This window comes from Pseudomonas sp. S4_EA_1b (assembly GCF_016307435.1).
GTDB classification, from domain to species: Bacteria; Pseudomonadota; Gammaproteobacteria; order Pseudomonadales; family Pseudomonadaceae; genus Aquipseudomonas; species Aquipseudomonas rhodesiae.
This window is the reverse complement of sequence record NZ_JAEILC010000078.1, coordinates 1-54,074: the sequence shown is the minus strand read 5'-3', so window position 1 is coordinate 54,074 and position 54,074 is coordinate 1. Positions and strand designations below refer to the sequence as shown.

The following is a 54,074-nucleotide window of genomic DNA, read 5'->3' as shown; positions in this document are numbered from 1 at the left end:
GGCGGCCAATACAAACAACAGCACGTACTCCACGGCCAGCGTCACTTGCGCAAGGATGCTGCGCAATTGCTCCAGCAGCGCCTCCACCTGCAGGATGGTCACGGCCGGGAAGGCGCGGGCCAGGTCGACGATCTGCTGATCATGACCGGGGGGCAGGTAGAAGCTGGTCAGGTACGTGGTCGGCAGATTCTTCAATGTGCCAGGCTGGAAGATCATGAAGAAGTTGGGCTGGAAGTTATCCCAGTTGATGGTGCGCAGACTGGTGACCCGCGCTTCGCGATTTTCCCCACCTATCGTAAAGACCAAGTGGTCGTTGAGTTTGAGCTTGAGGCTTTCGGCCACCTTGGCCTCGACCGAGACGCCGGGAATACCATCGGAGGGTTGCTGGGACCACCAAGCGCCCGCCGTCAGGGCATTGCCCGGCGGCACGTCGGCGGCCCATGTCAGGCTGAGGTCGCGTTGCACGGCGCGGTCGCCACTGGAGTCCTTGCTGACGATCTCCTGCACCGGTTCGCCGTTGATGCTGATCAGCCGCCCCGGCACCACCGGGTACAGCGGTGCCGATTGCGCCTGGACTTCCAGCAGGCGTGCGCCGAAAGCATCTTTGTCGGCCGGCAGGATGTTCAAGGCAAAATAATTGGGTGCATCTTTGGGCAACTGGTTTTGCCAGGTGTCGAGCAACTCGCCGCGCAGCAGGGCGATCAAGCCCATGGACAGCAGGATCAGACCGAATGCCAGGGCCTGACCGGCTGCGGCCAGCGGGTGGCGCAGCAATTGGCCCAGGCCCAGGCGCCAGGGCAGAGTCGCACCGGCCAACAGCCGATGCAGACTTTGCAACAGCAGCAAGAGCAAGCCGCCGAGCACCAATGCGGCCACCACGCCACCTCCCAGCAAGGCGAAGGTGAGCACCAGGTCGAGGCTCAGACGCCACATGATCAGGCCCAAGGCGAACAGCGCAGCACCGTAGACCATCCAGGTACTGGACGGGATGGGCAGCAGATCGCGGCGCAATACCCGCAGCGGCGGGACGCGCCCTAGCGCGGCCAACGGCGGCAAGGCGAAGCCCGCGAGCGCGACCAGCCCGGTGCCGATTCCTGCCACGGCCGGCAACAGCCCGCCAGGTGGCACATCCGCCGGCAGCAGATCCCGCAGAAAATAAAACAGACCGAACTGCGCCAGCCAGCCGAGGAGAGCGCCAGCGAGACTGGCCAGCAGGCCCAGTACGCTCAATTGCAGACTGAACAACAACATGGCTTCGCGGCGCGACAATCCCAGGCAACGCAACAGCGCGCTGGCGTCAAAGCGTCGCGTGGCAAAGCGGTTGGCCGACAAGGCCACCGCCACCCCCGCCAATAGAACGGCCACCAGGCTGGCCATGTTCAGGTAGCGTTCGGCCTTGCCCAGGGCGCCGCCGATCTGCTGGTTGCCATCGCGGGAATCCTGCAAGCGCTGGTTGGCGGCGAGGCCGGGCTTGATCAGGTCACGATAGGTTTGCAGCGCCGTACCGCCCTGGGGCGCGCGCCACAGTTCGCGGTAGCTGACGCGGCTGCCGGGCTGTACCACGCCGGTGGCTTGCAGGTCGGCGAGGTTGATCATCACCCTGGGGGTGAGGCTGTAGAAATTGCCGGCGCGGTCCGGTTCATAGGTGAGCACCCGCGCCAGGCGCAGGGTTTTCATGCCCACGTCGATGCTGTCGCCGACTTTTAGGTCGAGGGCCGTCAGCAGCCGCGCTTCTACCCAGGCTTCGCCGGGTTTCGGGCCGCCGCCTGGGGTTTCCTCGGCAAAGGGCGCGGCGGCACTCTTGAGCGCGCCACGCAGCGGGTACTGCTCGTTGACCGCCTTGATGCTGGAGAGCTGGATACCATTGTCGGTGGCAATCACGCTGGAAAATTCCACCACCCGGGCATGATCCAGGCCCAGCTCGGTACCGGACTTGATTTGCTCAGGGCGGGCGGGCGAGCTGCCTTCCAGCACCAGATCGGCACCGAGGAACTCGGTGGCGCGCAGTAGCATGGCGCCGTTGAGGCGGGCGCCGAAGTAGCCGATGGCGGTGCTGGCGGCCACGGCGACCAGCAGGGCGAAGAACAGCACGCGCAATTCGCCGGCACGGGCATCGCGCAGTAATTGACGCAGGGCAAGGCTGAACAGACGCAACAGCGGCAAACGTGCCATCAAGGCTCCAGGGGCGCGACCATCAGGCCGGCTTCAAGGCGGATCAGGCGTCGGCAACGGTGGGCCAGGCGCTCGTCGTGGGTGACCAGCACCAGGGTCGTGCCGCTCTCTTTATTGAGTTCGAACAGCAGATCGCTGATGCGCTCGCCGGTGTGGCTATCGAGGTTGCCGGTAGGTTCATCGGCGAACAGCACGTCGGGCTCGGCGGCGAACGCCCGAGCAATCGCCACCCGTTGCTGTTCGCCACCGGACAACTGACGGGGCGAGTGGGTCAGGCGTTGCCCCAAGCCCACGCGCTCAAGCAAGTGCCTGGCGCGTTCGCGGGCGTCTTTGCGGCCGTCCAGTTCCAGCGGCAGCATGACGTTTTCCAGCGCATTGAGGCTGTCGAGCAATTGAAAGGATTGGAAGACGAAGCCCACATGCTCGGCGCGGATGCGCGCCCGTTGGTCTTCGTCCAGGCGGCTCAGGGCTTGCCCGGCGAGGGTGACTTCGCCGCCGCTGGGCAGGTCGAGGCCGGCCAGCAGGCCCAAGAGTGTGGATTTGCCGGAACCGGAACTGCCGACGATAGCCAGGCTGTCGCCCTTGTTCAGTTCCAGGCTCAGTTCGTGCAGGATAGTCAGTTCACCTTCCGCGCTGGGAACCACTTTGCTAAGGTTCCGCGCGGTGAGAATGCTTGCGCCCATGGAGAATCCGATGCGAATGTGGTTTTTGAGTGCTGGCCTGGCCTTGATGTGCATGGCCCAGAACGCAGCGGCGGGTACAGTCCTGATCGTTGGCGATAGTATCAGTGCCGGTTTCGGCCTGGATACCCGCAAAGGGTGGGTGGCGCTGCTGGAGCAACGGCTCAAGAACGAAGGGTTTGACGATACCGTGGTCAACGCTTCCATCAGTGGCGATACCAGTGCGGGAGGGCTTGCGCGGCTGCCGGCGGCGCTTGCAGCGCATAAGCCGGAGGTGGTGATCATTGAGCTGGGGGGCAACGATGGGCTGCGCGGTCAGCCGCCGGCGCAATTGCAACAAAATCTTGCTTCGATGATTCAGCAGTCTCGGGACAGTGGAGCAAAAGTGTTGCTGCTCGGCATGCAGATCCCACCCAATTATGGAAAACGCTACGTCGAAGCCTTTAATAAGGTGTTCGGCGATGTGGCGCAGGAAAAAAAGGTGCCGCTGGTGCCGTTTTTCCTGGAGGGCGTGGGGGGGCATCCCGAGCTGATGCAGGCCGACGGTCTTCACCCGGCGGTCGGTGCTCAGGACAAGTTGCTGGAAAATGTCTGGCCATCGCTCAAACCGCTGTTATGACGCTTTTCTACCGGCAGGCTTTCGGCTAAGGTGGCGCCCCCTGATTTGGAGCCCTCGATGTCGCGTCCTGCCTGGTCCCTGTTTAACTACCAACTGATCGAGCCGGACGAGCAGCTGGATTTGTTCGCCTGCCAGGAAGTGCGGGTGCATCTGGTGACGCGTCAATTGGAACTGGGCGGCTCCATCGATCGCACGCTGTGCGGCACGTTATTGCCGGCGCAGCCGCGTTGGTCGCTGGTGGATCGGTCGATTTTCCAGGACCAGCGTTTGTGCCCCCTCTGTCGGGCTATCCTTGAGTCTCAGAAGCGCGGCACACCGCCGATCTGGCCGGAGCTGCGTTTTGAACTCTAGAAGCAGCTGCAAGCGTCAAGCTATAAGCTGTAAGCTAGCAATTGGCTTTTAACTTACCCGTCGTTCTGCGAAGGATTTTTCGGATGTTGTCGCGCCTTTCCGTCGTTACCTGCTGCCTGTCGCTTGCTGCCCTGTGTGCGGCCGGTTCGGCAGCGGCCCTGCAGTTGCCCTTGCCACCCCCGGGGGAAGACATCGTCGGCCAAGTCCAAGTGATCAAGGCCAAGTACGAAGACACCTTTGCCGATCTTGGCACTGCGTATGACCTGGGCTACTCGGAGATGGTCGCGGCCAACCCGGGCGTTGATGCCTGGTTGCCGGGCGCGGGCACCGAGATCGTGCTGCCGACGCGCTTCATCCTGCCGCCCGGGCCGCGCGAAGGCATTGTGATCAACCTCGCGGAATACCGGCTCTACTACTACCCCAAAGGCCAGAACGTGGTTTACACGTTCCCGTTGGGGATCGGTCGTGAAGGCTGGGGCTCACCGATTGCCCACACCAGCATTATCGCCAAGACGCCCAACCCGACCTGGACACCCCCGGCCTCGATCAAGGCCGAGCACGCCGCCAATGGCGACCCGCTGCCCAACGTGGTGCCGGCTGGGCCGAACAACCCCTTGGGGCCGTTCAAGTTCACGCTGGGAACGCCGGGGTATCTGATCCACGGTTCCAACATGAAGTTCGGCATCGGCACGCGTACCAGCCATGGCTGCTTCCGCATGTTCAACAATAACGTGTTGGAGATGGCCGATATGGTGCCGGTCGGCACCTCGGTGCGCATCATCAACGATGCCTATAAGTTCGGCAGCAGTGGCGGCAAGGTGTACCTGGAGGCGCATACACCCCTGAACGATGACGGCACGCCATCGGTAGTGGACAAACATACGGCGGTGATCAACGCCTTGCTCAAGCGCGAAGACCTGGCCAATAACCTGCGGGTCAATTGGGATCAGGTGCGTGACGTGGTGGCGGCGGAAGACGGTCTGCCCACTGAAATCGGTGTGCCAGGCGCGGCGCCCATGGTATCCAGTACGCCGATCGATCTGCAGCAGTAAGCCCGCAACCTGCCAAGCCCGCCCCGGCCTGGTGCCGCGGCGGGTTTTTTATTGGCCGGGGTTACGGGTGAATCCCAGGCAATAAAAAGCCGATCCAAAAATGGATCGGCTTGATAACAACCCCGAGGGGTTATTACTTGCGGCTAGCTTTTTCAAGCATGCGCAGAGCGCGCTCGTTAGCTTCGTCAGCAGTCTGTTGTGCTTTTTGAGCAGCAGCCAGAGCTTCATCAGCTTTACGGTAGGCTTCGTCTGCACGAGCCTGGGAGCGAGCTGCTGCGTCTTCAGTTGCAGTCAGACGAGCTTCGGTTTCTTTGGAGACGCTGCTGCAACCGGTAGCCAGAACTGCGGCCAGAGCCAGAGCAGAGAATTTCAGAACGTTGTTCATCGTGTTCCCCTTCAAGGACTTTCTATTAAATGGCTACTTCTCAGATTGAGCTTATAGCCGGCGTACATACTACCCATTACTTGTAGTAAGTAAACTGACGCAGCGCAAGAAGCAAAAAAAATTCTTGCGGCGAATCTGTTTTGGCTAACCTTGCGTGGGTTTGTATAAAAACTGTCCAATTTTTTTTCACTGGGCCCGCATCGAGCCTCGCTGAAAGGGCCATGCCGCCTGTGTTGGGCCTTGTACATAGATGAAAATTTATATAACTATCCGAGCACTTCCGTTGCGCTTGACGGTGCATGGCCTGGCATCTTTTTTAAGCATGTAGTGGTGACTTTAAGAGCGCCTGTTCGTCTCAAGGTTCAACTGCCGGCAATGTTCAGGCTTTCGATCATCGATGGGTCGAAGCCCTTTCTGTATCCACCAGCGGCGGGGGATGGTGCATGCGCCTTGAGCAATTGCAGGATTGGTGCCTACTATTCCCTACGGGCTGGTTGCGAGCGCTAGAGGTATTCTCGTTGTCGAAACCGGCACGGGTTGGCGTAGATGTTCCTTCGCCGGAAAAACATCGGTAAGGTAGGGGTCAGAAACCAAGACCCGCGAGGAGTAGTGATGAGCGAGGCGTTGTCCATCCACCATGACCAGACGGGTCATCAGTTCGAGACCACTGTGGACGGTCATCGTGCCTACTTGACCTATATGGACCTTGGTAAACAGACCCTGGATATCTATCGCACCTTCGTGCCTAACGCATTGAGAGGGCGTGGTATCGCGGCAGCGCTGACCGAGGAGGCCTTGAAGTTCGCCGAGGCGGCGGGCTACACGGTGATCCCGTCCTGCTCTTACGTAGAGCGTTATATGGAGCGCCACCAGCGCCATGCCGCCAAGTTGTAAGGCATTCAGATCAGCATAAAAAACGCCGGGCTCAGCCCGGCGTTTTTGTGTGCGTAAACCCGAGCCGGGTTCAGCCGCGTTGGCGCTTGGGCAATACATCCTTGAGCTTGGCGTGCATGCTGCGCAGGGTGTTCTCGGTGGCCGCCCAATCGATGCAGGCATCGGTGATCGACACGCCATACTGCAAGTCGGCAAGGTCCTTGGGAATCGCCTGGCAGCCCCAGTTCAAGTGGCTCTCGACCATCAGGCCGATGATCGACTGGTTGCCTTCCAGGATCTGGTTGGCAACGTTTTCCATAACCAGCGGCTGCAGGGCCGGGTCCTTGTTGGAGTTGGCGTGGCTGCAGTCGACCATGATGTTCGGCTTGATCTTGGCCTTGTTCAGCGCCTGTTCGCACAACGCGACACTGACCGAATCATAGTTGGGCTTACCGTTGCCGCCCCGCAGCACCACATGGCCGTAGGCATTGCCCTTGGTGGTGACGATGGAAACGCCGCCTTCCGGGTTGATGCCCAGGAAGCGGTGAGGGCTGGAGACCGATTGCAGCGCGTTGATCGCTACGGTCAGGCCGCCGTCGGTGCCATTCTTGAAGCCCACGGCCGACGACAGGCCGGACGCCATTTCGCGGTGGGTCTGGGATTCGGTGGTGCGTGCGCCGATGGCCGACCAACTGATCAGATCCTGCAGGTATTGCGGGGAGATCGGGTCGAGTGCTTCGGTGGCGGTGGGCAGGCCCATTTCGGCCAGATCCAGCAGCAATTGACGACCGATGTGCAAACCGTCCTGAATCTTGAACGAGTCGTCCAGGTACGGGTCGTTGATCAGACCTTTCCAGCCGACGGTGGTGCGCGGCTTCTCGAAGTAGACACGCATGACCAGATACAGGGTATCGGAGACTTCTGCCGCCAATACCTTGAGGCGCTCGGCGTATTCGTGAGCCGCCTTGAGGTCGTGGATCGAGCAAGGGCCGATCACCACGAAGAGGCGATGGTCGGTGCCGTCGAGGATATTACGAATGACTTCGCGGCCTTTGGTAACGGTCTGCAGGGCAGTCTCGCTCAAAGGGATTTCGCGCTTGAGCTGATCGGGGGTGATCAGAGTCTCGTTGGATTCGACGTTAAGGTCATTGATCGGTAAATCAGCCATCGTGTTACTCGTCAGGGTCACGGGTGCCGGCCGCCAGCCGTTCCCGTGCGGCGGTGCACAGCATGATTTGGATGCAGGGGGGAGGAACCTTAGCGCGTATTACGGGCCCGCGACAATGGGCGGCGCGGGTTTAATCCCGCACGGGCTGCACAAACGCGTCGTGGGAGAACTCTAACGCGTGCCGCGCAACCCACTCCCTGGCCAGGGCCTCGAACTGCTGAGGGGAGGGCTCGACATCTTCGTGCTGGCGGCAGTAGCGTTCTATCCGGCATGCTTGCTCGCCCATGCGCGCGCCGAACAGGGCATGTTCATCGGTGAACGAGATGCCCACACGATAGCCACTTTCAACCTTGCGGCACCAGGCCACGTACCCCGGATAGCGGGCGCTGGCGCCCAAGGATGGGATGTGCAGATCCACCGCCGTGCCTTGTCGCCAGGCGCGCGGCCAATGACAAGCAATGCCGCCCAAGCCGGCAGTGAGGAGGCGTTGACGGGGAATGGCGGGAGAGGGGCGTTGGATTAACTCGACAGCGACATCATCAGGGTGAGGTAAAAAACGACCCATGTACACGGACTCCGAGCACCGTCCAGTTGACGGCGGTGGCAGCAGTATAGTGAAGGAACTGGAATTGACCGACCTGGATATTGACCAGCAATTGCTGGGATTGCCAGGAATTTCGCTGGTGGTATTTGTCAGCGCCGGCTGTTCCAGTTGCCGCTGGGCGCGTCAGCAAATGCCGGGCTGGCGCTTGCCGGTGGACCGCGTGTGCTGGGTGGATGCCGGGCATAACGGCGGTGCGGTCGAGCGTTACCAGATCTTTCATTTGCCGGCGTTGTTCGTGGTGTGCGAGGGTCAATTCCTTGGGCAATTGCAGACACGTCTTACACCTGCGGCCGTTGGCGAGGCTGTAAATGAAGCGCTTACCCGCACACCGGAGGAGTTGCCATGACCACAGTTACACCCCAGTCGCCTCGCATTGGCATCATCGGCACCGGCGCCATTGGCGGTTTTTATGGCTTGATGCTGGCGCGCGCCGGGTTTGATGTGCACTTCCTGCTGCGCAGCGAATATGCGGTGGTCAGCGAGCAGGGGTTGCGCGTGAACAGCGGTGTGCATGGCGCTTTGCATCTGCACCCCGTGCAGGCTTACGCCCAGGCAGCCGATATGCCGCCCTGCGATTGGTTGTTGGTAGGCACCAAGTCCACCGGTAATGTGGAGCTGGCGCCGACCCTGGCCCAGGTTGCGGCGCCGGATGCCAAGGTGGTGTTGTTGCAAAACGGCCTCGACGTTGAGGACAGCCTGCGTGAACACTTGCCGGCATCGCTGCACCTGCTGGGCGGCTTGTGTTACATCGGCGTACACCGTTCCGGCCCCGGTGTGGTCGAGCACCAGGCCCTGGGGCGGGTTAATCTCGGCTATCACAGCGGCTCGGCCGCCAACGATGAAAACCGTCAGAAGGAGATTGTCGAGGCCGGCGCCGCGTTGTTTCATAAGGCCGGTATCGAGTCACAGGCCATGGCCAATGTGCATCAGGCGCGCTGGCATAAATTGGTGTGGAACGTGCCTTTCAACGGCCTCTCGGTTTTATTGAAGGCTGGCACCACCAACCTGATGGCCGACGCCTCCAGCCGCGAGCTGATCCAGGCGCTGATGGCCGAAGTGATACAGGGCGCCCATGCGTGTGGCCACGAAATCCCGGCCAGCTATGCCGAGCAGATGTTCGCCATGACCGAGACCATGGAGGACTACCTGCCGAGCATGTATCACGACTATATGCACAAGCGCCCGTTGGAACTGGCGGCGATCTATGCACGGCCGTTATCCGCCGCCAAGGCCGCCGGGTGCGAGCTGCCGCGTATGCAGGCACTGCACCAGGCTTTGAGTTTTATTGATCGGCACAATCGCTGATCGGGAGGAGCACAGATGGCAAAGGGATTGGGTGACAAACTGGTGCTGGCGATTTCGTCGCGGGCGCTGTTCGACCTCAGCGAAAGTCACAAAATCTACCTGGCCGAAGGCGTGGAGACTTATCGCAAATACCAGATCGAACATGAAGAAGAGATCCTGGAACCCGGCGATGCCTTCCCGCTGGTCAAGAAACTGCTGAGTCTCAACGCTAGCCTGGGCCGTGCCCGTGTCGAGGTGGTGCTGGTGTCGCGCAACAGCGCCGACACCGGCCTACGCGTGTTCAATTCCATCCAGCATTACGGCCTGGATATTTCTCGCGCCGCGTTCGTTGGAGGACGTAGTCCTTATCCTTATTTGGCGGCATTTGGTTGCCATCTGTTTTTGTCCACCCATGCCGAAGATGTGCGCAGCGCCCTGGATGCCGGTTTCGCGGCGGCGACGATTTTGTCCGGCGGTGCGCGTCGGGCCAGCAGCGAGGAATTGCGCATCGCCTTCGACGGCGACGCGGTGCTGTTCTCCGATGAATCCGAGCGTGTGTACCAGGCCGGAGGGCTTGAAGCATTCCAGGCCAGCGAGCGCGAATCGGCACGCCAGCCGTTGCATGGTGGGCCTTTCAAAGGGTTTCTGGCGGCGCTCAACTTGCTGCAACGTGAGTTTCCGGATGAGGCTTGTCCAATCCGTACCGCACTGGTGACCGCGCGTTCGGCGCCGTCCCATGAGCGGGTGATCCGCACTTTGCGAGAGTGGGACATTCGGCTGGACGAGTCGCTGTTTCTTGGCGGCTTGGAGAAATCCGCGTTTCTTGAGGCATTCGCCGCCGATGTGTTTTTTGATGATCAGGCCGGTCATTGCGAGAAAGCCAGAGAGGTGGTCGCCACCGGGCATGTGCCCCATGGCATTAGCAATGAACTGAAGAGCCCGGTCTGAGCCAGTCCAACTCCGCACGGCGCTGCTAAGCTGTTTTGATCTCCGCCATCCTGGCTGTCCAGGAGGTTTTTATGATTCGTTCGATGCTGTACGCCACGGACCTCGGCCTGTATGCGCCGTATGTGATGCAACATGCCTTGGCGCTGGCGCGGACGTTCAAGGCTGACCTGTACGTGATTCATGTGGTTGAACCTATCGGTCTGTTCGCCGAATCGGTGTTGCAGAGCTACCTTGATGAAAAGGCCTTGATTGAATGGCAAAGCCAGGGCCTGAGTACCATGATCGCAACGATCGAGCAGCGTGTACTGGAGAGTTTTCGTGAGGAGTTGGGGGAGGGCGAGCAGGACTTGAAGTGGATCCGCTCGGTGCGCGTGATTCAGGGCGACCCGTGCGAGGTGATTCTCGACCAACTGCGTAAACTTTCCGTCGACTTGTTGATCGTAGGAAGTCATAGCTCTACCAGTGCGCAGGCCACGCCATTGGGCCGTACTGCCACGCGGGTGGTGCAGCTGTCTACGGTGCCGGTTTACCTGGTGCCGTCGCTACAACGTCGACGCAGTGATGACGTGTGAATGGGAGAAGGGATAAAAAGTTCTAGATTTATCCTTCTGACCTTTAATATAGTTATATATCGCTGCTGATACCCGTGGCGTCTATCTGCTTTGAGGGACACATATGAAGCTTCAACAACTGCGCTACATCTGGGAAGTGGCGCACCACGACCTCAACGTTTCCGCTACCGCTCAAAGCCTTTACACCTCGCAACCGGGTATCAGCAAGCAGATCCGCCTGCTCGAAGACGAGTTGGGCGTCGAAGTGTTCGCGCGCAGCGGCAAGCACCTCACCCGCGTGACACCGGCCGGTGAGCGCATCATCACCACCGCCGGCGAGATTCTGCGTAAAGTCGAAAGCATCAAACAGATCGCCCAGGAATTTTCCAACGAGAAAAAAGGCACCTTGTCGATCGCCACCACCCACACCCAGGCCCGTTATGCACTGCCACCGGTGATTCGCGACTTCATCAAACAGTACCCGGACGTGGCGTTGCACATGCACCAAGGGTCGCCGATGCAGATCGCCGAGATGGCCGCCGACGGCACCGTCGATTTCGCCATCGCCACCGAGGCGCTGGAGCTGTTCGGCGATCTGGTGATGATGCCGTGCTATCGCTGGAACCGTTGCGTGGTGGTGCCTCAGGGCCACCCGTTGGCCAAGCTGCCGAAACTGACCCTCGAAGCCCTGGCGGAATACCCGATCGTCACCTACGTGTTCGGGTTCACCGGCCGTTCCAAGCTTGATGAAGCCTTCAGTCATCGTGGCCTCACGCCGAAAGTGGTGTTTACCGCCGCCGACGCCGACGTAATCAAGACTTACGTGCGCCTGGGACTGGGGGTGGGTATCGTCGCCAAGATGGCGGTGGACACCAACCTCGATAAAGACTTGGTTGTGCTGGATGCCAGCGAATTGTTCGAGTCCAGCGTGACCAAGATCGGTTTCCGTCGCGGTACGTTCCTGCGCGGGTTCATGTGCGATTTCATCGAGAAGTTCGCCCCACACCTGACTCGCGAAGTGATGGCCAAGGCCATCCAGTGCCATAACAAGCAGGAGCTGGAAGAACTGTTCGACGGCGTGGAACTGCCGGTTCACTGACCTTAGGCGTTGGTACTCAGGATCACGCAGGGCGCCAGGGTTAACATGGCGTCCTATACGAACAAGCGCGCCTACCGATTATTTGGCGTCGGTAACCGTGAAGTACTGCCGGGCGCCGGCCACCAGCACTTCCACCTCATCGCCTTCGAACTTGCCCAGCAGGCTTTTGCCCAGGGGCGAGCGCGGGGTGATGACGGTTACCGGCTGGCCCACCACATCCACTTTCAATCCCGCCGCATCGGGCGCCAGGAACAGCCACTGCTGGCGACCGTTCTGGTCTTCCAGGCCCAGTAACGCACCGACTTCTATACCACGCTGCTCATCGTAGGGCCGCACTGGCAGGTTCTGGCACAGTGTCAGGGCCTGCTTGATTTCCTCAACGCGTCTGGCTTGCCCGGTCGCCAGGTAAGAGGCTTCCAACCCGAGGGTGTCGTATTTGTTCTCGGCGATGTTTTCTTCGTGGGTCGCGGTTTCGTAGGCGGTCTGCGCGGCACGTTGAGCGATGTCGAGATCGACGCCGAGTTTTTCCAGGATGAGCGTGTGGACAGCGTATTTATTCATGTTCATCAATCGCAGAATTGCAGGACGTTGGCGCGGGACTTCTCGGTCGGGGCGTTCTGGTCCTGTTGCAGCCAGAACTGACATTTGGGGTTGGACAGGTTGCGCGCATTGTTGCGCGCCTGATCCAGGGCTTGTTGCTGCTCCTGTTTTTGCAAATTCTGCTGGTACTGCTCGAACATTCGGTTGGGCGGTTCCGGCGCAACAGCGGCGGCGGGCGTGCCCCAATGCTGGACGGCCTGGGCCACTGGAGCCAAGGCTTGAGGGAAGAGGTAGCGCGAGGCCAGCCAAGTGGTCAGCACAATGGCGACGAACCCCAGCCATAGGCCCAGGGCGATGGCGAGCATAAGTTTGGGCAGCGATAACGGACGGTCAGACATGGCGGCCTCCTGGCGGGCATTGACGGCATGGCGGCGATTGTCGCACAGCCCCTGTGCAGAATAATCACGATCAAGACTTCTGCATCCGTGCATTTATGCGGACAATCGCCCATTTGATCGATGGAGCCCGGAATGAAAGCCCGCTGGGATATTTTTTGCAGCGTCGTCGATAACTACGGCGACATCGGCGTGACCTGGCGCCTGGCCCGGCAATTGGTGGTGGAGCACGGTTGTGCCGTGCGCTTGTGGGTCGATGACTTGCGCGCCTTCGAACGTATGTGCCCTGACATTGACATTCGGCTCGACCAGCAATGGCAAGAGGGCGTCGACGTGCGCCACTGGCCGGCCGAGTGGGCACAGGCTTCGGCGGCAGATGTGGTGATCGCAGCGTTCGCATGTCAGTTGCCGCCGGACTATATGGAAGCCATGGCCGCGTGCGAACGGACTCCGCTGTGGATGAACCTGGATTACCTCAGCGCCGAAGAGTGGGTGGTGGGTTGCCATCGTTTGCCGTCGGTGAAGTTCAAGGGCGTGCAGAAGTACTTCTTCTTTCCGGGGTTCCGCGAAGGCACTGGAGGGTTATTGCGAGAGGCTGGATTGCTGGAGCAACGTCAGGCTTTTCAGCAAGACGCCGAGGCGCAGCGACAATTCCTGCATGCGATGGGCGTATTTCCGACCATTGGCACGCGATTGATCTCACTGTTTGCTTACGAAAACCCTGGGCTGGCCCCATGGCTGGACGTGTTGTCGACGGACGGGACCGCCACTCATCTGTTGGTGCCCGAGGGGCGCATACTCGGCGATGTGCAGCGCTGGCTCGGCGTGGATGGGTTGGCAGCCGGGGATATTCATCGGCGCCAAGCCCTGACCGTGCAGGTGCTGCCGTTCGTGCGCCAGGAGCAATACGACCGTCTGCTCTGGTGCTGCGACTTCAATGCCGTGCGCGGCGAAGACTCGTTCGTGCGCGCCCAGTGGGCTGGCCGACCGCTGTTGTGGCATATCTATCGCCAGGACGAAGACATTCATCTGGACAAACTTGACGCGTTTCTAGACCTCTACACCGCCGCGCTTTCTCCGGCGGCGAAAACTGCGCTCGTGGCTCTCTGGCAAGCCTGGAACACCGAGGGCGATATGGCCAGCGCTTGGAAAATGCTGCTGGAACACTGGCCCGAGGTAGCCCGGCATGCCGAGTCGTGGTGTCTGGAACAGGCATTGCAGGACGATCTTGCGACGGCGCTGGTACAGTTTTATGAAAGTTGGATATGATACGCGACCTTGATTTTTGTAAATCCCATCCAAATTTCGGATATACGTAATGAAAACTGGTAAAGAACTGAAACCCGGTACAGTGATCCGTCTCGAAAACGACCCTTGGCTGGTTCAGAAAGCTGAGTTCACCAAGTCTGGTCGTAACAGCGCAATCATGAAGACCAAGCTGAAGAACCTGCTGACCGGTTACAAGACCGAGATCGTCTACAGCGCCGACGACAAACTGGACGACGTGATCCTCGACCGCAAAGAAGCGACCCTGTCCTTCATCAGCGGCGACACCTACACGTTCATGGACACCACCGACTACACCATGTACGAGCTGAACGCTGAAGATATCGAAGCCGTTCTGCCGTTCATCGAAGAAGGCATGGAAGACGTCTGCGAAGCGATTTTCTTCGAAGAGCGCCTGGTTTCCGTAGAGCTGCCGACCACTATCGTGCGTAAGGTTGCCTACACCGAAGGTTCCGCCCGTGGCGACACTTCCGGCAAGGTGATGAAGCCTGCCAAGCTGAGCAACGGCACCGAACTGCAAGTAGCCGATTTCATCGAAATCGACGACCTGATCGAAATCGACACCCGTGAAGGTGGTTCGTACAAAGGTCGCGCCAAGAAGTAATTCTGGCTTCGCCGATACGAAAAAAAGCCCGACCTAGCGTCGGGCTTTTTCGTGGGCGGTGGGTTACTTCAGGTGTTGCTTGAGCTCATCGGACGCCTGCAACAGGGCCGAACGCACCGCCGGCACTTGGCTGACCACGTTAAGCAACCCGTAGTCGTGGATCATGCCGTTGTAACGCACCGCCGTCACCGGCACGCCGGCCTCGTCCAGTTTGCGCGCATACGCCTCGCCTTCGTCGCGCAGCACGTCGGCGCCGGCGGTCTGCACCATTGCTGGTGGTAGACCCTTGAGTTGCGCGGTGGTGGCGCGCAGCGGTGAGGCGTAGATCTCGGCGCGTTGCTCGGCGTCGGTGGTGTAGTTGTCCCAGAACCACTTCATCATATTTTTGGTAAGGAAGTGCCCTTCGGCGTACTGGTTGTAGGACGCTGTCTCGAAGTTGGCGTCCGTTACCGGCCATAACAGCAACTGGAACTTGATTGCCGGCGTACCCTTGTCTTTGGCCATCAGGCTGACCACTGCGGCCATGTTGCCGCCGACGCTGTTACCGGCCACCGCCAGGCGCTTGCCGTCGACGTTGATCTCTTTGCCATGCTCGGCCACCCACTTCGTGGCGGCATAGGCCTGATTGATCGCCACCGGGTAATGGGCCTCGGGTGAAGGCGTGTAGTTGACGAACACTGCCGCCGCTCCCGAACCCGCCACCAGATCCCGTACCAAGCGTTCATGGGTAGGGTAATCCCCCAGCACCCAGCCGCCACCGTGGAAGAACATAAACACCGGCAATGTGCCCTTGACCCCGGCTGGACGCACGATGGTCAGCTCCAGCGGCTGGCCATCGACCTGGATGGTCTTGTGGCTCACGTCCGCCTGGGGCAGCGTCAGCTTCACCCCCGCCTGAGCGCCGGCCAGCACCGCACGGGCGTCTTTCGGCGTCAGTTGTTCGATGGGTTTGCCGGTACCGGCATTCAACGCATCCAGAAAAGCCTGGGTGTTGTGCTCCACCTCGCCGGTCGCCGCGAAGGCGCTGCCGATGGACAGGGCGAGCAGGGTGCCGGTGAGTGCTTTACCAATGGTGTTCATGTGCTTCTCCTTAGGCGACAGAGTTGATCAGACGGTTACATGCAGACGTACATCGACGTTGCCACGGGTGGCGTTGGAATACGGGCAGACCTGGTGAGCGGCGTCGACCAGGCTTTGCGCATCCGCCTGGCTCAGGCCTGGCAGGCCGATGTGCAGGTCGATATCCAAGCCGAAACCGCCGGGGATCTGGCCGATACCGACGTGAGCGGTGATCGCGGCGTTATCCGGGATTTTGCGTTTGGTCTGGCTAGCAACGAATTTCAGTGCGCCGATAAAGCAGGCCGAGTAACCGGCGGCGAACAGTTGTTCCGGGTTGGTGGCCTGGCCGCCGGCACCGCCGAGTTCTTTCGGGGTGGAGAGCTTGACGTCGAGGATGTTATCGCTGGAAACAGCGCGACCATCACGGCCGCCGGTGGCGGTGGCTACTGCGGTATAGAGCGTTTGCATGGTGGAACCCTCGTTTTTTTAGCGCTAAAGTTTTGTGCGCTAAGTAGTTGGTGAGGGCAAATGTATAGCGCTAATGTTTAGCGCGCAAGATAAAAGTTAAAAATATTTTCGTCCCGCTCTAAATCGCTGTGGGAGGGGGCTTGCCCCCGATGGCGGTTTATCAGTCGACAAATTTTTGACCGAGCTGCCGCAATCGGGGGCAAGCCCCCCCCCACGTCTTTACTGTGTTCAGATCGCGTTTTGCAAGTTGCCGCGCAACGCGAGCAGATCCGCTTGCAGCTTGCGCAATTGGTCCAGCTCCAGACCGCTGGCGCCGAGAATGCATTGAGGGATCCCCATGGCCTTGGCTTGCAAGGCGCGGCCAGCATCGGTCAACTCCACCACCACCACGCGCTCGTCTTCGCGGCTGCGGGTGCGGCTGAGCAGATCTTCGGCTTCCAGACGCTTGAGCAGGGGAGTGAGGGAGCCGGGATCGGTCAACAGTCGGCTACTGATTTCACCGACGGTTAAACCGTCCTCTTCCCACAACACCATCATGGCCAGGTACTGCGGGTAGGTCAGGCCCAGCGCTTGCAGCAGCGGCTTGTAGACCTTGGTCATCAGCAGTGAGGTGGAATGCAGGGCGAAACACAGCTGGTTGTCCAGCATCAGGGATTCGCAGGGGGCAGGGTTCTTGCTCATGGTGGCGCCTTAAAAACGTGTCTGCTCTGGAATCTAGCGGGCAAATCTTTAATGCGCCAGGTAATTCTGCCCTAACGGTCAGATCAAGCCGCTCTGCAGTGCCAGATCCCACGGTGGCACTGGGCTGAAACGCGTTTTCAAGTATTCGAGCAGCAGACGACTGCGGGCGTTGGGTTGTTGCTCCAGGCGCAAGGCGTAGATCCCGGTGGTTTCCGGACTGGGCAAACCGTTTTCGCAAAACAGCGGTAACAGTTCGCCGCGCACTAGGTACTCACTGGCCAACCATGTCGGCAGATGGGCGATACCCAGCCCGGCGAGCGCTCCGCAAAGCAAGGCTTCGGCGTTATTGGCGCTCATGCGGATGCGCTGCGGGCGGTAGGTGGCGCGGCGCCCATCCAGCTCGAAGCGCCAGGCAAACATAGGCGCCAGTCCGTCCCAGTCCAAGCCATCGTGGTCGCTCAGTTCCCGAGGATGGGTCGGCGTGCCGCGGCTTTTCAGATAGGCCGGGCTGGCGCAGGCGATGCGCACGATGCTGGCCAATGGGGTGGCGATCAGCCGCGTATCGACGATATGCCCGGCGCGCAACACCAGATCGACTTTGCCCAGGTGCGCGCCCTGCATGTCCACGAAGCTATCGATCAGATGCAGGTGCACATCCAGCCCGGGGTATACGTTGAGGAAGTCGGCAATCACCGGTGCCAGGTGGCGTCGCCCAAAAGCGGCCGGCGCATCCACCCGAATCAAGCCTTCCGGCGCATGGCTTAGGGACACCGCTTCGGCTCTTGCCAGTTGCAGCTCGCTGACAATTCGCCGCGCCCGTTCGGCAAAAGCCAGGCCCGCCGGTGTCGGCACCACCGCGTGGGTGCTGCGCTGGAACAGACGACTGCCCACCGAATTTTCCAGGCTGTCGATACGCCGGGCCACGGCCGACGGCGTCAGCGGATGGCGACGCGCCGCGGCGGAGAAGCTGCCGGTCTCCAATACGTCGAGAAACAGGCTCAGTTGGTCGGTCAAGATGTTCGGGTTCATGGCGGCTGCTTGTGCGAGATTGGCACAGCCATTGTGCGTTGCTGTGCGTTTCCGCGCCAGGCGCGACTGCGTAGCATGCGAGGTCTTGGGTTGGTGGAGTAATGCGCGGTGTTGGATTTAGCGATTTATCTGGTCTTGGGCGCAGCCCTCGGCACGGTCGGCGGGTTGTTCGGCATTGGCGGTGGGCTGATTGCTATCCCGGTGCTCGGCGTGCTGTTCGGCCTGGATCAACAGATTGCCCAGGGCACCGCGCTGGTCATGGTGGTGCCCAATGTGATGCTGGCGCTGTGGCGCTATCACCAGCGCAATCGCATCGAATTACGCCACGCCTTACCCTTGGGCGTAATGGGATTTATCTTCGCTTGGCTGGGATCGATCTGGGCGGTCGGCCTGGATGCCGGAGCGATGCGCATCGGCTTTATCGTGTTTTTGCTGGTGCTGTCGGCCTACAACCTGGTGCGAATGTTCACGCGCAACGCACCAGCCACGGCGCAGATGCGCTACGGCTGGCCTTGGCTTGGCGTGCTGGGCGCGGCTTCCGGGTCCATGGGGGGCTTGTTCGGAGTGGGCGGCGCCGTGGTCGCCACGCCGGTGCTGACCAGCGTGTTCGGCACCACGCAGGTGGTCGCCCAAGGATTATCCCTGGCGCTGGCGCTGCCCAGCACTGGCGTGACCCTGGTGACCTACGCCTGGCACCACGAAGTGGACTGGATGATCGGCTTGCCGCTGGCCATCGGCGGCCTGCTCAGCATCAGTTGGGGCGTGAAGGTCGCCCATGCCATGCCGGAACGCCTGCTGCGCGGCCTGTTCTGCGCCTTCCTGGTGGTGTGCGCGGTGATGCTGACGTTTAAAGTCTGAAGCCCTCGCGGATGTAATCGGCCAGGCACTCGGTGATCGGCGAGGTCATGTTGGCGTTGCGTAACAGGTGCAGGTTCATCGACGGCAGCGGCGGGAAGCCTTCGTCGCTGCCGAGTACGCGCAGTTCCTCGGTCACCAGGCTTTCCATGCAGATCATCACCGCCAGCCCGGCATTCACTACCGCCTGGATCGCCGCGACGTTGGAGCTGTGATACGCCAGGCGGTAGTCCCGTCCGGCCGCCTCCAGCGCGGCGCAGGTCCATTGGGTATAGACGCAATCGGTGCCGGAGACCGCCAGCGGCAGCGCATCATGTTCGTCCACGCAAAAGCACGGCGATGCCGCCCACACCATGCGTTCGGTACGCAGCAGCTCGCCGATTTCATGGCCCGGCTCGCGGCTGACCACGGTCAATGCCAGGTCCCGGCGCTGCATCAACACCGTGGACGACTCGCAGTGCATCTCGATCTGGATCAACGGGTATGCCTTGGAAAACGGCTTGAGAATGCCCGGCAGGAAACGCATTACGTAGTCGTCCGGCGTGCCGATGCGCACCAGCCCCACCATATGCGGCTCGCGCAAGGTGTTGAACACTTCGCTGTGCAGCTTGAGGATGCGTCGCGCATACCCCAGCAACACCTGGCCCTCTGGCGTCAACCGCACTTGGCGGCCATCGCGCTCGAACAGTTTGCGCTGCAGCACGTCTTCCTCCAGGCGTTTCATCTGCATGCTCACCGCCGACTGCGTGCGGTTGACCAACTCTCCAGCGCGGGTGAACCCGCCGTGATCGGCGATGGCGACGAAGGTGCGCAGCACGTCCGTATCAATGCTTGGGTAACCGGACAATTGATCAATCTCCGAGATGGATTGCATAAGAAACATTCGTTGGATTGATCATAGGGCCAAGCACACACTGGCGTCATCCCCAAGGGAGGGTGACGAGATGAAAGGTCAGAAAGGTTTTGTGCTGTTGGCGAAACGCCCGTTTGCCGGGCTATTTCAGGTGATGAGCCGTTGGCAGGTACTGCATCAGGAGCGTCGGTTGCTGGCGAGCTTGAGCGATGACGCATTGAAGGACATCGGCCTCAACCGCGCCGATGTGGAGCGCGAGCGTCATCAGCATTTCTGGCAGGACCCGCTGCGAAAATAACCATGGATGCAGTAGGGTAGGCGGCGAGCCCTCACGGAGACTGCCATGCCTGCCGACCTGTGTTTCTCCCTCAAACAAGCGCGACGCCTGGCGCTGGCAGCCCAAGGGTTTTCCGGGCGTCAGCCGCCGGCGTTGGTCAAGGCCACCCATGTCAATCGCTTGATCGAGCGACTCGGGGTGTTGCAGATCGACTCGGTCAATGCGCTGGTGCGTTCCCATTACCTGCCGTTGTTTTCCAGGCTAGGCCAGTACTCACCGGCGTTGCTGGAGCACGCCGCCTGGAGCCAGGGGCGGCGACGGTCGCTGTTCGAATATTGGGGGCACGAAGCCTCATTGCTGCCCATGGCGTTGTATCCATTGCTGCGCTGGCGCATGGCACGGGCTCAGCAGGGGCAGGGCATTTATGCGCAGATGGCGCGCTTTGGCCGCGAACAGCAAGCCGTTATCCAGCGCGTGCTGAAGACGGTGGAACAACAGGGTGCGCTGGGTGCTGGCAGTCTGTCGACCCGCGAGGAGCGCGCCGGCCCGTGGTGGGACTGGAGTGACGAAAAGCACGCGCTGGAATGGCTGTTTGCTGCGGGCCTGGTCACCGTTGCCGGTCGGCGTGGGTTCGAGCGCCTCTACGATTTGCCTGATCGGGTGATCCCCGACGCCATCCTGAACACCCAGGTGAGTGAGGCCGAGGCGCAACGTGGCCTGTTGTTGCATAGCGCCACCGCGCTGGGGGTAGGTACTGAAAAAGACCTGCGCGATTACTTTCGTCTGGACCCCGCCGACAGCCGCATTCGCCTTGCCGAACTGGTGGAAGCGGGCCAGTTGCTCAGTTGTCGGGTGCAGGATTGGAAGCAACCGGCGTACTGCCTGCCAGCCCCAACCGTGCCGCGCAAAGTACCGGCCAGTGCCTTGCTGTCGCCGTTCGATTCGCTGATCTGGGAGCGCAGCCGCACCGAGCGTCTGTTCGACTTCCGCTACCGCTTGGAGATCTACACGCCGCAACATAAGCGCGTGTACGGCTACTACGTGCTGCCGTTTCTGCACAATGAACGCATCGCCGCGCGGGTTGACCTGCGCGCCGAACGCGCCTACTCACGCCTGGCGGTGCATGCAGTGCACGAAGAAGCGCCAGGTCTGGACGAGGAGGGGATGCGGGCGTTGGCCGTGAATTTGCGTCAGATGGCCGACTGGCTGGGGTTGCAACAGGTACAGCTCAATTGCCAAAGGCCCAGTGCCGATCGATTGCGCAGCGCGATGATCGGCTTGGATGTTGGCCGTTAGGGCCTCATCGTGGGCAAGCCCACTCCTACATTGGAATGCAGGGTTTGATTGCAATGCATTCCCTGTGGGAGTGGGCTTGCCCACGAGGGCGTCAGCCCAGTCTCAGCGTTTGACCTGCTTCAACGTCTCGGCAATCAGAAACGCCAGCTCCAGCGACTGATCGGCATTCATCCGTGGGTCGCAGTGGGTGTGGTAGCGGTCCGACAAACCATCCTCGGTGATCGGCCGGGCGCCGCCGATGCATTCGGTGACGTTCTGCCCGGTCATCTCGATATGAATCCCGCCGGCATAGGTGCCCTCGGCCTGATGCACCTGGAAGAACGCCTTCACCTCCGCCAGGATCTGCGCAAAATCCCGGGTCTTGTAGCCGCTGCTGGCCTTGATGGTGTTGCCGTGCATCGGGTCGGAACTCCACAGCACTTGTTTGCCCTCGCGCTGCACGGCGCGGATCAGATTGGGCAGGTGGTCGCCGACCTTGCCGGCGCCCATGCGCGCAATCAGGTTGAGGCGGCCGGGGTCGTTGTCCGGGTTGAGGATGTCGATCAGGCGGATCAGATCGTCCGGGTCCATGCTTGGGCCGACCTTGACACCGATCGGGTTGTTCACCCCGCGCAGGAACTCGACGTGGGCGCCGTCCAACTGACGGGTACGGTCGCCGATCCACAGCATATGGGCCGAGCAGTCGTAGTAATCGTTGGTCAGGCTGTCACGGCGAACGAAGGCTTGTTCGTAATTGAGCAGCAGCGCTTCGTGGGCGGTGAAGAAGCTGGTCTCGCGCAGTTGCGGCGAACTGTCCATGCCGCAGGCGCGCATGAACGCCAGGGTTTCGTCGATGCGGTCGGCCAGTTGGCTGTATTTGTCGGCCAGCGCGGAGTTGGCGATGAAGTCCAGGTTCCACTTGTGCACTTGGTGCAGGTCGGCAAACCCGCCCTGGGCGAAGGCGCGCAGCAGGTTGAGGGTGGCGGTGGACTGGTGGTAGGACTGCAGCAGCCGCTCCGGGTCCGGCACGCGGCTTTTCTCGTCGAAACCGATGCCGTTGACGATATCGCCTCGGTAGGCGGGCAGGGTGATGCCATCGATGGTTTCATCGTTGGCCGAGCGCGGCTTGGCGAATTGACCGGCCATACGCCCGACTTTCACCACCGGGCAACCGGCAGCGAAGGTCATCACGATGGCCATCTGCAGTAGCACCTTGAAGGTGTCGCGGATTTTCGCGGCGGAGAACTCGGCAAAACTTTCGGCGCAGTCACCGCCCTGCAACAGGAAGGCGCGGCCTTGGGTCACTTCGGCAAACTGACGGCGCAACTCGCGGGCTTCCCCGGCGAACACCAGCGGCGGATAGCTGGCCAGGCTTTGCTCCACTTGCAACAGGTGCGCTGCATCCGGGTACTGGGGTTGTTGCTGGATCGGCAGGGCGCGCCAGCTCTCGGGGCTCCACGGTTGGCTCATCTTGAACTCGATTGGCTGATTGACGGTCGGGCGCCAATGTTATCAGCAATTAGTGCGTGACCTGTTGCCGCCGGTTGGCCGACAATCGCGCCTTTGCCCAGCGGTAAACCCTTTAGGAGCAGTGATGACAGAGGAGCGTGTCGAGCGCGTGCTGGCCGAGGTCCATGATGACTTCGGCATGATCCGAGTGCTCGAAGTGGCCGACTACCGGTTTCTCGAATTCGGCGATGCCATCGAGCAAAGCTGTGTGTTCACCGCCGACCCGAGCTGGCTGGAGTACGACTACACCCGCGCCATGCTGATCGGCGCGTTGTGCCACGAGCAGCCCGAGAGCGCGCTGTTCCTTGGCCTGGGCGCCGGTACGCTGACCCAGGCATGCCTCAAGTTCCTGCCATTGGAGGATGTCGAAGCCATCGAACTGCGCCCCGACGTGCCGCGCCTGGCCATCGAATACATGGGCTTGGACGACGATCCGCGCCTGTATATCCGCATCGGCGATGCCCTGGAGTTGCTGGAAAGCGCCGAACCGGCCGATCTGGTGTTCGTCGACCTGTATACCGATGTGGGCCCCGGCGTCGGGCACCTGGCCTGGGCTTTCCTGGAGAACTGCCAGAAGAAACTCAACCCCGGCGGCTGGTTGGTAATCAACCAGTGGGCCACCGACGATGGCAAACCGTTGGGCGCGGCGTTGCTGCGCGGTTTGTATCACCGGCATTACTGGGAATTGCCGGTGAAGGAGGGCAACGTCATCCTGTTGGTGCCGTCGGAGTTGGATCAAGAGCTCGACCTGCACGCACTTTCGGCTCGTGCCGAAGCACTGGCAGCGCAACTGGGCTACTCGTTGCAGCCACTGATCAAGGCGATTAGGTCGGCCACTTAGTAGGCTGAGCGCGCCCGTCCGCGCTCTTGTGGGGGAAGGTGGCCCCGGTGGGGGATCATTCTCTTGCTGAATTCGTCCGGTAACGGGCAGGTTTCAAACCAAAGGGTCTTAAAAGTTAAGTGAAACGTTTAAGCGCGTTAGCCTGCGGGGCCGGGCCTTTGTAAAAACAAACCCGATCGATTTGGTTTTTAAAAGCGTTGCAGCCGCGCGTTTATCGGCGGCCGCCGATAAAAAAAGCTCCCTTTTTCGGCTATTTCCGGTATAGTGCGCGCCGGCCTTTAACCGGGCCGCGTTTAGGTAGCGCAATTCCCCGAAGTCAGCTTCGGCTGCACGTCCGCACAGCGGACTCTCCCTTGACGAATCTTTTTCATTCATTCGTTTTCGCAAATCCCCGCCGACAAAGCAGCCAGGGCGACTCTTGAGTCTCAACACGGCATGCGCAGCTTTGGAGCATGGGTCTTTGCGGATGCACTCAGAGGCAGACCCATGACCCAGGAAACCGGCGGCTTCGCCGCTTTTAATCTTAATCCGAACATTCTTGCAGCCGTCGCAGCGACCGGCTACGAAGAACCTTCGGCTATTCAGCAGCAATCGATCCCAATCATCATGGCCGGTAAGGACATGATTGGCCAGGCGCAAACCGGTACCGGTAAAACCGCCGCGTTTGCCCTGCCTATCCTGCATTGCATCGATCCTGCCAAGCGCGAACCGCAAGCCCTGATCCTGGCGCCAACCCGTGAGTTGGCGCTGCAAGTAGCAACCGCTTTTGAAACCTACGCCAAGCAAATGCCTGGTGTAACCGTTGTGGCCGTTTACGGCGGCGCGCCGATGGGCCCACAACTGAAAGCCATCCGTAATGGCGCACAGATCGTTGTCGCCACCCCGGGCCGTCTGTGCGACCACCTGCGTCGTGACGAGAAAGTCCTGTCGACCGTGAACCACTTGGTTCTCGACGAAGCTGACGAAATGTTGAAGCTGGGCTTCATGGACGATCTGGAAGTCATCTTCAAGGCTCTGCCAGCCACCCGTCAGACCGTACTGTTCTCGGCCACGCTGCCTCAGTCGATCCGTGCCATTGCCGAACGCCACCTGCGCGATCCGGAGCACGTGAAGATCCAGACCAAGACTCAGACCGTTACCGCGATCGAACAGGCTCACCTGTTGGTTCACGCTGACCAGAAGACCTCGGCTGTATTGAGCCTGCTGGAAGTCGAAGACTTCGACGCCCTGATCATGTTCGTGCGCACCAAGCAAGCGACCCTGGACCTGGCCAGTGCCCTGGAAGCCAAAGGCTACAAAGCCGCTGCGCTGAACGGTGACATCGCCCAGAACCAACGTGAGCGCGTGATCGACTCCCTCAAGGATGGCCGTCTGGACATCGTTGTGGCGACCGACGTTGCTGCTCGCGGCCTTGACGTTCCACGTATCACCCACGTGTTCAACGTTGACATGCCGTACGATCCGGAATCCTACGTTCACCGTATCGGCCGTACCGGCCGTGCCGGTCGCGAAGGTCGTGCCTTGCTGCTGGTGACGCCGCGTGAGCGCCGCATGCTGCAAGTGATCGAGCGTGTGACCGGTCAGAAGGTGGCCGAAGTACGCCTGCCGGATGCCCAGGCCGTTCTCGATGCCCGCATCAAGAAACTGACCAACAGCCTGGCACCCCTGGTGGCTGACGCTGAATCGACCCACGGCGACTTGCTGGACCGCCTGACCGCCGATATCGGTTGCACCCCGCGTGCTCTGGCCGCCGCACTGCTGCGCAAGGCCACCAACGGTCAGGCCCTGACCCTGGCCGCCATCGAGAAAGAACGCCCACTGGTTCCGAACAGCGCCCCGCGCGGTGATCGTCCAGAGCGTTCCGGCGACCGTCCGGACCGTGGTGATCGTGAGCGTCGCGCTCCGGTGCCATTGGCCGAAGGCCGTGCCCGTTGCCGTACCGCGCTGGGTGCGCGTGACGGTATCGCTGCCAAGAACCTGCTGGGCGCTATCCTCAACGAGGGTGGCCTGGCGCGTGAGGCTATCGGTCGCATTCAGGTCCGTGACAGCTTCTCCCTGGTGGAGCTGCCGGAAGACGGTCTGGAAAAACTGCTGGCCAAGCTGAAAGACACTCGCGTTGCCGGTAAGCAGCTGAAGCTGCGTCGCTACCGCGAAGATTGATCGGCCCTTGGGCTGATTGATCGAAAATAAAAAATCCCCGACTGGTTCGGGGATTTTTTTGCCTGATTTTACAGTTAGTCGAATCGGTAGATGTCCATGCCGAGCGCGCCCATCGTGAAGCCTTGGTGCGCCACACCAAACGTGCCGCCGGCGCCACGCGCGAAGAACAACGGTAACAGGTGTTCGTCGCTCGGATGGCTGCGCACGGCATAGGGCGCCTGGCGACGGTAGTCATGCAGGGCCGCTTCATCATTGGCCGCCAGTTTATCCACCACCCAATCGCGGAACTCCCGCGCCCAGGGCTCGGTGCTCTCCGGTCCCGCGTGCCAGTCCAGTTCACCCAGGTTATGGGTGATGCTGCCGGAACCGATCAGCAACACGCCTTGGCTGCGCAGGCCCGCAAGGGCGTGGCCAATGCGAGTTTGCAGGGCAGGGCCCATACGACTGGGAAGGGAAACTTGCACCACGGGAATGTCGGCTGCCGGGTACATCAGCGAGAGCGGCACCCAAGTGCCATGATCAAAAGGGCGGCGCTCATCGACTCTCGCATTCAAGCCGTCGGCGTGGAGCAATGCGACAACTTCGCTGGCCAACTGCGGGTCCCCTGGCGCCGGGTACTGCACGGCGAACAGCTCGCGGGGAAAACCGCCGAAGTCGTGCCAGGTTTGCGGGGCGGCACTGCCGCTGACCAGTAATTCCTCGCTTTCCCAGTGGGCCGACACAACTACAATGGCCTTCGGTCTGGGCAATTGCGCGGCGAGGCGCTGCAGGGCAGGACCGCTGGCGCCAGGTTGCAGGGCCAGCATGGGCGAGCCATGGGAGATAAACAGGCTAGGGAGCATTTGAAGGGTCCTGAGCGTTAACATGGGCCCATCTTCAATCAGATCATTGATCTAAATCTAATATAAGTTTTAGCAGTATTTGATCGAATTTTTGGGGTGATCCATGGAACCTGAGTTTTGGCATGACCGTTGGGCGACCAACCAGATCGGCTTTCATCAGTCCGACATCAATCCTTATTTGCTGCGGCATTGGCCCTCACTGGCCCTGGCTCACGGCGCTCAGGTGTTGGTGACGCTGTGCGGCAAGAGCCTGGACCTGATATGGCTGGCCAGTCTGGGGCATCGGGTGCTTGGGGTGGAGCTATCGGAACAGGCTGTGCAGACGTTCTTCAGTGAGCAGGGGCTGCACCCGCGAATTCATCAGCATGGTGCGTTCACGGTGTATCAGGCTGCGTTGATCGAGGTGTGGTGCGGTGACTTCTTTGCATTGGACGCCGAGGTGTTGGCCGACTGCGCTGCGTTGTATGACCGTGCCGCGTTGATCGCTTTGCCGCCGTTGATGCGGGCACGTTATGCAGCGCACTTGAATCGTTGCCTGCGTGCGGGCTGTGAGGGCCTGTTGATCACCTTGGATTACGACCAGGCGCTGAAAGCCGGTCCGCCCTTTGCGGTCACGCAGGATGAGGTGAGGGTGTTGCTCGCGTCGCACTGGACGCTGCAAGTGCTGGAGGAGCAAGACATTCTGGGCGAGAGCTGGAAATTCGTGCAGGACGGCGTGCCGCGCCTGGACGAACGCGCATACCGACTGACCAGGGTGTAAATCGCGCCCACTAAAAAGGGGCGATCAGTCAGATCGCCCCTTTTCGGTATTGCCGGTTGCCGTCAGCCGCGACGACGCAAGGCGTCGATGCGCTCTTCCAGCGGTGGGTGGCTCATAAACATGCGAGCCAGGCCCTGTTTGATGCCGCCGTTGATGCCGAAGGCGGTCAGGCTGTCCGGCATATGCACCGGCAGGCCCTGTTCGGAGCGCAGGTGTTGCAGCGCTGCGATCATCGCCCCGGTGCCGGCCAGGCGTGCACCGGCTTCGTCCGCGCGGAATTCGCGTTTGCGCGAGAACCACATCACGATGGCGCTGGCCAGGAAGCCGAGTACCACTTCCGCGAAGATGGTCGCCACGAAGTAGGCAATGCCACGGCCTTCTTCGTTCTTGAAGATCACCTTGTCGACGAAGTTACCGATGATCCGTGCGAAGAACATCACGAAGGTGTTCACCACGCCCTGGACCAGTGCGAGGGTGACCATGTCACCGTTGGCCACGTGGCCGATCTCGTGGGCCAGCACGGCCTTCACTTCATCGTACGAGAAGCGTTCGAGCATGCCCTGACTCACGGCAACGAGCGCGTCGTTCTTGTTCCAGCCGGTCGCGAAGGCGTTGGCTTCATAGGCCGGGAAAATTCCGACTTCAGGCATCTTGATGCCCGCCTCGCGGGACAGCTGTTCAACGGTTTGCAGTAACCATTGTTCGTGGCGGGTACGGGGCTGAGTGATGACCTGGGTGCTGGTACTCATCTTCGCCATCCACTTGGAGATGAACAGCGAGAAGAGCGAGCCGGCAAAACCAAAGACCGCACAGAAAATCAGCAGCTGATTGAGGTTCAGGTCAACCCCATTGGCCGCCATGAACCCATTGAAGCCAAAAAGGCTCAGGGTGACACTGGCAATCAGCACGACCGCCAGGTTAGTGGCCAAAAACAGCAGGATGCGCATCATGGTTGTAGAGTTCTCCTCATGCTTAATATGTTGCGTACTGCGGGGTATATAAGGTGCGCCATGGGGCTATTCAACCGAGCGACTATTTCAAACTGTGTCCTACAGCATGAATGTAGAGCCTTGAAGGGATTTTCCCACATGAAACACCGCTCGATATCTGTCCTTAGTTGCCGTATTTCCCCATGATTATAGGGGGATGGGGGCAAATGAGAGGTTAACGTAGTAAGTAGGGAGGGTGGCGGAATAGAAGTGTTGCCAGATGCTCGCTGTACGACCGGATCTCGGCCGTACAGCTACGTTTCACTACTGGCGATAAGACTTCAGGAAGTTGCCGATACGACCGATGGCCATCTCCAAGTCATCCACGCGCGGCAAGGTGACGACGCGGAAGTGATCCGGCCATGGCCAGTTGAATGCCGTGCCCTGTACGACCAGCAGTTTTTCCGATAGCAGCAGGTCGAGCACGAATTTCTCGTCGTTGAGAATCGGGCAGACTTTCGGATCGATCCGTGGGAAGGCGTACAGCGCGCCCATGGGTTTGACGCAACTGACGCCGGGGATGGCGTTGAGCAGCTCCCAGGTGCGGTTGCGCTGTTCCAGCAGCCGGCCTTGTGGCAGCACCAGGTCGTTGATGCTTTGATAGCCGCCCAGGGCGGTCTGGATCGCATGCTGGCTCGGTACGTTGGCACACAGGCGCATATTGGCCAGTATGTCGATGCCTTCAATGTAGCTCTGGGCGTTGTGCTTGGGGCCGGAGATGGCGATCCAACCGGAGCGGAAACCCGCCACGCGGTAGGACTTGGACAGGCCGTTGAAGGTCAGGCACAACAGGTCCGGCGCCAGGGAGGCGGTGCACACATGTACGGCATCGTCGTACAGGATCTTGTCGTAGATTTCGTCGGAGAACACCACCAGGTTGTGCTGGCGCGCCAGTTCGAGCATGCCCAGCAGCACTTCCTTGGAATACACCGCGCCGGTAGGGTTGTTCGGGTTGATGATCACCAGCGCCTTGGTGTTCGGGGTGATCTTGGCCTTGATGTCGGCCAGGTCCGGAAACCAGTCGGCGCCTTCGTCACACAGGTAGTGAACGGGGTGGCCGCCGGCCAGGGTCACGGCGGCGGTCCACAATGGGTAATCAGGCGCAGGTACCAGCACTTCGTCGCCGTTGTTGAGCAAGGCCTGCATGGACATCACGATCAGCTCGGACACGCCGTTGCCCAGGTAGATGTCCTCGATGCCAACGCCTTCCACCTGCTTCTGCTGGTAGTACTGCATCACCGCCTTGCGCGCGCTGAACAGGCCTTTGGAGTCGCTGTAGCCTTGGGCGGTGGGCAGGTTGCGGATCACGTCTTGGAGGATTTCGTCCGGCGCTTCGAAACCAAACGGCGCCGGGTTGCCAATGTTCAGCTTGAGGATGCGATGGCCTTCCTCTTCCAGGCGTTTGGCGTGCTTGAGCACTGGGCCGCGAATGTCGTAGCAGACGTTGGCGAGCTTGTTCGATTTGCTGACCTGCATGGCGATGTGATCCTGAAAATGAACGATCCAGACGGTGTGGGCACTACCGTACTGTGAAGGCTGCGAGGCCCGCACCCAGAAATACGTTTGAATGCCGGTAGCGCGGGTGCCAGACTGGCGTTTTGAAGAGGCGCAATCATACGTGCCGCCTGATCCATGGAAAAGACACAGATCAGGGTTTTTCAGTTGCCGAGGTGTACCGATGGATAAGTTGCAGAAAACCGTTGAAGAATGGAAAGCGATGCTCGATCCGGAGCAGTACAACGTATGTCGCCTCAAAGGTACCGAGCGACCTTTCAGCGGCAAGTACAACGACACCAAAACGGACGGCGTGTACCACTGCATTTGCTGCAATGAGCCGCTGTTCGATTCCAAGGCCAAGTTTGACTCGGGCTGCGGCTGGCCCAGCTTCTACGAGCCGATCGCCGACAGCGCCATGATCGAGATTCGGGACGTCAGCCACGGCATGATCCGTACCGAAGTCACCTGCGCCAAGTGCGATGCGCACCTGGGGCATGTGTTCCCCGATGGTCCGCCACCGACCGGTTTGCGCTACTGCATCAATTCGGTGTGCCTGGATCTGGTGCCTCGTTGAAGTGAGTAGGTAGCGCGTCGGGAGTGAGTGACGAGATGGCTCGCTCCCAGTCATAAACGTGATCGAGCATGATCAATGCGCTCAATTAAGTTGTGTGCAATTGAATCGCTCGCTATGTTGTGGGCTCTTCCCCCGACACGAGGCACAGCCATGAGCGACAACCTGCTGAGTATTCCCTGCACCACCATCAAGGGTGAGCAAAAGACCTTGGCCGATTTCGCCGGCAAGGCCGTGCTGGTGGTCAACACCGCCAGCAAATGCGGCTTCACCCCGCAGTACAAGGGCCTTGAGCAACTCTGGCAACAGTACAAGGATCAGGGGCTGGTGGTATTGGGGTTCCCCTGCAACCAGTTCGGCAAGCAGGAGCCGGGTGACGAAGGGGCGATTTCAGAATTCTGTGAGCTGAACTACGGTGTCAGCTTTCCGCTGTTCAAGAAAATCGACGTCAATGGCAGCGATGCCCATCCTTTATTTGTGCAATTGAAACAGCAGGCCCCCGGTTTGCTGGGTTCCAAGGGCATCAAATGGAACTTCACCAAGTTCCTGATCGGTCGCAATGGTCAGGTGGTCAAGCGCTTCGGCCCGACCACCAAACCTCAGGACTTGACCCAAGAGATCGAAGCCCTGCTCAAATGACTAACCCACCCGTTGTGTCCCTGGCCCTGGACAACCAATTGTGTTTCAAGCTCTACGCGGCTTCGCGGGCGGTAACCCGTGCCTACAAGCCGATGCTGGATCCATTGGGCCTGACCTACCCGCAATACCTGGTGATGCTGGTGCTGTGGGAGTGGCATGACGCCCCTCCGGCGCAGCCTACGGTCAAGGCGCTGGGGGACCGTCTGATGCTCGACTCGGGCACCCTCACGCCGTTGCTCAAACGTCTTGAGCAACTGGCTTGGGTGCAGCGGCGGCGCAGTACCCGGGATGAGCGGGAAGTGCATTTGAGCTTGAGTGAGGCCGGCGTGCATCTGCGCGAGCGGACTTACCAGGTGAAGACGCGACTGTTGTGCGACAGCGGCATCGACCTGAACCAGGCGGACGACCTGCGCGATGGCCTGGACCAATTGCTGGGGCAGATCAGAGCGCTGTCGTCTTCGGCACCCACAGATCCAGCAGGGCATTGAGTTCTTCGCGACGGAAAGGCTTGGCCAGGTAGTCGTTCATCCCGGCTGCGCGGCAGCGTTCGCGTTCTTCGGACATAGCATTGGCGGTCAACGCCACGATCGGCAGGTCCGGCCAGCGTCCACTGCTGCGGATCTGCCGACTGGCCTCGTAGCCATCCATCACCGGCATATTGCAATCCATCAGCACCATGTCGAAGTGTTGCTCTTCCAGGCACTTAAGCGCTTCGCCACCGTGGCCGGCCACGACCACCTCACAGCCCAGCTTGCTGAGCATGCCCTTGGCCACCAGTTGGTTGACCGGATTGTCCTCCACCAACAGGATGCGCGCGCGGTGCGCTACAGGCGAGGCTTCCACTTGGATCGGATCGAGGATCAGGTGCCCATCGCTGCGCAAGGTGCGTCGCAGAATCTGATACAGCGCGTTGCGGCTCAAGGGGCGGGCCTGTTGCTGCAACGGCGCGAGTGCGGCCACTTCTTCGCTGGGCATAAAGTTGCCGTACGCCGTTACCACCAGAATCGGTGCGGTAATGCCCGGCCGCAGTCGGAACAGGCACTCCGGGCAGTCAGTGATCAGCAGGTCCGGGGTTTCTCCGCTCAAATCATGGTCCTGGGCGTAACAGCGCGGCGTCAGCCCCCAGTAGGGCAGGAGCGTGGTCAGTAGTTCCGTGAGGCCGCTGCTGGCATTGGTGATGGCGATCACATCACCGCTGAGCGGCGGCGGCTGCACCGCCGGCAAATGTGACGGCAGCGGCAGCTCGGCGCAGAATTGGCTGCCAAAGCCGACCTCCGAGCTGATGCTCAAGCGCCCCTGCATGGCTTCACACAGGTTTCGCGTCAGTGCCAGGCCCAGGCCCGTACCGCCAAACTGGCGAGTGATGCCGGCGCCGGCCTGGGTAAACGGTTGGAAAATTTTTACCTGAGCTTCCTGCGCGATGCCGATGCCGGTGTCGCAGACTTCAATGTGGACCTTGCCCTCCTGAACGCTGAGACGCACATCTACGCGCCCGAAGCGGGTGAACTTGAGGGCGTTGGACAGCAAGTTGCTGACGATCTGCCGCACGCGCGTCGGGTCGCCCAGCACTTGGGCCGGAAACCTCGGGTCGATCAGGCAGGTCAGCTCTACGCTAGGCGCGGCGTTCTGCGACAGCAGGTTGGCGGTGTCTTCCACCAGCGCGCCCAAATCGAATGGAATGCGCTCCAGTTCCAACTGGCCGGCATCGAATTTGGACAGGTCGAGGATATCGTTGAGCAACTCCACCAGCACTTTGCCCGAATCGTGGGCGATGGACAGTTGCTGACGCTGCTCGGCGTTCAAGCTGCTGTCCAGCGACAGCGCGATCATGCCCAGCAAGCCGTTGAGCGGGGTGCGGATTTCGTGGCTCATGTTCGCCAGGAACGCCGCGCGGGCCTGAGCCATGCCCAGGGCATGCATTTTGGCCGCCTCCAACTCGTCGTTGGACTGGCTCAGCCGCTGGTTACTGGCCTTGAGTTCCAGGGTACGAGCGGAGACGATATCTTCCAGTTGGCCCAGGTATTCGGTCAGCCGGTCTTCGGCGTGGCGGCGCTGCTGGATTTCAGTCTGCATGTTTTCGAATTGCTGGTTGGCCACGGTGACCAGTACGCCGATTTCGTCATTTTCGTGCCCGGGCGGGCAGTCCAGACGCGTGTGTTTGCGCGTGCTCAATTCGCCAATGATGCGTACCAGTGGTTTGGTCAGCATCACATAGAACAGCCCCAACAGGATGCCGGTCAGCAGCAGGCTGCGCACAAAGCCATTGAGCAGTGTGATCTCGGCGCGCCGCAGGAAGCGGCTGCCGAAAGCGTAGGTATCGACGTCCAGACGCAGCACACCCAGTGAGTCGTTGGGCATATGGCTCAGGTAGAGCCGGTCCTCAAATTGGCGATTGGCGCCAAACATCAGGTCGCTGAGGGCGCGGTAGGTGCTTTCCTTGCGCGGCCGTTTTACATCGGCCAGCACCAGGCCGTTGTTGTCGATCAACTGCGCGCGAATGATGGCGGGGGAGTGCAGCAGGCCCAAGGTCAGTTCCTGCGCCAGCTCGGCGTCGATGTTGTAGGCAATACGCGATGCCGGGTTATGGCTGATTTCGATCAGCGAGCGAATTTCACGGTTGATGGATGCGTCTTCGCTGGCATAATCAATGCCGATTTGGATCAGACTGAGCAAGGTTCCCAAGACGAAACCGACCAGCACAGTCAATCGGGCTTGTTTATAAGACAAGCGGTGGGCGAACTTGATATCCATCGAGTGTTGAACCACTTCACGTTTCCCTTCGCCCGGCAAGCATAGCTGAACATCCACAGGCTCTGGCCTGCCCGGCATGAATCGTTTTATACGCAGCCCCTTGCGGTCTGTCGCAGGGTTGCCAATACGCCATCTTTTGCAAGAACTTGCCAGAGGAATAATCGTGGATTCTCGATTGAATGCCTTTCTTGAGCGGGCCGATGCAGTACTTGCCCGCCTGGAACCCCTGCTGCCAGCGCCCCGACAGGCCATCGACTGGAACCAGTGCCTGGCCGCGCGCTGGCAACGCGAGGGGCGCACCGGGTTTCTGTTGCCGCTGGAGGTCAGTCTGGACATGCGCCTGTCCGACTTGATCGGCGTCGACAAGCAGCGCGAGCAACTGGCGCGCAATACTCAGCAGTTTCTCGACGGCCTGCCCGCCAACCATGCGCTGCTGTGGGGTTCGCGCGGCACCGGCAAGTCGTCCATGGTGCGTGCCCTGCTGGCCCAGCATGCCAACGCCGGTTTGCGCCTGATCGAAATCGAGCGTGATCACTTGGCCGATCTGCCACGTGTAGTCGAGCAACTGCTCAAACTGCCGCAGCGCTTTATCCTGTTCTGTGATGATCTGTCGTTCGAGGCCGGAGAGGGCGACTACCGCGTGCTTAAAAGCGTGCTGGACGGTTCCCTAGAACAGGCGCCGGAAAATGTGCTGCTCTATGCCACCTCCAACCGTCGCCATTTGGTGCCGGAAAACCAGAGCGACAACGATAACTGGAAGCGCGTGGACGGCGAACTGCACCCCAGCGAAGCCGTGGAGGACAAGATTGCCTTGTCCGACCGCTTTGGCTTGTGGCTGTCGTTCTACCCGTTCACCCAGGAACATTTCCTGGATGTGGTGGAGCATTGGATCGGCGAACTGGCCAGCAAAGCCGGTTTGCAATGGCAGCGTGACGAAGCGCTCGATATTCTCGCCGTGCGCTGGGCCACCGGGCGCGGCAACCGCAACGGACGTTGCGCGTATCAATTCGCCCGTTACTGGGTGGGCCTCAAATTGTTGGAGCGTCAACCATGATCGATTTGCAACACGCCGGTACAGGCCTGGATGGCTATGCCATGCTCTGCGCGCAGCTGGAGTCGCTGTTAGCCGATGAGCGCGACTTTATCGCCAACAGTGCCCAGTTTTCTGCGTTCCTGTTCAACCAACTGGATGACTTGAACTGGGCTGGTTTTTACCTCAATCGCAATGAAGAACTGGTGCTCGGCCCGTTCCAGGGGCAGATCGCCTGTGTGCGTATTCCGTTCGGGAAGGGCGTCTGCGGTGCAGCAGCAGCCTCGCGCCAAACCCAGCGCGTCGAGGATGTGCATGCCTTCCCTGGGCATATTGCCTGTGACAGCGCCTCCAACAGTGAGCTGGTGGTCCCGCTGGTCAAGAACGGCCAATTGATTGGTGTTCTTGACCTCGACAGCCCTTTGATGGCCCGTTTTACCCAACAGGACCAGCAGGGCATCGAGCAATTGGCGGCGATTTTTCTGCGCTTGACCGACTGCTGATGCCAGAGGGGGCGGACCCGCCCCCTTATGGGTTATCCAGCGCGTGAAGCTGCACTTGCAGCATCCTCTCCAACTCCAGCATCAGCTTTTCGAGGGCCTTCACACCGGCGTCGATCGAAGGCCGATCATCGCCGCGGCCGCAGGCCTGTTCGAGGGTTTCACACTGTGACGCCAGCGCATTGGCCTGAACGATGCGGGCGGCGCCCTTGATCTTGTGGGCCTGTTCGGTGATCTGCTCATAGGAGGCCTGCGCGTTCATCAGGGCGATCAGCTCCTGACGGTCCTGGCGGCTGCTGTTGAGCAGTTCTTCCAGCAGGCGTCGGCTCATCTGTGGATCGCCGCCGGTCAGGGCCTCGAAATTACCGAGGTCTAGGATCTGGTCGGCAGGGTGCGTGCCGATCTGCGCCAAATGCCGTTCCAGAGCCGTGAGGCTGATGGGCTTGAACAGGCAATCGTTCATGCCTGCCTGTGCGCAACGTTGCTTCTCCTCGGGTTGGGCGTTGGCGGTAAAGCCCAGTACCACACAGGGCGTCAGGCCTTCACGCTGTTCGTATTCGCGGATCGAACGACTCAGTTCATAGCCATTCATGATGGGCATATTGCAGTCGGCGATCACCAGGTCGAAACGCTCCTGACGCCAGGCCTGGAAACCCGCCGCGCCGTTTTGCGCTGCGGTGAACTGATGGCCTAGATAGCCGAGTTGCTGGCACATCAACAGGCGGTTCGCCGGATGATCGTCCACCACCAGCACATTGAGCACTGGCGCGGTGGTCGGCCTTTCGGGTTGGTGTTCGTCCTCGGCCAGCTCAGGCTGCAGGCGTGTCATCTTGAGGTTCACGTGCACCTGGGTGCCGACCATGGGCACGCTGCTCAGGCTCAATTGCCCGCCCATCATGGCGCACAGGCTGCGGCAGATCACCAAACCCAGGCCGGCGCCGCTCCTGGCCAGTTGCCCAGAGTTGTCGGCTTGGGCAAAGGGTTCGAACAAGCGCATCTGATCGTCGCGGCTGATGCCGATGCCGGTGTCTTCCACTACCAGTTTCATCTCGACTTGCTGGGCAAGATCGGTGGGCAGCACGTCCACCTTGATTTTGACCTGACCGCGCTCGGTGAACTTGATCGCGTTACTGATCAGGTTCGACAGCACCTGCTTGAAGCGCAGCGGGTCGATCAACACTTCGGTGTCGTCCAGGTCAGTCTTGAACTCCAGTATCAGGCTGAGGGTTTTCTGGCGGGCCAGGCCGTCGAACACACGTACCACCGATTCGATCACTTCCCGCAGGTTTACACGTTCCGGCGCCAGGCTCAGGCGGCCGGATTCGATCCGCGCGATATCGAGGATGTCGCCGATCAACTCCAGCAAGTCCTTGGCCGAGTTATAGGCCACTTCGATGGCGGGGCGGTCGAGGTGGCCCTGGTCCGCGCGCTTGAGCGTCAATTCGAGCATGCCGATCACTGCGTTCATGGGCGTGCGGATTTCATGGCTCATGGTCGCCAGGAACGTACTTTTGGCGCGATTGGCCTCGTCCGCACGTTCTTTGGCGGCACGCAGTTCGTCGAACAATTGGCGTCGCTCGCTGATGTCGATCCAGCCGCCGATGATGCCCTGGACTTCGCCGACGGAATCGCGATACGGCAAGATCCAGTGATAGATCGTGAGTTTTTTACCGCGTATGTGCAGGGCGCGATCCAGGATCAGCGGGTTGCCCTCAGCCACCACACGCTGATAATCGGCGTGGTATTGCGCGGCCTCTTCCGCCATGGCGGTGCTGATCTGCATCGCACTCCTGCCGATCACCTCTTCGCGCTTGACGTCGAACGCCTGCAGGTAACTGTCGTTGCAGGTCTGCAGCAGGCCCTTGCGGTCGCGCACGTAAATTGGGTGCGGCGTTTCGTTGACCAGGGCGCGCATGAATTCGAACTGGTCATTGAGAGCGCGCTCAGCCATTTTGCGGTGCTTGATCTGGCGCTGCATGTAGGCGTTCCAGGTCAGGGAAATCAGCAGCAACAGGCCGGTGCCGATGATGATGCGCGCAATCAATTGATGATAATTGCGCCAGTAGCTGTCGGAGGCGGCGGTATAGCCGCGCCAGCGACTGTTGATCACCCCCAGCTCGTCCGGAGCGATGCTGAGCAGAGCCTTGTCGAGAATCGAGCTGAGTTCGGTGGCCCCCCGGGACGTTGCCAAGGCAAAGGTGGCCGGCGTGGTGCCAATGCTGAAACTGGTCTGGACCTTATCTTGGAATATCGGTGAAGACAGGAAATAGTTGGCGACCACCAGGGTATTGACCGCACCCTCCACATGGCCTTGTGCAAGGAGTTCGGTTGCCTTGAACGTGTCCCCCGTTTCTACCAGTTGAATCTGCGGAAAGTGCTCGCGCAGGAATTTGATCGGCGGGCTGCCTTGAGTTACCGCCACGCGTTTGCCAGCCATTTGCTCCAGACTGGTGGGCGCCTGGTCTTCCTTGCGCGTCAACATGACGTAGGAGTTTTCCAGGTAGGGGCGGGTAAAGTTCAACTGTCCTTCGCGTTGCAGGCTGGGGGCGATCGCGCCGATGACATCTGCTTCGCCGGCCTCCACCTGCTCGATCATCTCGTTCACATTGCGTCCGCGCTGGATCTCGAAGCGTAAGCCGGTGCGCAGGCGAATCAGTTCCAGCAGGTCGGCGGTGATGCCGCGGAAGTTGCCGTCTGCATCGAAGAATGTCAGCGGTGCGAAGGTTTCGTTCGCGATGACTTTGACCACTGGGTTGTCTTTCAGCCAACGCTCCTCGCGCGGGGTCAGTTGCAGCTTCTGATCGGTCAACAGAATGTCACTGCCGGCACTCCAGCGCTTGGCAATGGTTTCTCGCTCGGAGATGGGCACAGCCATCAGGACGGAGTCGACGATGCTCAGCAGGATGTGCTGGTGCTGCGGCAGGGCAAAGCTGAAGCCGTAGGCTTCGTGCTTACCGAAATTGGCCATGCGCACGTTCTTCAGGTAGCCCTTGTTGATCAGGTAATGGGTGGAAATGGTATCGCCGAGAAACACGTCCGCCTGTTCGAATGCCACTGCATTCAACGCATTCTGGTAAGAGGGATAGGCGCGGATGACCGCGTTGGGGTAGAGCTTTTCCACTTCGCTCAGAGGCAAGTAGTGATAGACCAGGGCCAGGCGCATCCCCGCCAAGCCCTCGCTGAGGCTGCGCGTTTCGCCCTCGCGGGTGACCAGCACCGGTTGATCCACCGCGTAGGGTTCTGACAGGGTGAGGTTGGGGTTGGCGGCTTCGAACCCGTTGGAAGAGCCCAGCAAGTCGATCTCCCCGGACTCAAGGGCGCGAATGGCCGCCTCTCGGGAGGGGTAGCGCACCACTTTGATCGGCAATGCCAGCGCCTTGGCCAGCAGCCCGGCGTAGTCGGCGGTGAGGCCCTCGTAATCGCGGCCGCTGGAGGTGAGATCAAAAGGGGGGTAGTCAGGGGCCGCAGTGCCCAGTACCAGTTCGCGTTTGTTCTGCAGCCATTGGCGTTGAGCCTTGTTCAGGTGGGTTTCCAGTTGTACCGAGCCTGCACGACTCAATAAATTGAAATATTCCGGGCCCGTTGGAGGGGCGGCAGGCACGGCAATGCTGAAGCACAAACCGGCACTCAATAAAATCAGATAGTCCTTTATACGCCTGGGCATCCGCTTTCTCACACTAGCGCGTTTCGTTTTGCCATCTCGATAAGTTCTACCAAGGACTTGGCTTGAAGTTTTTGCATGAGCCGCTTTTTATAGGTGCTTACTGTTTTGTTACTCAAGAACATACCTTTGGCGATTTCCTTGTTAGTCCGCCCTTGTGCAAAAAGTTGCAATACCATCAGTTCGCGATCGTTTACCGCTTTGAATAGTTCAAGTTCCTTTGAAACCGTGGTGTCCGCCCCATTGGCATTCAAAGCCTGGCTGGGAAAGTAGTTGTAACCTGATAACACGGCACGGATGGCGCTGAGCAACTCGCTCAGATCCCCTTCTTTGCACACATAGCCATCGGCGCCCGAGCGCATGCAGCGGGTGGCGAACAGGGTTGGGGATTGAGCCGTCAGCACCAAGGTCTTCATTGAAGTGTTCATGGCATTGAAGCGGCAGAGCACTTCAAGCCCGTCGAGTTTTGGAATGCTGATATCCAGAATGATCAGGTCCGGTTGGCACTCACGGACCATTTGTATGGCGTCGCATCCATTATCGGTTTCGCCCACTACTTTGTAGCCCTCGTGCTCCAACAACATTCGGATGGCGAGCCTTATAACCGGATGATCATCAATTATAAAAACGGTGTTCATGTTTACGTTTCCGTGCAAGTGCAAATAAAGCGGGCACATTAGCTCAGAAGCGGATGCAGGAGCATGAAGTGGAGGGGGAGCAAATATAAAACAGGAAAGTTCCTACATCAAAAAAGGTAAAAGCCTACTGGTTGCTAAGGATTTGTGAAGCGAGATGACAACGTTTCGCTGTTATTTCGGTTTAATCCAGGCATCAGGTGATTAGAAGGACTAGGTGTCATGATCTTGGTCGGTCTACAGGGTTGCAAGACTTGTTTTTATAAGGCGGGTAATGGAAAGAGCAACTGTGAAAGTTCTTCTTTGTTCAATGGCTTTGACAAGTAACCGAGCATGGGCAAACCACGCTCCAGTGCCTGAACATGCAACGCCGACAGCTCTGCGATGGGCAGCCCGCTGAGCAGGATGGCGGCGTTGATAAAGCGTTGACGGCTGGCGATTTCAATCAGCTCCAGCCCCGGTAGATCGGGTAGGCATTGATCACACAGAAGGATGTCGAAAGGCATGTGCGCCTGGGTCATCAGATGGACGGCCTGCGCGGCGTTTTCGCATGGTGTCAGCCGCTCGAAGCCGAAGCTGCGAAGCAGACACTGAGTGGCGAGCAGTTGAAAAGGATGATCCTCCACCAACAGGATGCAAAGAGGGTTACTGGGCATAAAAAGTACACGATGAGTCAAGCGTCGAAGGGGGGCATGTAGGAGCTGTTCGATGACTGTGCCCGGAGCGGGCGCGATTATTCCCCGTGTATCTGTGCGAATTCGATCAGGCCGCTCTGTTCCGTGTGTAGGCAGATTCTGCTCAATCGGCAGGCGGCTTGATCGGGCGGTTATTGAGGGCTGGAGCGACCGGTCATCTCTCGTGCCATTTCAGTGGCATAGCTGTCGGTCATGCCGGCGATGAAGTCGATCATGCGCAGGAACGACGTGTGCAGTGGCCATGCCGGGTCCGGTGCGTTGTTGCCGAGCAAGTCGAGAATGCGCCGGTTCTTGAAGGACGGCGTGCGCCCGCCATGTTGCTCCAGTGCGGCGCCGCAGAACGCATTCAGGAGAATTTCCAGGGTGGTGTAAGCGCCGATTTCGTGCAGCGTCTTGCGCTTGTCCTGGAAGATTTTCTTGCGCGCCATGTCTTTGGCGTCCAACACACAGCGTTTGGCCGGACCGTGCATATGTTCGACCAGATCGCCGGGCAGGGTGCCGGCCAGCAAAGCATCCTGCTGATCGACGAACGCGCGCGCCGCGGCGTTGGTCAGGTGCTCGATGGCCTTGCCGCGCAGGATCGCCAGTTTGCGCCGGCGTGAGTCCTGCGGCCCCAATTGACGGTAGGTTTGCGGCAGGTCGTCGCCAACCAAATCGAGCAGCAACGACTCGACTTCGGCGTACTCCAGCAAGTCCATTTCCAGGCCGTCTTCCAGGTCGATCAAGGCGTAGCAGATGTCATCCGCGGCCTCCATCAGATAAACCAGCGGGTGACGCGCCCACCGTTGGTCCTCCAGTTGTGGCAGTCCGAGTTTGTGGGCGATCTGTTCCAGAATCGGCAACTCGCTCTGGTAGCAGCCGAACTTGTGCTTCTTGTAGCCCAGGGAGTCGGCGTGGCGGGCGGTCCAGGGGTATTTGAGGTAGGTGCCTAGGGTGGCGTACGTCAGCCGCGTGCCGCCGTCGAACTGGTGGTATTCCAATTGAGTGAGCACGCGGAAGCCTTGGGCATTGCCTTCGAAGTTGAGGAAGTCATTGCGCTCGGCGCTGCTCATGTCGTCCAGCCAGCCGCGGCCGGCCGCTTGTTGAAACCAGTGGCGGATAGCGTCTTCGCCTGAGTGCCCGAACGGCGGGTTACCGATGTCATGGGCCAGGCAGGCCGACTGCACCACCATGCCCAGGTCGCTGGGATCGCACCAGTCGGGCAGGGCGCTGCGCAGGGTCTCGCCCACGCGCATACCCAGGGAGCGGCCGACGCAGCTGACTTCCAGCGAGTGGGTCAAACGGGTGTGGATATGGTCGTTGCTCGACACGGGATGCACTTGCGTCTTGCGACCCAGGCGACGAAACGCGCCGGAGAAAATAATGCGGTCGTGATCTTTATGGAACGGGCTGCGGCCCAATTCTTCCGGGCTGTGCAGTGGTTTTCCAAGACGTTCGCGGGTCAGCAGGGTGGGCCAATCCAAGGCGGGTACTCTCCGTGCGGTGAATGACCCGCCCAGCTTCCCGGTTCCGCCGCGGCGGGGCAAGCGAAAATCTACAGGCCGGCGGCGTCGATATCGATTAACAGTAAGCGCTGACCGTTATCGAAGAATTGTCCGGCGGTGAGGCAGTGCTGGTTGGTGGTGGCATCGCGGTAGGTCGAAGACAGCGTCAAGCGGCGCTCCTCCCACCCTTCGGCGAGCAGATGATAAAAGTACGGCCGCCACGACCAGTTGTGGCCAAGGTAGCGGCTATCACTCTGCCAGGCGTCCTGGCGCCACTCGAAATTGGGCGTCAGTTGGGTGCCGTGGCGGTCGCACTGATAAAAGCGCAGCAGCCAGGGGAATGCCGGCAATCGCGGTAACTGGCTCAACGGTGCCTTGGCCTGGGCCCAGCTTTGCAGGATGCTCATCAGCTCGGCCATTTGCTGGCGCAACTGCATGATGCGCCCGCGTTCCGCCAGTTTCTGTTGGACGTAAGCGGTGCGCAGTTGAGCAAAGCGTGGCACGAAGGCGTCGGTGGCGAACCAGTCCAACTGGGCTTGGGCAAACAAGTAACCTTGTACGTAGCGGGCGCCGCACTCCAGGGCGAAGTTCAGTTGCGCTTCAGTTTCCACGCCTTCGGCGATGATCCAGCAACCGGTCTTTTCCGCCATTTGTGCCAACGCGCGCACCACCTCGCTGCTTGGCCCGCCGCGCGCGGCCTCCTGAAACAGACGCATGTCTAGTTTGAGAATGTCCGGTTGCAACGCGAGCACCCGGTCCAGCTGGGAATAGCCGGCGCCGAAGTCATCGATGGCGATCCGCGCGCCCGCCTCACGGTAGCGCGCCACAACCTCTGCCAGGCGCCTGATGTCGCCCCCCAGTTCGGTGATCTCGAACACGATGCGCTGCGGGTCCACGCCGTGGCTGTGGATCTGTTTCAGGCTCGGCAACGGCTGGCCCGGACGCAGGCGGTTGATCCAGCGCGGTGAGATGTTCAGGCTCAGGAACCAGTCTTCAGGCGCCTCATGCAGCCGGCTCAGGGCGTTATCGCGCAGCTGCCGGTCGAGTCGTCGCAGGGCTACGCCGGAGGTACGCGGGTCGGCGAACAGCGGGCCTACGGACTGCAGGCGACCGTCAGCCAGGCGCAGGCGACCCAAGGCTTCCACGCCGGCAATGCGGCCGGTGGCGGTATCGATGAAAGGCTGGAAGCAGGCGAGCGGTTGCCCGTCGATCACAAGGCCTCCTTAAGAGAGGTGGCGAAAAAAAGGCCCGCCCCTCGTGAACAAGAGGCCGGGCCGATTCTGTTAGCAAGAATGCAGCCAGCGAGGGCCGGCGCAGCTCAGTCTTTGCGCGAACGCCCTTGCATGGCCAGTTTGATCAACGGGATCAAACCCGCACCCAGGCGCACCAGACGCGTCACGCTGCTGATACTGCCGCCCTTGGCGCCCTTGCCAGTGAGGAAGCCCATCAGCGTCACCGCCGCCACGCCCCACAGCGGCGCGTGCTTGATGCCCAGGTTCTCCTGCCAGTTATGCCGCATGTCGCGCATCTTATGCAGGGGCGTGAGCAACTGCTGGGATTCGTGGCGGATTTCCTGGCGGTGCATTTCCATGCGCAGGCGGATCAAGGCCTTGCGCATTTCTCGCCGGGTGGTGGATTGCGGAACTTCAGTCAGGCTCATGGCAGCAGGCGCTCCCGGTCATTGGCCAACTCTTCGAGGGTGGCATGGAACGGTGTGGATTCATCGAACACCGCGGCTTTCAAGCGTACCCCGCAGAACGCGGCGGCCAGGCTATAAAACACGCAGAGGCAGATGATCCCTGTCAGGCGGTAGCCGGTGTCCCACACCAGGATCATCACCAGGGTCGACAACCCCACCAGCAACAGCAAAGCGAACACCAGGGCCAGGCCTGCGAACAGCAGCAGGCTGACGGTGCGGGCTTTCTGTTCCTGCAACTCGATGCCGAACAGTTCGACGTGGCTGTGCAGCAAGCCTAGAACGGCAGCGCCCAGGCGTCGTGAGGTAGAACTTGCGCCCGTAGACGAGCCACTTTCGCCGATAGACATACTTTAGCGCCTTGTAGCCAGCAGACCGATCAGAAAGCCCACGCCGGCGGCAATACCGATGGACTGCCAAGGGTTGGCCTGCACGTAATCTTCCGTTGCGGTGACCGCCGCCTGGCCGCGTTCGCGCAGGGAGTCTTCGGTCAATTGCAGGGTTTCACGGGCCTTGAGCAGGCTCTCGTGAATCTTGCTGCGCAGTTCATCGGCCTGGTCGCCGGCGAGGATAGCGGTGTCGTCCAGCAACTTTTCGGTGTCGCTGACCAGGGTTTGAAAATCCGCCATCAGTATTTCTTGAGCAGTCTTTGCAGTGGTTCTGGCCATGGGTATCTCCGTGATTGGCTGATCGGTGCGTGTGGTTTCGAGTCACCGGCGTCGGTGAAGGTTCATTGCGATTGCCTGGTACAGCTTTTGCTTTGGCTTGGTGCGCGGGCCCCACGGCCTGCGCTGAATCCGGGCGGTCGAGGCCAATGCCTTGAAAAACCTTACCCTAAAACACTTAAACCCGCGGAAAAACCCTGTCGGCAACGGCCTATTGTGATGTTCGCTGCGCTAAAGCGGTTCATGCCCCCAACAGAGGGGTGGTTCCGCCAGTTCCAATTTAGTGCGCGGATTTCTGGCTTGAACCGCTTTGGTGCTTTTTGCCCTGACTACAGGCCTGCCAGCTTCCATGGACACTCTACAAAGTGCGGTGGACACCCTCGTCCATAGCTCCAACACCCTGTTTATTCTGATCGGCGCGGTCATGGTCCTGGCCATGCACGCCGGCTTCGCGTTTCTGGAAGTCGGTACGGTGCGTCAGAAAAACCAGGTCAACGCGCTGTCGAAGATCCTCAGCGATTTCGCGATCTCGACCCTGGCTTACTTCTTTATAGGCTATTGGATCTCCTACGGCGTGAGCTTTATGCAGCCGGCGGCGGTGATCAGTGCCGATCATGGCTACGGTCTGGTGAAGTTCTTCTTCCTGCTGACATTCGCCGCGGCAATTCCGGCGATCATCTCCGGGGGCATTGCCGAGCGTGCGAAATTCGCGCCGCAGTTGTGCGCCACCGCGTTGATCGTGGCCTTCATTTACCCATTTTTCGAAGGGTTGGTGTGGAACGGTAATTTCGGTCTGCAGGCCTGGTTGCTCAGCACTTTCGGTGCCGGTTTCCATGACTTTGCCGGCTCGGTGGTGGTGCATGCCATGGGCGGTTGGCTGGCGCTGGCGGCGGTGTTGCTGCTGGGCCCGCGCAACGGTCGCTATCGCGAGGGGCGGCTGGTGGCGTTCGCGCCGTCGAGCATTCCGTTCCTGGCGCTGGGTTCGTGGATTCTCATCGTCGGCTGGTTTGGCTTTAACGTGATGAGCGCGCAGACCCTTAACGGCGTCAGCGGTCTGGTGGCGGTCAACTCGCTGATGGCGATGGTCGGCGGCACCGTGGCTGCCCTGGTGATCGGTCGCAACGACCCTGGTTTTCTGCATAACGGGCCGTTGGCCGGATTGGTGGCGATCTGTGCTGGTTCCGACCTGATGCACCCGGTGGGCGCATTGGTCACCGGCGTGGTGGCCGGCGGTTTGTTCGTGTGGTGTTTTATCGCGGCCCAGGATCGCTGGAAGATCGACGACGTGCTGGGTGTGTGGCCGTTGCATGGCCTGTGCGGCGTGTGGGGTGGAATTGCCTGCGGGGTCTTTGGCCAGACGGCCCTTGGCGGGCTGGGCGGCGTGAGCCTGGCCAGCCAGTTGATCGGCACCGCCCTCGGTGTGGCGGTGGCGTTCGGCGGCGGCCTGTTGGTGTACGGCGTGATCAAGCGCGTGCACGGGCTGCGTCTGAGCCAGGAGCAGGAGTACTACGGCGCGGACCTGTCGATCCACAAGATCGGTGCGGTCAGTCAGGATTGATCGGCGCCTCATCGTTGTCGCTGGGCGGTGCGTGAAAGCCGTGCAGCAGGCGATAGCGGTTTTGCCGCACTTCATCAACGCGCGCCTGCACCTGTTGATCCGGCAGGCCCAGCAGGAGCAAGGCGTGGGAGGCGAGCATCAGGCTCGACTCCAATAACTCGGGCACCACTTCAGTGGCGCCCGCTGCTTTCAGTTCGGCCCACTGGCTATCATCGCGGGTGCGCACCAGGATCGGCACCTGGGCGTTGATACGGCGCGCCTCTTTAAGCACCACCAGCGCGACATCGCTGTTATCTACAGCAATCACCACCAATCGCGCGCGCTCTATGCCCACTGCGCTGAGCAGGGCGCCGCGCCGGCAGTCGCCGTAATGCACGCTGCTGTCTTCGGTCGCCGCTTCCTGAACCCGTTCCGGGTCATCATCCAGAGCGATGAATGCTTGTTGCTCGCGACGCAGAAAGCGCCCGATGGACTGTCCGACGCGCCCGTAACCGCAGATCACCGCATGGTTGCGCAGCTGCGCATTGAGCGCGGTGATGGTCTCCAGTTGCACCTGCTGATTGGGTTTGCGATGCAGGCGCAGGGCGATGGCCGGCGCGGCGCGCAATAGCAGGGGGGTGAGCAGCATCGAGCAAAACGTTGCGGCGAGCAGCAGGCCGTTGAATTGATCCGGGATCAGCCGGCTCTGCTGCATCTGTGCCATCAAGGCGAAGCAGAACTCGCCGCCCTGAGCCAGGGCCAGGCCGCTGCGCCAGGCGGTTTCCATGTCGCTGCCGCGCAGTTTGACCAGCACGGCGACCACGCAGCCCTTGATCAGCATCAGCGTGAGGGTCATGCCGAGGATCAACAGGCTGTGGCTGAGGAACAATTGCAGGTCGATCAGCATGCCGATGCTGACGAAAAACAAGCCCAGCAGGATGTCGCGAAACGGTCGGATATCCGCTTCGATCTGATGGCGGTAATGGCTTTCACCCAGCAACATCCCGGCCAGGAACGCGCCCAGGGCAGGGGAGAGGCCGAGCAAATGGGTGAGCCAAGCGGTCAGTAGCACAATCACCAGGGCCAGCAACACAAACAGCTCCGCCGAGTGGGACGCGGCGACCTCACGGAACAGGCGCGGCAACAGCCAGCGGCTGGCAAGCAGCAGGCCGATAAACAGCACTACGGTCTTGCCCAAGGTCAGCGGCAACGCCAGGTACCAGGCCTGATCGCTGCTGCCGGCGAACACCGGCACCAGCGTCAGCAGTAACACTGCGACCACGTCCTGAAACAGCAACACGCCAATTGCATTCTGGCCATGGCTGCTGAAAATTTCGCCAAGGCTGCCCAACTCCTTGCTGACGATGGCCGTGGACGACAGCGCCAACCCCGCGCCGAGCAACAGCGCAATTCCGGGCGCCACCCCCAGTAGCATCAATGTGGCCCCCAGCAGCGCGCCGCACCCCAGTACCTGCAAGCTGCCCAGGCCAAACACCACATGGCGCAGGGCGAGCATCTTGTTCAGGGAAAATTCCAGGCCCAGGGAAAACAGCAGAAACACTACCCCCAGCTCGGCGAGATCGGGCAGCTCTTCGCTATCGTTCACCCAATCCAGCGCGGTGGGCCCCACGGCCAGGCCTACGCACAGATAGCCCAACACGGGCGGCAATTGCAGCCGGCGAAACAGGGCGATCACCACCAGGGATGACGCCAGAATGATCAGCAGGTTGGCGAACACAAACCTCTCCGTTACAGGGTCAGCGGACAAAAAGCCGCGAGAATGGCTGAATCAGTTATAGGCCATGGTGACTTGGGTCAGGTCTTTTTGGGGCGGCATGCACAACTCGCCACCCTCGGTAAGCAGGCTTAGAATGACCCACCTTATTCTGATCAGGCCCATTCGTCATGCTTCCTGAATGCCAGCTGTTCGGCACCCTGGGTTGCCACCTGTGTGAGTTTGCCGAAGCCGAAATCATGCCGCTCGTCGAACATGGGTTGCAGGTTGAGTTGGTGGATATCACCGATCCCGAGGACTTGACCGAGGTCTACGGCCTACGGATTCCGGTGCTTCGACGGGCAGACACGGGCGCGGAACTGGACTGGCCGTTCGACACCGACCAGGTGGTCGCCTTCCTTCTCTGACGTCATGGCGATGGCGGGTTTCCAAATATTACGCTACTGTATGTTTGTACAGCGATGGAATAGAGGGAACGCCCGTGGTGAATGTTGAACAACTGAAAAGCAGCGTCAATCGCATGTCCGCCGACATCGTGCGCGATGCAGTGAACGAGCTGCGCCTGGACGGTCTGGTCACGGAAGGTAAGACGCCGTTCAACAAAGTGCATTTCAATACCTGCTTTGCCGAGATCGAAGCGCTGTTTCAGCGTGCCGGCTATCACAAGCAGTTGGACGTGGTGGGTTACCAAGGCTTGCTGTACGCCCTCTACGATCCGGGGCGTTGGGAGGCGGTGGACGTGTTGCGTTGGCTCAAGGAGTTCACCGAAGCGGCCAGTGCCTCGCCGATCCTGCGCGCTGAATTAGCCAAGGCCTGAGATCCGCCCTAGGCTCGATCCCGCTCCATGCGGGATAATGCCCGCCGATTTTCCCAGGCTTCGAGCGTCTTCATGCCCACTTCCGGTTTTTCCGCGTCCCAGCACCAGGCCAGCACCTTGTATCTGCCACCGGGCCCTTGGGCTACGGTGCTGGACTGTCTGTGCACGCACTTCCCCGCGATCAGCCGCGAACACTGGTTGGACCGCATCGCTCGCGGTCGCGTGCTGGACATCAACGGCGACCCCATCCAGCAAGATCTGGCCTACAGGGAAGGCCTGTGCATCTACTATTTTCGCGAGGTGCCCAACGAAAAGGTCATCCCGGTGCAGGAAACTATTCTGTATGCCGACGAACACTTGGTGGTGGCCGATAAACCGCACTTCCTACCCGTGACGCCGGCCGGCGAATACGTCGAACAGACGCTGTTGCGCCGCCTGATTCGTCGCCTGGACAACCCGTCGCTGGTGCCCCTGCATCGTATCGACCGGCACACCGCGGGGCTGGTGCTGTTCTCGGCCAACCCCCACAGCCGCGCGGCGTATCAGCAGCTGTTTCCTACGCGCAAGATCGATAAATTTTACGAAGCCATTGCCCCCGCGCTGCCGGATCTCACCTTTCCCTTGGTACACAAAAGTCGTCTGGTGGACGGTGAGCCCTTCTTTCGCATGCAGGAAGGTCCCGGTGTCAGCAACACCGAAACCGCGGTGGAGGTTCGCGAAAAACATGGCGAGCTATGGCGTTACGGCCTGTTCCCGGTCACCGGCAAGAAGCACCAGTTGCGCGTGCACATGACCGCGCTGGGGGCGAGTATCTGCAATGACCCGTTCTACCCCGACGTGCTCAAGGACGCCGTGGACGACTACGCCAACCCACTTAAACTGCTGGCCCAGGGCGTGCGTTTTGTCGACCCGGTTACCGGCCAGACGCGCGACTTTCGCAGCCGCATCACCCTCGATTGGTAAGCCCCGGAAACGACAAGGCCCGCGCGAGGCGGGCCTTGTGGGCAAACGCTTAAGACTTACAGGTCTTTAACGGTGCGAACCTGGTCTTTATTGATACGGGTGTGCTTGCCGTCCAGCTGTTCGAATTCGTAGAAGCCCGAATCTTCATCGTATTTCGGGGTGTCGACGGCCTGGATTTCACGACCGTCATTCAGGGTGATCACGGTAGGCGAGGCGCAACCGGCGAGGGTAGCGAGGCCCAGGGCGAGCATGAAAGCGGCGATGGTCCGTTGAGTCATGGGTGTGTCTCCAAGAGAATTCTTTGAAATTGCTGACCTTGTGACGCGTAAGGCGTCGCCAAAGTTCCTTGTACGAAAGTTCATTCTGACACGTCAGACTTCTGGTGCAACAGTTCGGGTGTGTTCAAGTTGGCCAGGCGTGGATCATTCGCCGGGCATTCCAGGCCCACGCCACCCAGTTGCAGGAGGATCTTGCGCGGGCTGCGCTCGCCAGCGTGCCAGGCTTGTTCTACCGCGTTCCTGAGGTGCGTTGGGATGATGCAGATCAAGGGTTCCCAGAATTCCCCATGGCGCACCATCACCGGCGACTGCGGGGTGCGTCGGGCCGTGTCACGCAGGTCGGCCAGCAGGCGCGCGTCGATGTGCGGCACATCGCAGGGCAACACCAGCAAGTGCTCATGGCGCGCGGCGGCGAGGCCGGCGCGGATACCGGCGAGCGGCCCGGGGAAGTCCGCGCTGTCGTCGTTTACCAGGTGATCGGCGTATGCCGCGTAACGGTCTTGGTTGCGGTTGCAGGAGATGATCAAGTCGTCGGTCAGCCCGCGCACCAAGCCCTGCAAGTGCGCAATCAGCGGCTGGCCGCGCCAGGTTAGCAAGCCTTTGTCCTGGCCGCCCATGCGTTGGCCGCGGCCACCGGACAGCAATAGAATCGAACAGGGCAAAGGGCACGAATCAAAGGACATGGTGGTTCCGCAGCGGCAAGCAAAGGAGGGCCTGTGATATAACACCGGGCTGTTCCTTCGACAACCGGACCGTGCCATGAAAGCCAAGGTTGATGCGCCTTTTGTACCCCTGAATATCGCTGTATTGACCGTCAGTGACACCCGCACCCTGGATACCGACACCTCGGGCCAAGTCTTCGTCGACCGTCTGACCGCCGCCGGCCATCGCCTGGCCGAGCGCGTGCTGCTCAAGGACGATCTCTACAAGATCCGCGCCCAGGTTGCCCACTGGATCGCCGAAGACGTGGTGCAAGTGGTGTTGATCACCGGCGGCACTGGCTTTACCGGCCGCGACAGCACCCCCGAAGCGGTGAGCTGTCTGCTGGACAAGCAGGTCGACGGCTTTGGTGAGCTGTTCCGCCAGATATCCGTGGCTGATATCGGCACCTCCACCGTGCAATCCCGCGCGCTGGCTGGTCTGGCCAACGGCACCCTGGTGTGCTGCCTGCCGGGCTCCACCAATGCGGTGCGGACCGGTTGGGACGGCATCCTCGCCGAGCAGTTGGACAACCGCCATCGCCCGTGCAACTTCGTCCCGCACCTCAAACTGGCTGAACCTTGTGAATCCCGTGGGTAAGCCCGGCAAGGCCGGCGCCCTCATGCCGGTAGAGCAGGCGCTGCAACAGCTGCTGGACCTGGCCGACGCCACGCCGATTCGCGAGCAGGAGACGTTGCCCCTGGCCGGCTGCGACGGTCGCGTACTCGCGCATGCGCTGATCTCCACCCTCGACCTGCCGCCCTGGCCCAACAGTGCCATGGATGGCTACGCCGTGCGCCTCTCTGACTGGACCGGCGAGCCGCTGGTGGTTAGCCAACGTATCTTCGCCGGTCAGGCGCCGCAGCCCCTGGCGGCAGGAACCTGCGCGCGGATTTTCACCGGTGCGCCGGTCCCCGCCGGCGCCGATTGCGTGGAGATGCAAGAAAACGCCGTGGTCCACGCCGATGAACGGGTGAGTTTCAGCGAACCCCTGCGCACGGGTCAGAACATCCGCCCCCAGGGCCAGGAAACCACCGTCGGCGAAACCGTGCTCGACGCGGGCACGCGCCTGGGGCCCATCGAGCTGGGCTTGGCCGCGTCCTTGGGCTGCGATGGCCTGGCCGTGGTGCGTCGCCTGCGGGTGGCGGTGCTGTCCACCGGCGACGAACTGATCGAGCCGGGCCAGCCCCTGGGACCGGGGCAGATCTACAACAGCAACCGCCGCGTGCTGTGCAGTTGGCTGGCGCGGATGGGCTGTGAAGTGATCGATGCCGGGATTCTGCCTGACGACCTGGAACAGACCCGTGGGCGTCTGGCCGGGTTGGGCAGCGTTGACCTGATCCTGTCCACCGGCGGCGTGTCGGTGGGGGAGGCGGACTTCCTCGGCGTCGCCCTGCGTGAAGAGGGCGAGCTGGCGTTATGGAAACTGGCGATCAAGCCAGGCAAGCCGCTGACGGTCGGCCATTTTCGCGGTGTGCCGGTGATCGGTCTGCCTGGTAACCCGGCGTCTACCCTGGTGACGTTTGCGCTCTTGGCGCGCCCGTACATCCTGCGGCGTCTAGGCGTACTCGACGTGACACCGTTGCGCTTCGAGGTTCCGGTGGGTTTCGAATGGCCCAAGCCGGGCAACCGCCGCGAGTACCTGCGCGGGCGTATCGAGCAGGGCCGCGCGGTCATCTATCGCAACCAGAGTTCCGGTGTGCTGCGCAGCGCGGCGTGGGCAGAGGGATTTGTGGAGGTGTTGGAAGGCACAACGCTTAATGTGGGGGATCGAGTCAACTTCATTCCGCTGAGCGAAGTCATCAACTGAATAAAAAGTCTGAGTGTGGGAGCGAGGACACTGATAGCGGAGTAACAGTCACCTAATGGCTGGCTGAATCACTGCCATCGGGGGCAAGCCCCCTCCCACCCTTGATAATCATTGCCTGGGCTGGATCATACGGCGCAGCACCGCGCAAACCATACTGCTTCCCCCGGTATCAACTGAAAAGCCGGCTCAAAATGTGGGAGGGGGCTCGCCCCCGATGACGGCTCGCTATTCAGTAATCGTCTCCGCGCTCGGTCACATCCCGCTCCACCGGTCCCGCATGCGGGTCAAATCCCACCGGGAACTTGCCTTTCAATGTCCAAGCAAACGCAATGATCTCGGCAATGGTGCGATACAACTCCTCGGGAATGCTGTCGCCCAATTCCATGCGGGCCAGCAGTTTTACCAACTCGGCGTTTTCATAGATCGGTACTTCGTTTTCCCGCGCCAGCTTGAGGATGGCTTCGGCCAGGGCATCATCGCCTTTGGCGGTGAGCGTCGGCGCCTGCTGGCCGTCGTACTTGAGGGCAATCGCCTGGCGAGATGATTCGGTGGTCTTCATGCGGTTTCGTCCACCCAGCGTTGTTCCAGGCCTGTCTTGGGGCCCCGTGGCGGCGTGCCAAGGTGGCAGTCGAGGTCGCCGACGTTGAGGCCCGAGGTCACCAGGCGCTCGCGCAGACTGCCCAAATGGCTTTCGATCAGGCTCGCGGTAAACGGTCGGGTCGCCCACAGTTGGCTCGACAACTTGCCCTGGCTCAACTGCGCCTGCACCTGCAATGGGCCCAGGGGTTCCATATCGAAGGCCAGCTCAACGCGCCAGAGCATCTGCTTGGCGTCCTTATTGGCTTTGCGTTCGGGCTGATCCTTGTCCGGCGCCGGTTCTTCACGCTGGAACTTGACCTGCAACGGCACGATGTCCTGCAGGGTGCGCATGGGGATTTCCAACTGCCAGGTGGTTTGCAGGCGGCCATCGGCCGTAGTGCCGGTTTGTTCCAGGCTCGACAACTGATGGCTCTGCAAGCGCGAGATCGCCCCGGCGGCCAGGCGCAGCAGGTTTTCCAGATCGCCTTCACCCTCCAGCTTGCCCATCAGGCGCTCGGGCAGAGGGAAGCTCACCGGTGCCTGGCGTGCGCTGACTTGCCCCAAGGTATTCAGCGGGCTGCGCACAAAGTTCGGCAGCATCTGGGCCAGGGTGTTGGCGGCCAGGATGGCATTGAGGTTGGTATTGGCGGGCAGGGCGGGGACCAGGTCGGCGACCAACCGCAGCAGCGCACCTTTCATATCCAGGGGCGGTACCTGCGGGTTCTGGCCGGCCAGCAGTTTGGCCTCCAAAAACGCGCCGCTGTTCTGAATCACCTGGGCCAGCACTTTCGGGTTGCTCACCTGGGCCAGGTCCGGCAGGGTGGCCAGCAGACGGTCGGCGGCGGCGCGTAGGTCCGCCGAGGTACTGCCCTCACGCGGTAAGTTCTGCAACGCGTTGAACACTGCATCCAGCGAACCTTGGCGGCTTTGTTGGGTCGCCAGCTGTTGCGTGACGGCCAACTGATCCTTGAGCCCGCTCAACGGCACGAAATTCAAGGTTTGCGCGTTCTGCACCACCGCGCTGAGCAGGCTGCCGACGCGCAACGGCTGCGGGCTCTCCACGGTCAGCGTCGCGCCGGCCATGGCGCTGTTGAGCACTGTGACCAGCGAGCGGTAGATCGCCGGCTGTGTGGTGCCCTGGGGCAACACCTGGGTGGTCAGCACCTTGGCCTGCAGCAGCGTGCCTTCGGGGATTTTGCTGGTATCGATGCGCGTCAGGGCGGCGACGTTGGCGCTCAACGCTTGCTGCAGACTCAAGGTCAGGTTGCCTGCAGCCGTCTGACTGACCGCCACATTGCTGCCCAGAGGCAACGGCTGTGGGCTGCTGGCTTGCACCAGGGTCTGGCGACCGCCATCGAGGGTCAGCTTGAGCAGCAACTGGAAAGCCTCGCCGCCTTGTTTGAGGGCGATGACTTCCGCATTGGCGGTTTTCCCCGGGTCGATCAGCCCCGTCTGCGGCTCCAGCAGTTTAAGCAGTGCGCCGACCGCCGGCAGCGATGGAGCGCCGCTCGCCGGGCTGGCAGGTAACGTAGGAAGGTTGATCTCACCGGTCATTGCGTGCGCCGTCTCTGGGGAAATTGCCCTCTTTAGAGTAGGGCATCGCATGTATAATGCCGCCCGTC

General features: G+C 60.7%; 59 protein-coding genes (1 of these 59 running past the window's edge). 28 read left to right on the top strand and 31 right to left on the bottom strand.

What is annotated here, in order from left to right; genetic code table 11:
• Both YA0848_RS23120 and YA0848_RS23115 read right to left on the bottom strand, forming a co-directional pair.
• Positions 1 to 2,172: the 5' portion of an ABC transporter permease gene (locus YA0848_RS23120; protein WP_034137500.1), read on the bottom strand. The gene continues 339 nt to the left of window position 1, outside the view; 2,172 of the gene's 2,511 nt are visible here — the first part of the coding sequence; it begins with the start codon at positions 2,170 to 2,172; its stop codon lies beyond the left edge, outside the window.
• A complete protein-coding gene (locus YA0848_RS23115; RefSeq protein WP_034112578.1) occupies positions 2,172 to 2,855 on the bottom strand; it encodes an ABC transporter ATP-binding protein in 684 nt (227 codons plus the stop codon). The genes YA0848_RS23120 and YA0848_RS23115 overlap by 1 nt, the downstream gene beginning before the upstream one ends.
• 10 nt (positions 2,856 to 2,865) lie before the next feature.
• On the opposite strand from YA0848_RS23115, the gene YA0848_RS23110 reads away from it, so the two are divergent.
• The 3 genes from YA0848_RS23110 (at position 2,866) to YA0848_RS23100 (ending at position 4,874) form a co-directional block, all read left to right on the top strand.
• Positions 2,866 to 3,471, top strand: coding sequence for an arylesterase (locus YA0848_RS23110; RefSeq protein ID WP_034096578.1), 606 nt, complete (start codon positions 2,866 to 2,868; stop codon positions 3,469 to 3,471).
• 57 nt (positions 3,472 to 3,528) lie between these two features.
• Positions 3,529 to 3,822 carry a hypothetical protein gene (locus YA0848_RS23105; protein WP_003172705.1) on the top strand — a complete coding sequence of 98 codons (294 nt, stop codon included), beginning with the start codon at positions 3,529 to 3,531 and terminating at the stop codon, positions 3,820 to 3,822.
• A gap of 83 nt (positions 3,823 to 3,905) precedes the next feature.
• On the top strand, positions 3,906 to 4,874 hold the full coding sequence (locus YA0848_RS23100; RefSeq protein ID WP_034096579.1) for a L,D-transpeptidase family protein: 969 nt from the start codon (positions 3,906 to 3,908) through the stop codon (positions 4,872 to 4,874).
• Between the two features lie 133 nt (positions 4,875 to 5,007).
• On the opposite strand, the gene oprI is transcribed toward YA0848_RS23100, so the two are convergent.
• A complete protein-coding gene (gene oprI, locus YA0848_RS23095; protein WP_003172710.1) occupies positions 5,008 to 5,259 on the bottom strand; it encodes an outer membrane lipoprotei OprI in 252 nt (83 codons plus the stop codon).
• Between the two features lie 612 nt (positions 5,260 to 5,871).
• Between oprI and YA0848_RS23090 the strand changes: the two genes are divergently transcribed.
• Entirely contained in the window at positions 5,872 to 6,153 is a 282-nt protein-coding gene (locus tag YA0848_RS23090) for a GNAT family N-acetyltransferase (RefSeq protein ID WP_034096580.1), read from the top strand.
• Positions 6,154 to 6,223: 70 nt separating this feature from the next.
• Here the strand turns inward: YA0848_RS23090 and YA0848_RS23085 are convergent, their stop codons facing one another.
• Both YA0848_RS23085 and YA0848_RS23080 read right to left on the bottom strand, forming a co-directional pair.
• The gene (locus tag YA0848_RS23085; protein ID WP_034096581.1) at positions 6,224 to 7,300 is read right to left on the bottom strand and encodes a 3-deoxy-7-phosphoheptulonate synthase; all 1,077 of its coding nucleotides are present in this window, start codon (positions 7,298 to 7,300) and stop codon (positions 6,224 to 6,226) included.
• 130 nt (positions 7,301 to 7,430) lie between these two features.
• Positions 7,431 to 7,865 (bottom strand): PilZ domain-containing protein, encoded by a 435-nt coding sequence (locus YA0848_RS23080; RefSeq protein WP_169903277.1) that lies wholly within the window; start codon positions 7,863 to 7,865, stop codon positions 7,431 to 7,433.
• Here YA0848_RS23080 and YA0848_RS23075 point away from each other — a divergent pair.
• The 5 genes from YA0848_RS23075 (at position 7,864) to cysB (ending at position 11,786) form a co-directional block, all read left to right on the top strand.
• A complete protein-coding gene (locus YA0848_RS23075) occupies positions 7,864 to 8,250 on the top strand; it encodes a hypothetical protein (protein WP_034096583.1) in 387 nt (128 codons plus the stop codon). The genes YA0848_RS23080 and YA0848_RS23075 overlap by 2 nt on opposite strands.
• Positions 8,247 to 9,209, top strand: a complete 963-nt coding sequence (locus YA0848_RS23070; protein ID WP_034096584.1) for a putative 2-dehydropantoate 2-reductase — start codon at positions 8,247 to 8,249, stop codon at positions 9,207 to 9,209. Before YA0848_RS23075 ends, YA0848_RS23070 begins: the two co-directional genes overlap by 4 nt.
• Before the next feature lie 15 nt (positions 9,210 to 9,224).
• On the top strand, positions 9,225 to 10,136 hold the full coding sequence (locus YA0848_RS23065; protein WP_034096585.1) for a 5'-nucleotidase: 912 nt from the start codon (positions 9,225 to 9,227) through the stop codon (positions 10,134 to 10,136).
• 71 nt (positions 10,137 to 10,207) lie between these two features.
• Positions 10,208 to 10,708, top strand: a complete 501-nt coding sequence (locus tag YA0848_RS23060) for a universal stress protein (RefSeq protein ID WP_034096586.1) — start codon at positions 10,208 to 10,210, stop codon at positions 10,706 to 10,708.
• A gap of 103 nt (positions 10,709 to 10,811) precedes the next feature.
• Positions 10,812 to 11,786, top strand: coding sequence for an HTH-type transcriptional regulator CysB (gene cysB / locus YA0848_RS23055; protein WP_003189876.1), 975 nt, complete (start codon positions 10,812 to 10,814; stop codon positions 11,784 to 11,786).
• Positions 11,787 to 11,864: 78 nt separating this feature from the next.
• On the opposite strand, the gene YA0848_RS23050 is transcribed toward cysB, so the two are convergent.
• Together YA0848_RS23050 and YA0848_RS23045 are read right to left on the bottom strand one after the other, a co-directional pair.
• Complete coding sequence (locus tag YA0848_RS23050; protein WP_034096791.1) at positions 11,865 to 12,347, bottom strand: GreA/GreB family elongation factor; 483 nt, start codon at positions 12,345 to 12,347, stop codon at positions 11,865 to 11,867.
• A 5-nt stretch (positions 12,348 to 12,352) separates the two neighbouring features.
• Positions 12,353 to 12,724 carry a hypothetical protein gene (locus tag YA0848_RS23045; protein WP_034096587.1) on the bottom strand — a complete coding sequence of 124 codons (372 nt, stop codon included), beginning with the start codon at positions 12,722 to 12,724 and terminating at the stop codon, positions 12,353 to 12,355.
• Between the two features lie 132 nt (positions 12,725 to 12,856).
• Between YA0848_RS23045 and earP the strand changes: the two genes are divergently transcribed.
• Positions 12,857 to 13,990, top strand: coding sequence for an elongation factor P maturation arginine rhamnosyltransferase EarP (gene earP / locus YA0848_RS23040; protein WP_034112582.1), 1,134 nt, complete (start codon positions 12,857 to 12,859; stop codon positions 13,988 to 13,990).
• A gap of 49 nt (positions 13,991 to 14,039) precedes the next feature.
• Positions 14,040 to 14,612 (top strand): elongation factor P, encoded by a 573-nt coding sequence (locus YA0848_RS23035; protein ID WP_003172723.1) that lies wholly within the window; start codon positions 14,040 to 14,042, stop codon positions 14,610 to 14,612.
• A gap of 63 nt (positions 14,613 to 14,675) precedes the next feature.
• Here the strand turns inward: YA0848_RS23035 and YA0848_RS23030 are convergent, their stop codons facing one another.
• The 4 genes from YA0848_RS23030 to YA0848_RS23015 form a co-directional block, all read right to left on the bottom strand.
• The gene (locus YA0848_RS23030) at positions 14,676 to 15,692 is read right to left on the bottom strand and encodes an alpha/beta hydrolase (protein ID WP_034112584.1); all 1,017 of its coding nucleotides are present in this window, start codon (positions 15,690 to 15,692) and stop codon (positions 14,676 to 14,678) included.
• A gap of 27 nt (positions 15,693 to 15,719) precedes the next feature.
• Positions 15,720 to 16,139: an organic hydroperoxide resistance protein gene (locus YA0848_RS23025; RefSeq protein ID WP_034096590.1), complete on the bottom strand. Its 420-nt coding sequence runs from the start codon at positions 16,137 to 16,139 to the stop codon at positions 15,720 to 15,722.
• Between the two features lie 228 nt (positions 16,140 to 16,367).
• Entirely contained in the window at positions 16,368 to 16,820 is a 453-nt protein-coding gene (locus YA0848_RS23020; RefSeq protein ID WP_099313099.1) for a MarR family winged helix-turn-helix transcriptional regulator, read from the bottom strand.
• A 78-nt stretch (positions 16,821 to 16,898) separates the two neighbouring features.
• On the bottom strand, positions 16,899 to 17,849 hold the full coding sequence (locus YA0848_RS23015; RefSeq protein ID WP_034096592.1) for a LysR family transcriptional regulator: 951 nt from the start codon (positions 17,847 to 17,849) through the stop codon (positions 16,899 to 16,901).
• A gap of 108 nt (positions 17,850 to 17,957) precedes the next feature.
• Between YA0848_RS23015 and YA0848_RS23010 the strand changes: the two genes are divergently transcribed.
• Complete coding sequence (locus YA0848_RS23010; RefSeq protein ID WP_034112589.1) at positions 17,958 to 18,707, top strand: sulfite exporter TauE/SafE family protein; 750 nt, start codon at positions 17,958 to 17,960, stop codon at positions 18,705 to 18,707.
• On the opposite strand, the gene YA0848_RS23005 is transcribed toward YA0848_RS23010, so the two are convergent.
• The gene (locus tag YA0848_RS23005) at positions 18,697 to 19,578 is read right to left on the bottom strand and encodes a LysR family transcriptional regulator (protein WP_034096594.1); all 882 of its coding nucleotides are present in this window, start codon (positions 19,576 to 19,578) and stop codon (positions 18,697 to 18,699) included. The genes YA0848_RS23010 and YA0848_RS23005 overlap by 11 nt on opposite strands.
• Before the next feature lie 70 nt (positions 19,579 to 19,648).
• On the opposite strand from YA0848_RS23005, the gene YA0848_RS23000 reads away from it, so the two are divergent.
• Together YA0848_RS23000 and YA0848_RS22995 are read left to right on the top strand one after the other, a co-directional pair.
• A complete protein-coding gene (locus YA0848_RS23000) occupies positions 19,649 to 19,855 on the top strand; it encodes a DUF1127 domain-containing protein (protein WP_034096595.1) in 207 nt (68 codons plus the stop codon).
• A 45-nt stretch (positions 19,856 to 19,900) separates the two neighbouring features.
• Positions 19,901 to 21,130, top strand: a complete 1,230-nt coding sequence (locus YA0848_RS22995; RefSeq protein WP_169903276.1) for a winged helix-turn-helix domain-containing protein — start codon at positions 19,901 to 19,903, stop codon at positions 21,128 to 21,130.
• 102 nt (positions 21,131 to 21,232) lie between these two features.
• Here YA0848_RS22995 and YA0848_RS22990 read toward each other — a convergent pair whose 3' ends face one another.
• A complete protein-coding gene (locus tag YA0848_RS22990; protein ID WP_034096597.1) occupies positions 21,233 to 22,579 on the bottom strand; it encodes a class II 3-deoxy-7-phosphoheptulonate synthase in 1,347 nt (448 codons plus the stop codon).
• A gap of 124 nt (positions 22,580 to 22,703) precedes the next feature.
• Between YA0848_RS22990 and YA0848_RS22985 the strand changes: the two genes are divergently transcribed.
• Complete coding sequence (locus YA0848_RS22985) at positions 22,704 to 23,459, top strand: spermidine synthase (RefSeq protein WP_034096598.1); 756 nt, start codon at positions 22,704 to 22,706, stop codon at positions 23,457 to 23,459.
• A 108-nt stretch (positions 23,460 to 23,567) separates the two neighbouring features.
• On the opposite strand, the gene YA0848_RS36140 is transcribed toward YA0848_RS22985, so the two are convergent.
• Positions 23,568 to 23,834, bottom strand: coding sequence for a hypothetical protein (locus YA0848_RS36140; RefSeq protein ID WP_219730070.1), 267 nt, complete (start codon positions 23,832 to 23,834; stop codon positions 23,568 to 23,570).
• A 111-nt stretch (positions 23,835 to 23,945) separates the two neighbouring features.
• On the opposite strand from YA0848_RS36140, the gene YA0848_RS22975 reads away from it, so the two are divergent.
• Positions 23,946 to 25,619 carry a DEAD/DEAH box helicase gene (locus tag YA0848_RS22975; protein ID WP_014717677.1) on the top strand — a complete coding sequence of 558 codons (1,674 nt, stop codon included), beginning with the start codon at positions 23,946 to 23,948 and terminating at the stop codon, positions 25,617 to 25,619.
• A gap of 74 nt (positions 25,620 to 25,693) precedes the next feature.
• Here YA0848_RS22975 and YA0848_RS22970 read toward each other — a convergent pair whose 3' ends face one another.
• Entirely contained in the window at positions 25,694 to 26,461 is a 768-nt protein-coding gene (locus YA0848_RS22970; protein WP_169903275.1) for a DODA-type extradiol aromatic ring-opening family dioxygenase, read from the bottom strand.
• A gap of 103 nt (positions 26,462 to 26,564) precedes the next feature.
• On the opposite strand from YA0848_RS22970, the gene YA0848_RS22965 reads away from it, so the two are divergent.
• The gene (locus YA0848_RS22965; RefSeq protein ID WP_169903274.1) at positions 26,565 to 27,221 is read left to right on the top strand and encodes a thiopurine S-methyltransferase; all 657 of its coding nucleotides are present in this window, start codon (positions 26,565 to 26,567) and stop codon (positions 27,219 to 27,221) included.
• 62 nt (positions 27,222 to 27,283) lie between these two features.
• Here the strand turns inward: YA0848_RS22965 and htpX are convergent, their stop codons facing one another.
• Both htpX and YA0848_RS22955 read right to left on the bottom strand, forming a co-directional pair.
• Positions 27,284 to 28,171, bottom strand: a complete 888-nt coding sequence (gene htpX / locus YA0848_RS22960) for a protease HtpX (protein WP_034096601.1) — start codon at positions 28,169 to 28,171, stop codon at positions 27,284 to 27,286.
• A gap of 303 nt (positions 28,172 to 28,474) precedes the next feature.
• On the bottom strand, positions 28,475 to 29,686 hold the full coding sequence (locus YA0848_RS22955; RefSeq protein ID WP_034096602.1) for a pyridoxal phosphate-dependent aminotransferase: 1,212 nt from the start codon (positions 29,684 to 29,686) through the stop codon (positions 28,475 to 28,477).
• Positions 29,687 to 29,888: 202 nt separating this feature from the next.
• On the opposite strand from YA0848_RS22955, the gene msrB reads away from it, so the two are divergent.
• The 3 genes from msrB to YA0848_RS22940 all read left to right on the top strand — a co-directional run bounded on the left by msrB (position 29,889) and on the right by YA0848_RS22940 (position 31,405).
• On the top strand, positions 29,889 to 30,281 hold the full coding sequence (gene msrB / locus YA0848_RS22950; protein ID WP_034096603.1) for a peptide-methionine (R)-S-oxide reductase MsrB: 393 nt from the start codon (positions 29,889 to 29,891) through the stop codon (positions 30,279 to 30,281).
• A gap of 150 nt (positions 30,282 to 30,431) precedes the next feature.
• A complete protein-coding gene (locus tag YA0848_RS22945) occupies positions 30,432 to 30,917 on the top strand; it encodes a glutathione peroxidase (protein WP_034096604.1) in 486 nt (161 codons plus the stop codon).
• Positions 30,914 to 31,405 carry a MarR family winged helix-turn-helix transcriptional regulator gene (locus tag YA0848_RS22940; RefSeq protein ID WP_034112662.1) on the top strand — a complete coding sequence of 164 codons (492 nt, stop codon included), beginning with the start codon at positions 30,914 to 30,916 and terminating at the stop codon, positions 31,403 to 31,405. Before YA0848_RS22945 ends, YA0848_RS22940 begins: the two co-directional genes overlap by 4 nt.
• Here YA0848_RS22940 and YA0848_RS22935 read toward each other — a convergent pair.
• Positions 31,359 to 33,668, bottom strand: a complete 2,310-nt coding sequence (locus YA0848_RS22935; protein WP_169903273.1) for a response regulator — start codon at positions 33,666 to 33,668, stop codon at positions 31,359 to 31,361. The genes YA0848_RS22940 and YA0848_RS22935 overlap by 47 nt on opposite strands.
• Positions 33,669 to 33,831: 163 nt before the next feature.
• On the opposite strand from YA0848_RS22935, the gene YA0848_RS22930 reads away from it, so the two are divergent.
• Both YA0848_RS22930 and YA0848_RS22925 read left to right on the top strand, forming a co-directional pair.
• Positions 33,832 to 34,722: an ATP-binding protein gene (locus tag YA0848_RS22930; RefSeq protein WP_034096607.1), complete on the top strand. Its 891-nt coding sequence runs from the start codon at positions 33,832 to 33,834 to the stop codon at positions 34,720 to 34,722.
• On the top strand, positions 34,719 to 35,201 hold the full coding sequence (locus YA0848_RS22925) for a GAF domain-containing protein (RefSeq protein ID WP_034096608.1): 483 nt from the start codon (positions 34,719 to 34,721) through the stop codon (positions 35,199 to 35,201). Before YA0848_RS22930 ends, YA0848_RS22925 begins: the two co-directional genes overlap by 4 nt.
• Before the next feature lie 25 nt (positions 35,202 to 35,226).
• Here the strand turns inward: YA0848_RS22925 and YA0848_RS22920 are convergent, their stop codons facing one another.
• The 8 genes from YA0848_RS22920 to YA0848_RS22885 form a co-directional block, all read right to left on the bottom strand.
• Positions 35,227 to 38,862 (bottom strand): transporter substrate-binding domain-containing protein, encoded by a 3,636-nt coding sequence (locus YA0848_RS22920; RefSeq protein ID WP_169903272.1) that lies wholly within the window; start codon positions 38,860 to 38,862, stop codon positions 35,227 to 35,229.
• Between the two features lie 8 nt (positions 38,863 to 38,870).
• On the bottom strand, positions 38,871 to 39,497 hold the full coding sequence (locus YA0848_RS22915) for a response regulator transcription factor (RefSeq protein ID WP_034096610.1): 627 nt from the start codon (positions 39,495 to 39,497) through the stop codon (positions 38,871 to 38,873).
• Positions 39,498 to 39,754: 257 nt separating this feature from the next.
• Positions 39,755 to 40,150 (bottom strand): response regulator, encoded by a 396-nt coding sequence (locus tag YA0848_RS22910; protein WP_034096611.1) that lies wholly within the window; start codon positions 40,148 to 40,150, stop codon positions 39,755 to 39,757.
• 170 nt (positions 40,151 to 40,320) lie between these two features.
• A complete protein-coding gene (locus YA0848_RS22905; RefSeq protein WP_034096612.1) occupies positions 40,321 to 41,652 on the bottom strand; it encodes a deoxyguanosinetriphosphate triphosphohydrolase in 1,332 nt (443 codons plus the stop codon).
• A gap of 71 nt (positions 41,653 to 41,723) precedes the next feature.
• Positions 41,724 to 42,887, bottom strand: a complete 1,164-nt coding sequence (locus YA0848_RS22900; protein ID WP_169903270.1) for an EAL domain-containing protein — start codon at positions 42,885 to 42,887, stop codon at positions 41,724 to 41,726.
• A gap of 104 nt (positions 42,888 to 42,991) precedes the next feature.
• Positions 42,992 to 43,333: a hypothetical protein gene (locus YA0848_RS22895; protein ID WP_034096614.1), complete on the bottom strand. Its 342-nt coding sequence runs from the start codon at positions 43,331 to 43,333 to the stop codon at positions 42,992 to 42,994.
• Positions 43,330 to 43,719, bottom strand: a complete 390-nt coding sequence (locus YA0848_RS22890; RefSeq protein ID WP_034096615.1) for a phage holin family protein — start codon at positions 43,717 to 43,719, stop codon at positions 43,330 to 43,332. The genes YA0848_RS22895 and YA0848_RS22890 overlap by 4 nt, the downstream gene beginning before the upstream one ends.
• Before the next feature lie 3 nt (positions 43,720 to 43,722).
• The gene (locus tag YA0848_RS22885; RefSeq protein ID WP_034096616.1) at positions 43,723 to 44,037 is read right to left on the bottom strand and encodes a DUF883 family protein; all 315 of its coding nucleotides are present in this window, start codon (positions 44,035 to 44,037) and stop codon (positions 43,723 to 43,725) included.
• 346 nt (positions 44,038 to 44,383) lie between these two features.
• Between YA0848_RS22885 and YA0848_RS22880 the strand changes: the two genes are divergently transcribed.
• Positions 44,384 to 45,592: an ammonium transporter gene (locus YA0848_RS22880; RefSeq protein WP_040266256.1), complete on the top strand. Its 1,209-nt coding sequence runs from the start codon at positions 44,384 to 44,386 to the stop codon at positions 45,590 to 45,592.
• Here the strand turns inward: YA0848_RS22880 and YA0848_RS22875 are convergent.
• Positions 45,579 to 47,309: a cation:proton antiporter gene (locus YA0848_RS22875; protein WP_034096618.1), complete on the bottom strand. Its 1,731-nt coding sequence runs from the start codon at positions 47,307 to 47,309 to the stop codon at positions 45,579 to 45,581. The two genes, YA0848_RS22880 and YA0848_RS22875, sit on opposite strands and share 14 nt — an antisense overlap.
• A gap of 167 nt (positions 47,310 to 47,476) precedes the next feature.
• On the opposite strand from YA0848_RS22875, the gene YA0848_RS22870 reads away from it, so the two are divergent.
• The 3 genes from YA0848_RS22870 (at position 47,477) to YA0848_RS22860 (ending at position 49,086) form a co-directional block, all read left to right on the top strand.
• Positions 47,477 to 47,713, top strand: coding sequence for a glutaredoxin family protein (locus YA0848_RS22870; RefSeq protein WP_047882255.1), 237 nt, complete (start codon positions 47,477 to 47,479; stop codon positions 47,711 to 47,713).
• A 74-nt stretch (positions 47,714 to 47,787) separates the two neighbouring features.
• Positions 47,788 to 48,123: a hypothetical protein gene (locus tag YA0848_RS22865; RefSeq protein ID WP_034096620.1), complete on the top strand. Its 336-nt coding sequence runs from the start codon at positions 47,788 to 47,790 to the stop codon at positions 48,121 to 48,123.
• Between the two features lie 72 nt (positions 48,124 to 48,195).
• A complete protein-coding gene (locus YA0848_RS22860; RefSeq protein WP_184316101.1) occupies positions 48,196 to 49,086 on the top strand; it encodes a pseudouridine synthase in 891 nt (296 codons plus the stop codon).
• 56 nt (positions 49,087 to 49,142) lie between these two features.
• On the opposite strand, the gene YA0848_RS22855 is transcribed toward YA0848_RS22860, so the two are convergent.
• Together YA0848_RS22855 and mobA are read right to left on the bottom strand one after the other, a co-directional pair.
• Complete coding sequence (locus YA0848_RS22855) at positions 49,143 to 49,364, bottom strand: YgdI/YgdR family lipoprotein (RefSeq protein ID WP_034096622.1); 222 nt, start codon at positions 49,362 to 49,364, stop codon at positions 49,143 to 49,145.
• An 80-nt stretch (positions 49,365 to 49,444) separates the two neighbouring features.
• Complete coding sequence (gene mobA, locus YA0848_RS22850) at positions 49,445 to 50,047, bottom strand: molybdenum cofactor guanylyltransferase MobA (RefSeq protein WP_034096623.1); 603 nt, start codon at positions 50,045 to 50,047, stop codon at positions 49,445 to 49,447.
• A 76-nt stretch (positions 50,048 to 50,123) separates the two neighbouring features.
• On the opposite strand from mobA, the gene moaB reads away from it, so the two are divergent.
• Both moaB and YA0848_RS22840 read left to right on the top strand, forming a co-directional pair.
• Complete coding sequence (gene moaB / locus YA0848_RS22845; protein WP_034096624.1) at positions 50,124 to 50,663, top strand: molybdenum cofactor biosynthesis protein B; 540 nt, start codon at positions 50,124 to 50,126, stop codon at positions 50,661 to 50,663.
• Entirely contained in the window at positions 50,647 to 51,873 is a 1,227-nt protein-coding gene (locus YA0848_RS22840; RefSeq protein ID WP_047882254.1) for a molybdopterin molybdotransferase MoeA, read from the top strand. The genes moaB and YA0848_RS22840 overlap by 17 nt, the downstream gene beginning before the upstream one ends.
• Positions 51,874 to 52,102: 229 nt before the next feature.
• On the opposite strand, the gene YA0848_RS22835 is transcribed toward YA0848_RS22840, so the two are convergent.
• Entirely contained in the window at positions 52,103 to 52,432 is a 330-nt protein-coding gene (locus YA0848_RS22835) for an EscU/YscU/HrcU family type III secretion system export apparatus switch protein (RefSeq protein WP_034112674.1), read from the bottom strand.
• A complete protein-coding gene (gene fliK, locus YA0848_RS22830) occupies positions 52,429 to 54,006 on the bottom strand; it encodes a flagellar hook-length control protein FliK (protein WP_169903269.1) in 1,578 nt (525 codons plus the stop codon). The genes YA0848_RS22835 and fliK overlap by 4 nt, the downstream gene beginning before the upstream one ends.
• Between the last annotated feature and the right edge of the window lie 68 nt (positions 54,007 to 54,074).

Excerpts from the sequence above, each read along its gene's own strand:
- YA0848_RS22955 (WP_034096602.1), bottom strand. The coding sequence starts at position 29,686 with ATGCAGGTCAGCAAATCGAACAAGCTCGCCAACGTCTGCTACGACATT.
- YA0848_RS22925 (WP_034096608.1), top strand. The coding sequence starts at position 34,719 with ATGATCGATTTGCAACACGCCGGTACAGGCCTGGATGGCTATGCCATG.
- cysB (WP_003189876.1), top strand. The coding sequence starts at position 10,812 with ATGAAGCTTCAACAACTGCGCTACATCTGGGAAGTGGCGCACCACGAC.
- YA0848_RS22870 (WP_047882255.1), top strand. The coding sequence starts at position 47,477 with ATGCTTCCTGAATGCCAGCTGTTCGGCACCCTGGGTTGCCACCTGTGT.
- YA0848_RS23050 (WP_034096791.1), bottom strand. The coding sequence starts at position 12,347 with ATGAATAAATACGCTGTCCACACGCTCATCCTGGAAAAACTCGGCGTC.
- YA0848_RS23000 (WP_034096595.1), top strand. The coding sequence starts at position 19,649 with ATGAAAGGTCAGAAAGGTTTTGTGCTGTTGGCGAAACGCCCGTTTGCC.
- YA0848_RS22945 (WP_034096604.1), top strand. The coding sequence starts at position 30,432 with ATGAGCGACAACCTGCTGAGTATTCCCTGCACCACCATCAAGGGTGAG.
- YA0848_RS22935 (WP_169903273.1), bottom strand. The coding sequence starts at position 33,668 with ATGGATATCAAGTTCGCCCACCGCTTGTCTTATAAACAAGCCCGATTG.
- YA0848_RS22940 (WP_034112662.1), top strand. The coding sequence starts at position 30,914 with ATGACTAACCCACCCGTTGTGTCCCTGGCCCTGGACAACCAATTGTGT.
- YA0848_RS22860 (WP_184316101.1), top strand. The coding sequence starts at position 48,196 with ATGCCCACTTCCGGTTTTTCCGCGTCCCAGCACCAGGCCAGCACCTTG.
- moaB (WP_034096624.1), top strand. The coding sequence starts at position 50,124 with ATGAAAGCCAAGGTTGATGCGCCTTTTGTACCCCTGAATATCGCTGTA.
- YA0848_RS23100 (WP_034096579.1), top strand. The coding sequence starts at position 3,906 with ATGTTGTCGCGCCTTTCCGTCGTTACCTGCTGCCTGTCGCTTGCTGCC.
- YA0848_RS22880 (WP_040266256.1), top strand. The coding sequence starts at position 44,384 with ATGGACACTCTACAAAGTGCGGTGGACACCCTCGTCCATAGCTCCAAC.
- YA0848_RS22970 (WP_169903275.1), bottom strand. The coding sequence starts at position 26,461 with ATGCTCCCTAGCCTGTTTATCTCCCATGGCTCGCCCATGCTGGCCCTG.
- YA0848_RS23115 (WP_034112578.1), bottom strand. The coding sequence starts at position 2,855 with ATGGGCGCAAGCATTCTCACCGCGCGGAACCTTAGCAAAGTGGTTCCC.
- YA0848_RS23015 (WP_034096592.1), bottom strand. The coding sequence starts at position 17,849 with ATGAACCCGAACATCTTGACCGACCAACTGAGCCTGTTTCTCGACGTA.
- YA0848_RS22895 (WP_034096614.1), bottom strand. The coding sequence starts at position 43,333 with ATGAGCCTGACTGAAGTTCCGCAATCCACCACCCGGCGAGAAATGCGC.
- YA0848_RS22965 (WP_169903274.1), top strand. The coding sequence starts at position 26,565 with ATGGAACCTGAGTTTTGGCATGACCGTTGGGCGACCAACCAGATCGGC.
- YA0848_RS23110 (WP_034096578.1), top strand. The coding sequence starts at position 2,866 with ATGCGAATGTGGTTTTTGAGTGCTGGCCTGGCCTTGATGTGCATGGCC.
- YA0848_RS22890 (WP_034096615.1), bottom strand. The coding sequence starts at position 43,719 with ATGTCTATCGGCGAAAGTGGCTCGTCTACGGGCGCAAGTTCTACCTCA.
- YA0848_RS23075 (WP_034096583.1), top strand. The coding sequence starts at position 7,864 with ATGTACACGGACTCCGAGCACCGTCCAGTTGACGGCGGTGGCAGCAGT.
- oprI (WP_003172710.1), bottom strand. The coding sequence starts at position 5,259 with ATGAACAACGTTCTGAAATTCTCTGCTCTGGCTCTGGCCGCAGTTCTG.
- YA0848_RS23035 (WP_003172723.1), top strand. The coding sequence starts at position 14,040 with ATGAAAACTGGTAAAGAACTGAAACCCGGTACAGTGATCCGTCTCGAA.
- htpX (WP_034096601.1), bottom strand. The coding sequence starts at position 28,171 with ATGATGCGCATCCTGCTGTTTTTGGCCACTAACCTGGCGGTCGTGCTG.
- YA0848_RS23090 (WP_034096580.1), top strand. The coding sequence starts at position 5,872 with ATGAGCGAGGCGTTGTCCATCCACCATGACCAGACGGGTCATCAGTTC.
- YA0848_RS22995 (WP_169903276.1), top strand. The coding sequence starts at position 19,901 with ATGCCTGCCGACCTGTGTTTCTCCCTCAAACAAGCGCGACGCCTGGCG.
- YA0848_RS23105 (WP_003172705.1), top strand. The coding sequence starts at position 3,529 with ATGTCGCGTCCTGCCTGGTCCCTGTTTAACTACCAACTGATCGAGCCG.
- earP (WP_034112582.1), top strand. The coding sequence starts at position 12,857 with ATGAAAGCCCGCTGGGATATTTTTTGCAGCGTCGTCGATAACTACGGC.
- fliK (WP_169903269.1), bottom strand. The coding sequence starts at position 54,006 with ATGACCGGTGAGATCAACCTTCCTACGTTACCTGCCAGCCCGGCGAGC.
- YA0848_RS23045 (WP_034096587.1), bottom strand. The coding sequence starts at position 12,724 with ATGTCTGACCGTCCGTTATCGCTGCCCAAACTTATGCTCGCCATCGCC.
- YA0848_RS22975 (WP_014717677.1), top strand. The coding sequence starts at position 23,946 with ATGACCCAGGAAACCGGCGGCTTCGCCGCTTTTAATCTTAATCCGAAC.
- YA0848_RS23030 (WP_034112584.1), bottom strand. The coding sequence starts at position 15,692 with ATGAACACCATTGGTAAAGCACTCACCGGCACCCTGCTCGCCCTGTCC.
- mobA (WP_034096623.1), bottom strand. The coding sequence starts at position 50,047 with ATGTCCTTTGATTCGTGCCCTTTGCCCTGTTCGATTCTATTGCTGTCC.
- YA0848_RS22990 (WP_034096597.1), bottom strand. The coding sequence starts at position 22,579 with ATGAGCCAACCGTGGAGCCCCGAGAGCTGGCGCGCCCTGCCGATCCAG.
- YA0848_RS23065 (WP_034096585.1), top strand. The coding sequence starts at position 9,225 with ATGGCAAAGGGATTGGGTGACAAACTGGTGCTGGCGATTTCGTCGCGG.
- YA0848_RS23025 (WP_034096590.1), bottom strand. The coding sequence starts at position 16,139 with ATGCAAACGCTCTATACCGCAGTAGCCACCGCCACCGGCGGCCGTGAT.
- YA0848_RS22915 (WP_034096610.1), bottom strand. The coding sequence starts at position 39,497 with ATGAACACCGTTTTTATAATTGATGATCATCCGGTTATAAGGCTCGCC.
- YA0848_RS23070 (WP_034096584.1), top strand. The coding sequence starts at position 8,247 with ATGACCACAGTTACACCCCAGTCGCCTCGCATTGGCATCATCGGCACC.
- YA0848_RS36140 (WP_219730070.1), bottom strand. The coding sequence starts at position 23,834 with ATGAATGAAAAAGATTCGTCAAGGGAGAGTCCGCTGTGCGGACGTGCA.
- YA0848_RS23020 (WP_099313099.1), bottom strand. The coding sequence starts at position 16,820 with ATGAGCAAGAACCCTGCCCCCTGCGAATCCCTGATGCTGGACAACCAG.
- YA0848_RS22985 (WP_034096598.1), top strand. The coding sequence starts at position 22,704 with ATGACAGAGGAGCGTGTCGAGCGCGTGCTGGCCGAGGTCCATGATGAC.
- msrB (WP_034096603.1), top strand. The coding sequence starts at position 29,889 with ATGGATAAGTTGCAGAAAACCGTTGAAGAATGGAAAGCGATGCTCGAT.
- YA0848_RS22885 (WP_034096616.1), bottom strand. The coding sequence starts at position 44,037 with ATGGCCAGAACCACTGCAAAGACTGCTCAAGAAATACTGATGGCGGAT.
- YA0848_RS23080 (WP_169903277.1), bottom strand. The coding sequence starts at position 7,865 with ATGGGTCGTTTTTTACCTCACCCTGATGATGTCGCTGTCGAGTTAATC.
- YA0848_RS22855 (WP_034096622.1), bottom strand. The coding sequence starts at position 49,364 with ATGACTCAACGGACCATCGCCGCTTTCATGCTCGCCCTGGGCCTCGCT.
- YA0848_RS22910 (WP_034096611.1), bottom strand. The coding sequence starts at position 40,150 with ATGCCCAGTAACCCTCTTTGCATCCTGTTGGTGGAGGATCATCCTTTT.
- YA0848_RS22920 (WP_169903272.1), bottom strand. The coding sequence starts at position 38,862 with ATGCCCAGGCGTATAAAGGACTATCTGATTTTATTGAGTGCCGGTTTG.
- YA0848_RS22835 (WP_034112674.1), bottom strand. The coding sequence starts at position 52,432 with ATGAAGACCACCGAATCATCTCGCCAGGCGATTGCCCTCAAGTACGAC.
- YA0848_RS23060 (WP_034096586.1), top strand. The coding sequence starts at position 10,208 with ATGATTCGTTCGATGCTGTACGCCACGGACCTCGGCCTGTATGCGCCG.
- YA0848_RS23085 (WP_034096581.1), bottom strand. The coding sequence starts at position 7,300 with ATGGCTGATTTACCGATCAATGACCTTAACGTCGAATCCAACGAGACT.
- YA0848_RS23005 (WP_034096594.1), bottom strand. The coding sequence starts at position 19,578 with ATGCAATCCATCTCGGAGATTGATCAATTGTCCGGTTACCCAAGCATT.